This is a genomic window from uncultured Helicobacter sp. (assembly GCF_949282165.1).
Lineage (GTDB): Bacteria > Campylobacterota > Campylobacteria > Campylobacterales > Helicobacteraceae > Helicobacter_F.
Genome location: NZ_CASDOV010000001.1, coordinates 1 through 56,196 on the forward strand (window position 1 = coordinate 1; position 56,196 = coordinate 56,196).

General features: G+C 46.9%; 60 protein-coding genes (1 of these 60 only partly in view). 39 read left to right on the top strand and 21 right to left on the bottom strand.

The window, feature by feature from the left end:
- From ACH2BK_RS00005 to truA, 18 genes are all read left to right on the top strand, one after another.
- A partial coding sequence (locus tag ACH2BK_RS00005; RefSeq protein ID WP_395001616.1) for a hypothetical protein occupies positions 1-227 on the top strand: 227 nt, incomplete at its 5' end.
- A gap of 359 nt (positions 228-586) precedes the next feature.
- Positions 587-754, top strand: a complete 168-nt coding sequence (locus ACH2BK_RS00010) for a hypothetical protein (protein ID WP_395001617.1) — start codon at positions 587-589, stop codon at positions 752-754.
- 57 nt (positions 755-811) lie between these two features.
- The gene (locus ACH2BK_RS00015; protein WP_395001618.1) at positions 812-1,942 is read left to right on the top strand and encodes an Opr family porin; all 1,131 of its coding nucleotides are present in this window, start codon (positions 812-814) and stop codon (positions 1,940-1,942) included.
- Positions 1,943-1,964: 22 nt separating this feature from the next.
- Positions 1,965-3,029, top strand: a complete 1,065-nt coding sequence (locus tag ACH2BK_RS00020; protein WP_395001866.1) for an AI-2E family transporter — start codon at positions 1,965-1,967, stop codon at positions 3,027-3,029.
- Positions 3,030-3,083: 54 nt separating this feature from the next.
- A complete protein-coding gene (locus tag ACH2BK_RS00025) occupies positions 3,084-4,748 on the top strand; it encodes a 30S ribosomal protein S1 (protein WP_394996369.1) in 1,665 nt (554 codons plus the stop codon).
- Between the two features lie 12 nt (positions 4,749-4,760).
- Positions 4,761-5,225 carry a hypothetical protein gene (locus ACH2BK_RS00030; protein ID WP_394996367.1) on the top strand — a complete coding sequence of 155 codons (465 nt, stop codon included), beginning with the start codon at positions 4,761-4,763 and terminating at the stop codon, positions 5,223-5,225.
- A gap of 42 nt (positions 5,226-5,267) precedes the next feature.
- A complete protein-coding gene (serA, locus tag ACH2BK_RS00035) occupies positions 5,268-6,848 on the top strand; it encodes a phosphoglycerate dehydrogenase (protein WP_395001619.1) in 1,581 nt (526 codons plus the stop codon).
- Between the two features lie 14 nt (positions 6,849-6,862).
- Positions 6,863-8,206: a sodium/proton antiporter NhaA gene (gene nhaA, locus ACH2BK_RS00040; protein ID WP_395001620.1), complete on the top strand. Its 1,344-nt coding sequence runs from the start codon at positions 6,863-6,865 to the stop codon at positions 8,204-8,206.
- Between the two features lie 82 nt (positions 8,207-8,288).
- A complete protein-coding gene (gene yajC, locus ACH2BK_RS00045) occupies positions 8,289-8,603 on the top strand; it encodes a preprotein translocase subunit YajC (RefSeq protein WP_394996357.1) in 315 nt (104 codons plus the stop codon).
- A gap of 14 nt (positions 8,604-8,617) precedes the next feature.
- Positions 8,618-10,237, top strand: coding sequence for a protein translocase subunit SecD (gene secD, locus ACH2BK_RS00050; RefSeq protein WP_394996354.1), 1,620 nt, complete (start codon positions 8,618-8,620; stop codon positions 10,235-10,237).
- Between the two features lie 12 nt (positions 10,238-10,249).
- The gene (secF, locus tag ACH2BK_RS00055) at positions 10,250-11,224 is read left to right on the top strand and encodes a protein translocase subunit SecF (protein ID WP_394996352.1); all 975 of its coding nucleotides are present in this window, start codon (positions 10,250-10,252) and stop codon (positions 11,222-11,224) included.
- 18 nt (positions 11,225-11,242) lie between these two features.
- Positions 11,243-11,584 (top strand): DUF6394 family protein, encoded by a 342-nt coding sequence (locus tag ACH2BK_RS00060; RefSeq protein ID WP_394996349.1) that lies wholly within the window; start codon positions 11,243-11,245, stop codon positions 11,582-11,584.
- Between the two features lie 9 nt (positions 11,585-11,593).
- Entirely contained in the window at positions 11,594-12,628 is a 1,035-nt protein-coding gene (locus ACH2BK_RS00065) for a ribonucleotide-diphosphate reductase subunit beta (protein ID WP_395001621.1), read from the top strand.
- Positions 12,618-13,352, top strand: coding sequence for a carbon-nitrogen hydrolase family protein (locus tag ACH2BK_RS00070; RefSeq protein ID WP_394996344.1), 735 nt, complete (start codon positions 12,618-12,620; stop codon positions 13,350-13,352). Before ACH2BK_RS00065 ends, ACH2BK_RS00070 begins: the two co-directional genes overlap by 11 nt.
- Positions 13,353-13,361: 9 nt before the next feature.
- A complete protein-coding gene (locus ACH2BK_RS00075) occupies positions 13,362-14,015 on the top strand; it encodes a protein-L-isoaspartate(D-aspartate) O-methyltransferase (protein WP_394996341.1) in 654 nt (217 codons plus the stop codon).
- Positions 13,976-14,731 carry a prepilin peptidase gene (locus ACH2BK_RS00080; RefSeq protein ID WP_395001622.1) on the top strand — a complete coding sequence of 252 codons (756 nt, stop codon included), beginning with the start codon at positions 13,976-13,978 and terminating at the stop codon, positions 14,729-14,731. Before ACH2BK_RS00075 ends, ACH2BK_RS00080 begins: the two co-directional genes overlap by 40 nt.
- Positions 14,724-15,776, top strand: a complete 1,053-nt coding sequence (locus ACH2BK_RS00085) for an LptF/LptG family permease (protein ID WP_394996337.1) — start codon at positions 14,724-14,726, stop codon at positions 15,774-15,776. The genes ACH2BK_RS00080 and ACH2BK_RS00085 overlap by 8 nt, the downstream gene beginning before the upstream one ends.
- 9 nt (positions 15,777-15,785) lie before the next feature.
- Positions 15,786-16,529 carry a tRNA pseudouridine(38-40) synthase TruA gene (gene truA / locus ACH2BK_RS00090; RefSeq protein WP_394996334.1) on the top strand — a complete coding sequence of 248 codons (744 nt, stop codon included), beginning with the start codon at positions 15,786-15,788 and terminating at the stop codon, positions 16,527-16,529.
- Here the strand turns inward: truA and ACH2BK_RS00095 are convergent.
- Positions 16,510-19,530, bottom strand: a complete 3,021-nt coding sequence (locus tag ACH2BK_RS00095; protein WP_395001623.1) for an AsmA-like C-terminal domain-containing protein — start codon at positions 19,528-19,530, stop codon at positions 16,510-16,512. The two genes, truA and ACH2BK_RS00095, sit on opposite strands and share 20 nt — an antisense overlap.
- Positions 19,531-19,573: 43 nt before the next feature.
- On the opposite strand from ACH2BK_RS00095, the gene mltG reads away from it, so the two are divergent.
- The 6 genes from mltG (at position 19,574) to ACH2BK_RS00125 (ending at position 24,555) form a co-directional block, all read left to right on the top strand.
- The gene (gene mltG, locus ACH2BK_RS00100; protein ID WP_395001624.1) at positions 19,574-20,401 is read left to right on the top strand and encodes an endolytic transglycosylase MltG; all 828 of its coding nucleotides are present in this window, start codon (positions 19,574-19,576) and stop codon (positions 20,399-20,401) included.
- A gap of 190 nt (positions 20,402-20,591) precedes the next feature.
- Positions 20,592-20,906, top strand: coding sequence for a 4Fe-4S binding protein (locus ACH2BK_RS00105; RefSeq protein ID WP_394996326.1), 315 nt, complete (start codon positions 20,592-20,594; stop codon positions 20,904-20,906).
- An 18-nt stretch (positions 20,907-20,924) separates the two neighbouring features.
- On the top strand, positions 20,925-22,049 hold the full coding sequence (locus tag ACH2BK_RS00110) for a 2-oxoglutarate synthase subunit alpha (protein ID WP_394996323.1): 1,125 nt from the start codon (positions 20,925-20,927) through the stop codon (positions 22,047-22,049).
- 1 nt (position 22,050) lies between these two features.
- Positions 22,051-22,878: a 2-oxoglutarate ferredoxin oxidoreductase subunit beta gene (locus ACH2BK_RS00115; RefSeq protein WP_394996320.1), complete on the top strand. Its 828-nt coding sequence runs from the start codon at positions 22,051-22,053 to the stop codon at positions 22,876-22,878.
- A gap of 1 nt (position 22,879) precedes the next feature.
- Positions 22,880-23,431 carry a 2-oxoacid:acceptor oxidoreductase family protein gene (locus ACH2BK_RS00120; RefSeq protein ID WP_394996318.1) on the top strand — a complete coding sequence of 184 codons (552 nt, stop codon included), beginning with the start codon at positions 22,880-22,882 and terminating at the stop codon, positions 23,429-23,431.
- Positions 23,432-23,445: 14 nt separating this feature from the next.
- On the top strand, positions 23,446-24,555 hold the full coding sequence (locus ACH2BK_RS00125; protein WP_395001625.1) for a DegT/DnrJ/EryC1/StrS family aminotransferase: 1,110 nt from the start codon (positions 23,446-23,448) through the stop codon (positions 24,553-24,555).
- A 659-nt stretch (positions 24,556-25,214) separates the two neighbouring features.
- Here ACH2BK_RS00125 and ACH2BK_RS00130 read toward each other — a convergent pair.
- From ACH2BK_RS00130 to ACH2BK_RS00140, 3 genes are all read right to left on the bottom strand, one after another.
- Positions 25,215-25,592: a hypothetical protein gene (locus tag ACH2BK_RS00130; protein WP_395001626.1), complete on the bottom strand. Its 378-nt coding sequence runs from the start codon at positions 25,590-25,592 to the stop codon at positions 25,215-25,217.
- A 221-nt stretch (positions 25,593-25,813) separates the two neighbouring features.
- On the bottom strand, positions 25,814-27,637 hold the full coding sequence (locus ACH2BK_RS00135) for a methyl-accepting chemotaxis protein (RefSeq protein WP_395001627.1): 1,824 nt from the start codon (positions 27,635-27,637) through the stop codon (positions 25,814-25,816).
- A 300-nt stretch (positions 27,638-27,937) separates the two neighbouring features.
- Positions 27,938-29,203, bottom strand: coding sequence for a CCA tRNA nucleotidyltransferase (locus ACH2BK_RS00140; protein ID WP_395001628.1), 1,266 nt, complete (start codon positions 29,201-29,203; stop codon positions 27,938-27,940).
- Between the two features lie 157 nt (positions 29,204-29,360).
- Between ACH2BK_RS00140 and ACH2BK_RS00145 the strand changes: the two genes are divergently transcribed.
- The 4 genes from ACH2BK_RS00145 to ACH2BK_RS00160 all read left to right on the top strand — a co-directional run bounded on the left by ACH2BK_RS00145 (position 29,361) and on the right by ACH2BK_RS00160 (position 31,762).
- Positions 29,361-29,990, top strand: a complete 630-nt coding sequence (locus ACH2BK_RS00145) for a tetratricopeptide repeat protein (RefSeq protein WP_395001867.1) — start codon at positions 29,361-29,363, stop codon at positions 29,988-29,990.
- Between the two features lie 9 nt (positions 29,991-29,999).
- A complete protein-coding gene (locus ACH2BK_RS00150) occupies positions 30,000-30,638 on the top strand; it encodes a tetratricopeptide repeat protein (RefSeq protein ID WP_394996397.1) in 639 nt (212 codons plus the stop codon).
- Positions 30,639-30,773: 135 nt separating this feature from the next.
- Positions 30,774-30,989: a hypothetical protein gene (locus ACH2BK_RS00155; protein ID WP_394996303.1), complete on the top strand. Its 216-nt coding sequence runs from the start codon at positions 30,774-30,776 to the stop codon at positions 30,987-30,989.
- Positions 30,990-31,030: 41 nt separating this feature from the next.
- Entirely contained in the window at positions 31,031-31,762 is a 732-nt protein-coding gene (locus tag ACH2BK_RS00160) for a hypothetical protein (RefSeq protein WP_394996301.1), read from the top strand.
- Here the strand turns inward: ACH2BK_RS00160 and ACH2BK_RS00165 are convergent.
- The 4 genes from ACH2BK_RS00165 to ACH2BK_RS00180 are packed head-to-tail and all read right to left on the bottom strand — an operon-like array spanning position 31,759 to position 36,211.
- The gene (locus ACH2BK_RS00165; RefSeq protein WP_395001629.1) at positions 31,759-32,664 is read right to left on the bottom strand and encodes a helicase-related protein; all 906 of its coding nucleotides are present in this window, start codon (positions 32,662-32,664) and stop codon (positions 31,759-31,761) included. The two genes, ACH2BK_RS00160 and ACH2BK_RS00165, sit on opposite strands and share 4 nt — an antisense overlap.
- Positions 32,634-34,043 (bottom strand): DEAD/DEAH box helicase, encoded by a 1,410-nt coding sequence (locus ACH2BK_RS00170; RefSeq protein WP_395001630.1) that lies wholly within the window; start codon positions 34,041-34,043, stop codon positions 32,634-32,636. The genes ACH2BK_RS00165 and ACH2BK_RS00170 overlap by 31 nt, the downstream gene beginning before the upstream one ends.
- A 24-nt stretch (positions 34,044-34,067) precedes the next feature.
- Complete coding sequence (locus ACH2BK_RS00175) at positions 34,068-35,081, bottom strand: type I glyceraldehyde-3-phosphate dehydrogenase (protein WP_395001868.1); 1,014 nt, start codon at positions 35,079-35,081, stop codon at positions 34,068-34,070.
- 44 nt (positions 35,082-35,125) lie between these two features.
- The gene (locus ACH2BK_RS00180; protein WP_394996295.1) at positions 35,126-36,211 is read right to left on the bottom strand and encodes a tyrosine-type recombinase/integrase; all 1,086 of its coding nucleotides are present in this window, start codon (positions 36,209-36,211) and stop codon (positions 35,126-35,128) included.
- Positions 36,212-36,329: 118 nt separating this feature from the next.
- Here ACH2BK_RS00180 and folE point away from each other — a divergent pair, with 118 nt between their 5' ends.
- From folE to ACH2BK_RS00235, 11 genes are read left to right on the top strand one after another with little or no spacing between them, the layout of a single operon-like run.
- Positions 36,330-36,887, top strand: coding sequence for a GTP cyclohydrolase I FolE (gene folE, locus ACH2BK_RS00185; protein ID WP_394996292.1), 558 nt, complete (start codon positions 36,330-36,332; stop codon positions 36,885-36,887).
- A gap of 35 nt (positions 36,888-36,922) precedes the next feature.
- Positions 36,923-38,281 carry an MATE family efflux transporter gene (locus ACH2BK_RS00190; RefSeq protein ID WP_395001631.1) on the top strand — a complete coding sequence of 453 codons (1,359 nt, stop codon included), beginning with the start codon at positions 36,923-36,925 and terminating at the stop codon, positions 38,279-38,281.
- Positions 38,278-38,925 carry an HAD family hydrolase gene (locus ACH2BK_RS00195; protein WP_395001632.1) on the top strand — a complete coding sequence of 216 codons (648 nt, stop codon included), beginning with the start codon at positions 38,278-38,280 and terminating at the stop codon, positions 38,923-38,925. Before ACH2BK_RS00190 ends, ACH2BK_RS00195 begins: the two co-directional genes overlap by 4 nt.
- A 55-nt stretch (positions 38,926-38,980) precedes the next feature.
- Complete coding sequence (gene greA / locus ACH2BK_RS00200) at positions 38,981-39,472, top strand: transcription elongation factor GreA (RefSeq protein ID WP_394996284.1); 492 nt, start codon at positions 38,981-38,983, stop codon at positions 39,470-39,472.
- An 8-nt stretch (positions 39,473-39,480) separates the two neighbouring features.
- A complete protein-coding gene (gene dut / locus ACH2BK_RS00205) occupies positions 39,481-39,930 on the top strand; it encodes a dUTP diphosphatase (RefSeq protein WP_395001633.1) in 450 nt (149 codons plus the stop codon).
- Positions 39,931-39,940: 10 nt separating this feature from the next.
- On the top strand, positions 39,941-40,576 hold the full coding sequence (locus tag ACH2BK_RS00210; RefSeq protein ID WP_395001634.1) for a hypothetical protein: 636 nt from the start codon (positions 39,941-39,943) through the stop codon (positions 40,574-40,576).
- Between the two features lie 8 nt (positions 40,577-40,584).
- Positions 40,585-41,607, top strand: a complete 1,023-nt coding sequence (locus ACH2BK_RS00215) for a plasminogen-binding protein (RefSeq protein ID WP_395001635.1) — start codon at positions 40,585-40,587, stop codon at positions 41,605-41,607.
- Positions 41,607-42,257, top strand: coding sequence for a type III pantothenate kinase (locus ACH2BK_RS00220; RefSeq protein ID WP_394996393.1), 651 nt, complete (start codon positions 41,607-41,609; stop codon positions 42,255-42,257). Before ACH2BK_RS00215 ends, ACH2BK_RS00220 begins: the two co-directional genes overlap by 1 nt.
- Positions 42,254-42,868 (top strand): ATP phosphoribosyltransferase, encoded by a 615-nt coding sequence (gene hisG, locus ACH2BK_RS00225; RefSeq protein ID WP_394996273.1) that lies wholly within the window; start codon positions 42,254-42,256, stop codon positions 42,866-42,868. The genes ACH2BK_RS00220 and hisG overlap by 4 nt, the downstream gene beginning before the upstream one ends.
- 11 nt (positions 42,869-42,879) lie before the next feature.
- Positions 42,880-43,209, top strand: a complete 330-nt coding sequence (locus tag ACH2BK_RS00230; protein ID WP_394996270.1) for a hypothetical protein — start codon at positions 42,880-42,882, stop codon at positions 43,207-43,209.
- Complete coding sequence (locus ACH2BK_RS00235) at positions 43,193-44,917, top strand: autotransporter outer membrane beta-barrel domain-containing protein (RefSeq protein ID WP_395001636.1); 1,725 nt, start codon at positions 43,193-43,195, stop codon at positions 44,915-44,917. The genes ACH2BK_RS00230 and ACH2BK_RS00235 overlap by 17 nt, the downstream gene beginning before the upstream one ends.
- On the opposite strand, the gene ACH2BK_RS00240 is transcribed toward ACH2BK_RS00235, so the two are convergent.
- The 13 genes from ACH2BK_RS00240 to ACH2BK_RS00300 form a co-directional block, all read right to left on the bottom strand.
- Positions 44,883-45,833, bottom strand: coding sequence for a glycosyltransferase family 2 protein (locus tag ACH2BK_RS00240; protein WP_395001637.1), 951 nt, complete (start codon positions 45,831-45,833; stop codon positions 44,883-44,885). The two genes, ACH2BK_RS00235 and ACH2BK_RS00240, sit on opposite strands and share 35 nt — an antisense overlap.
- On the bottom strand, positions 45,834-46,973 hold the full coding sequence (locus ACH2BK_RS00245) for a glycosyltransferase family 2 protein (RefSeq protein ID WP_395001638.1): 1,140 nt from the start codon (positions 46,971-46,973) through the stop codon (positions 45,834-45,836).
- A 208-nt stretch (positions 46,974-47,181) separates the two neighbouring features.
- Complete coding sequence (locus tag ACH2BK_RS00250; protein ID WP_395001639.1) at positions 47,182-47,421, bottom strand: hypothetical protein; 240 nt, start codon at positions 47,419-47,421, stop codon at positions 47,182-47,184.
- A complete protein-coding gene (locus ACH2BK_RS00255; RefSeq protein ID WP_395001640.1) occupies positions 47,375-47,893 on the bottom strand; it encodes a methyltransferase, TIGR04325 family in 519 nt (172 codons plus the stop codon). Before ACH2BK_RS00255 ends, ACH2BK_RS00250 begins: the two co-directional genes overlap by 47 nt.
- On the bottom strand, positions 47,821-47,997 hold the full coding sequence (locus tag ACH2BK_RS00260) for a hypothetical protein (protein WP_395001641.1): 177 nt from the start codon (positions 47,995-47,997) through the stop codon (positions 47,821-47,823). The genes ACH2BK_RS00255 and ACH2BK_RS00260 overlap by 73 nt, the downstream gene beginning before the upstream one ends.
- 13 nt (positions 47,998-48,010) lie before the next feature.
- Positions 48,011-48,715 (bottom strand): methyltransferase, TIGR04325 family, encoded by a 705-nt coding sequence (locus ACH2BK_RS00265; RefSeq protein WP_395001642.1) that lies wholly within the window; start codon positions 48,713-48,715, stop codon positions 48,011-48,013.
- Positions 48,716-48,827: 112 nt separating this feature from the next.
- The gene (rfbB, locus tag ACH2BK_RS00270) at positions 48,828-49,847 is read right to left on the bottom strand and encodes a dTDP-glucose 4,6-dehydratase (RefSeq protein WP_394996255.1); all 1,020 of its coding nucleotides are present in this window, start codon (positions 49,845-49,847) and stop codon (positions 48,828-48,830) included.
- Positions 49,844-50,728 (bottom strand): glucose-1-phosphate thymidylyltransferase RfbA, encoded by an 885-nt coding sequence (gene rfbA / locus ACH2BK_RS00275; protein ID WP_395001643.1) that lies wholly within the window; start codon positions 50,726-50,728, stop codon positions 49,844-49,846. The genes rfbB and rfbA overlap by 4 nt, the downstream gene beginning before the upstream one ends.
- Before the next feature lie 21 nt (positions 50,729-50,749).
- Entirely contained in the window at positions 50,750-52,009 is a 1,260-nt protein-coding gene (locus ACH2BK_RS00280; protein WP_395001644.1) for a DegT/DnrJ/EryC1/StrS family aminotransferase, read from the bottom strand.
- Positions 52,002-52,367, bottom strand: a complete 366-nt coding sequence (locus tag ACH2BK_RS00285) for a sugar 3,4-ketoisomerase (protein WP_395001645.1) — start codon at positions 52,365-52,367, stop codon at positions 52,002-52,004. The genes ACH2BK_RS00280 and ACH2BK_RS00285 overlap by 8 nt, the downstream gene beginning before the upstream one ends.
- Positions 52,368-53,294: a hypothetical protein gene (locus ACH2BK_RS00290; RefSeq protein ID WP_395001646.1), complete on the bottom strand. Its 927-nt coding sequence runs from the start codon at positions 53,292-53,294 to the stop codon at positions 52,368-52,370. It lies immediately after the preceding gene.
- Positions 53,294-55,237 carry a glycosyltransferase family 9 protein gene (locus ACH2BK_RS00295; RefSeq protein ID WP_395001647.1) on the bottom strand — a complete coding sequence of 648 codons (1,944 nt, stop codon included), beginning with the start codon at positions 55,235-55,237 and terminating at the stop codon, positions 53,294-53,296. Before ACH2BK_RS00295 ends, ACH2BK_RS00290 begins: the two co-directional genes overlap by 1 nt.
- Positions 55,230-56,196, bottom strand: partial view of a glycosyltransferase family 4 protein gene (locus tag ACH2BK_RS00300; RefSeq protein ID WP_395001648.1) — the 3' portion only. Its footprint extends 293 nt past the window's final position; 967 of the gene's 1,260 nt are visible here — the last part of the coding sequence; the start codon falls outside the window, past its right edge; its stop codon occupies positions 55,230-55,232. The genes ACH2BK_RS00295 and ACH2BK_RS00300 overlap by 8 nt, the downstream gene beginning before the upstream one ends.

Sequence of the window (56,196 nt, forward strand, 5' to 3'; positions counted from 1 at the left end):
CTTCGCTTGCAACCCGTTGGGTCTTTTTGCGCAATCGGGGAGAGAGCCTCGCTGTATCCGCTTCTAGCGCAATCGTTGCGGAGGCAGTAGCGCCTCCTTGTCCCAACGATTGCACACCACGAAGCGGGCGAGGGGCGGTATGCACTTGCGTGCTACACATTTTATGTGATTTTTGCTGCGCAAAAATGGCAGAATCTAAAGATTTAGAATCTTTAGATTCTGCTTAGGCATCGTGCTTGCGCACGCACTATTATTGATATTTGGCAAAGCCTTGCACAAAGTTTTTTGAAGCAGTAGATTCTGTAGATTGCTTAGAATCTAGGCTCGGTTTATAGAAAATGCGCTAGCCCAAGGGGCGTTCCTGACGTGCTGACACCAAAAAATCACAGAATCTCGCATTTAGATTCTATGTATGCACGCGCAGCGGAGGGGTGGGAGGCTCTGCCTCACGCCCCGATACCAAGTTTGTAAAACAAACTTGCATAAAATGATGGGCTCGCGCAGCGGAGCGAGCGGAGATTCACTCTCCGCGAGCGGCAACAAGTTTTTGCCCTAGCAAAAACTTGCATTAAATGACTAGAAAGCTTTGGTTTATAGAAAAGGTGCTAGCCCAAATCGCGTTCCTGACGCGATGACACTAGGCAATTACAGAATCTCGCTTAAAAACGCCGTGTATGTTCGCGCAGCGGAGCGAGCGGAGATTCACTCTCCGCGAGCGGCAACAAGTTTTTGCCCTAGCAAAAACTTGCATTAAATATATGGAATCGTTTTTGCTGAAGTCTCGCAAATACAAAAGACAAAAGGATTTGGTTTGAGATTATGGATAGCAGCTTGTGCGCTTGGTGTGCAGATTTTGGGCGCGGTGAGTGCGGGGGACTATCTCCTGATGGGTAAGCCGCGCGGGCATTTCTCAATCTACTACCAAGATATGACAGATAAGCGATCCAATTTCGCTGATGTCAATGTGTCTGTGGGCTACGATTCTCCCGTGAGCACGAGTGGGATTAGCTTTGGCGGATCGTTTTGGCTAGCGGCGCGTATGTATGAGCACCAAAGAGGGGATTTTGACTCGAGTAAGAAGGATTTTATCTGGACAGAGGGCTATGTGCGCTATGACAATAATGAGCGTTTGAGGCTAGAGGCTGGGAGATTTTATGCCAATACCGAGTGGATTAGATACTACAATCAAGGCGCGCGCCTAGACTTTATGCTAGCACCCAATCTCATACTCAATGTGATGTGGGTGAATAAAAACGCGTATGTTACCAACTATCGTATGTCTGAATACCGCAATCCCTTTGACACAAGCGGAGTGTTTTATGGTGCGATAAGGCTTGGAGTGCCTGAAGCACCGATGCAAATTATGCCCTATGTCTATGCCGCGCCAAACTACTTCACGGCTTTTGGGATAAAGATTAATCTCGAAAAAGATTTAATCGGGGATTCTGCGTTTTATACAAATGTCCATCTACTCTCATACATAGGCAAAAACCAAGTCATAGAGCAAAGCCGCACCGATGGGGATAGCGGGTTTGTGTGGCTTGAGGGGGGCATTAAGTGGGCTGGTGTGAAGCTTGGTGGGGGGCTTATCATCATCTCTGAAAAGGGCACAAGCGGGATCGATGCCTTTGGGCAGAGCACGTATTTTGAGCGTAGAGAGGGGCTCTTTTATGCCGATGCAAACACCTTCTATGGCGTATTAGAATACACATTCACAAACCATATCGTTTTAGAATCTGCTATCCGCTACACCAGTATCGATGTCAAGCAGATTTTCAACTGGGAGGCAAATGCCCGCTTTGCCGCCGCGCCAGGTGTGTGGGTGGGCGGTGGATTGATAGGTATGCTCAATAACGCAAATATCACGCTTGATGATTATATTTTTGCAAGTGATGGGAGGAATTATCTCCTAGGGCGCGTGTTTATGCAATACAATTTTTAGCGAGGTTTAAAGAGGTGGCGTGATGAAGGGGATTTATTTTTTTTGGTTGGTGTTTTGCTTTACGCTGTATTGGATTTATTATCTCTATGATGCGTTTTTGATGAATCTCCTAGTCGCGCTCTTGCTTTGTATGGCGACTTTTGGGCTTAGGAATATGCTTTTACAATATGTGAGATATGAGCTTTTGGCGGCATTATTTAGCACTATTATCTTAGTGCTCTTTTTGATTGTGCCCGTGGTGTTTGTGTTTAACTCCCTCATTGCGCTTATCCAAGGCGCGGATTTGGCTGGGTTTAATAATATCATCGATACGCTAAAGGGCAGAATCCTAGAGTGGAGCAGCGATGTGCCCGAGATTCAGACACGCCTCAAAGACGCGTTAAGCAAGATTTCTGGCTCTGAGATTTTTTCATATATACTTAATTTTAGCTCGATTATCGGGAGGAGGAGCTTGGAATTTGTCATCGATACGGGCTTTATCGTGGTGTTTTTGTTTTTCTTTTATTTTTATGGAGTGCGTTTGTATGCTTATATGCTCTCGCTCATTCCCTTTGAGAGGGGGCAGGTGCAGGGTGTTTTTGACGAAGTGCTAGGCGTGCTCAAAGTGGTGTGCTATACTTCAGTGATTAATGTCGTGCTGCAGGGGCTTAGCTTTGGTGTGGCAATCGCGTTTTTTGGGTATGATGGGATTTTTTTTGGGGTGCTCTATGGGTTTTGCTCGCTCATTCCGGTGGTGGGAGGCTCGCTGGTGTGGATTCCGCTCGTGGGGTATGAGCTGTTTTTGGGCGATTACAATGCCGCGCTTTTCATCGCGCTCTATAGCTTGATTTTCATCGCCTTTGTGATAGATAATCTCGTCAAGCCGCTTATCATCAAGCTTATGACGACGAAGATTCTCAAGGCGTCGTTGCAGATCAATGAGATGCTTATCTTTTTTGCCATTTTGGCGGGATTGAGCGCGTTTGGATTCTGGGGGATTGTGCTAGGACCTATCATCACCGCGCTTTTTATCGCGCTTTTGCGTGTGTATAAAAAGATAATTTTTCCATTTAGGGAGGATTTTGAGCGCAATGCTATGAAAAATTAAGCATTGCTAGGCTAGAATTGAGCGTTAAACTAAATTTTGAGAAGGGTAGTTGGAATGAGAGTGAATCTTGACAATATGGACTTTGGCGAAGAGGAGAATTTTGCGCAGCTCTTAGACGCACGCGAGAAAAACACCACAAGTGGCAGCTTGCAGATAGGTAAGATTATACAGATAGATACAGACAGGGATTTGGCGATGATAGCACTGCCTTATAGCAAGCTCGAGAGTATGCTTTCTCTAAGCGAGATTAGGGGCGAGGATGGTAATTTGCTCTTTAATGTGGGCGATGAGATCGAGCTCTATACAAGTGGGAGCGATAACCGCCCATATGTGTCCTACACAAGAGCACAAAGAAGCAAGAAAATCAAGCAAAAGATCGAGGAGCTAGCAGGGAGCTATCAGGATAAAGTCATCGAAGCCAAGGTGCTCAAAAGGAATAAGGGCGGCTATGTGATGGATTATGATGGGGCGGATGTGTTTTTGCCGCGCAGAGATTCTGCGTTTAAAGAAGGCGCGAAAGTCGAGGGCAAGACATACAAAGTCGCCATCACACACATAGATCCCCAAGAAAACTCAATCATCGTTTCTCGCAAGAGATTTTTTGATATCGATAAGAGCACCAAAAAAGAAGTGGTGGAGAAACTGCTCGCTGGCGATAGAATCTATGAAGGCGTGGTGAAAAAAATCGCGTCCTTTGGGGTGTTTGTGGATATAGAGAATGTAGAGGGGCTCGTGCATTACACAGAGATTAGCCACAGGGGCGTGGCAAACCCTCAAAAGAGCTTTAGTCTCGGGCAGCAAATCAAAGTGAAGATTCTAGGCTATGATGAGCAAAAGCATAGATTATCACTCTCTGTGAAGGCTTTGAGCGAAGATCCGTGGAAAGAAGTGGAAAAAGAGCTAGAGGTGGGCTACACTATCAAGGTAACGGTGAGCAATATCGAGGAGTATGGCGCGTTTGTGGATTTGGGGAATGATATCGAGGGGTTTTTGCACATTTCAGAGATCTCGTGGGATAAGAATATCAAGCATCCCAGCGATTATCTCAAAGTCGATCAGGAGATTGATGTGGAGATTATCGAGATCGATAGCAAAAATCGTCGCCTACGCGTTTCACTCAAAAAACTTACCCATAAGCCCTTTGCCGCTTTTGCTAAAGAGCACAAAGAGGGCGATGTGCTAAAGGGCAAAATCGTAACCATCACGGATTTTGGTGCGTTTGTGAATATCGGCGCGGTTGATGGACTGCTCCATAATGAGGATATATCGTGGGATAGGGGTATCAAGGCTAGAGATGTGCTAAAAGTGGGCGATGAAGTCGAGGTGAAGATTCTAAAAATCGATGTGCAAAATGAGCGCATTTCTCTTAGCAAGAAGCTTTTGGGAGATTCTCCAGCAGCTATTTTTGGCAAGGCGCATCGTATTGATGAGATAGTGGAAGGTGAGCTTTCAGAGATCAAGGACTTTGGGATTTTTGTCAGGGTTGATGGCAATGAAGTGCTTATCAAAAATGAGGATATCCCCCAAGAGATGAAAGAAACGCTAAAGGTGGGCGATAGCGTGCAGTGCGTGATTTTCTCTATCGATGAAAGGGCTAATAGAATCCGTGCTTCTATCAAGCGCTTGCAAAAGCAGCAAGAAAAAGAAAGTTTGCGCGCCTTTAATGAAGCGAGCGAGCAGAGAATGACGCTAGGAGATAAGATAAAAAACCAAATGTAGGGATAAAGAGGTATGAAGCAAATTCTCACGATATTTGTTTTTCTCTTTAGCCTCGGGGTACTAGCTAGCGGGGCTTTTATCGTGTATCAAAAAACCGAGCTTATACGCTCTCCCTCTGTTGGCTCTAAGATTGCGGATAATGTGCAGATGAGTGAGATCGAGCATAATGATATGTGGCTTAAGAGCTTCCCCCCCTCTTCTAACGAGTCGTTTCAGTATCCCGCCACAGAGCTATTTGTGAAGTTTGACTTTGCCAAAAATCCCCAAGAAAATGCGATGAGAAGTATCGAGATCAAGGACTTAGACGAGTATAAATATTTTTGTGTCGCGCAGGTGCTCAAACAAAACAAGCTTGAAAGCACCTATTACAAAAGTGGCGATGTGCTACGCCTTATGGTGTTTATCGATAATGATGTGGTGTTGCAAAAGTTTCTCAACGACTTGCAATACTACAGAATCCAATACATTCTCAACTGAAGTGTTATATAATAATCCAATCTTTGATGTAAGGAGTGTGAAATGGCGTTAAAAATCGTGGTGTGTGATCATATCCATCAGAGTGGTTTGGATCTTTTGCAGGCCCAAAATGATATTGCGTTTGAAAATCTAGCGTCTTTGCCCAAAGATGAGCTGCGCAAGGCTATCAAAGATGCCGATGTCGTGATCACGAGGAGCTCGACGGATGTCGATGAGGCATTTTTGGAGCACGCACAGAATCTAAAAAGCATCGTGCGTGCGGGCGTGGGCGTGGATAATGTCGATATCCCAGCTTGTAGCAAAAAAGGCATTGTGGTGATGAATGTCCCCACGGCAAACACAATAGCAGCAGTGGAGCTCACGATGGCGCATCTTATTAGCAGCGTGAGAAACTTCCCCGGAGCAAATCAGCAGCTCAAAAATGAGCGCAAATGGAAGCGAGAGGATTGGTATGGCACTGAGCTAAAGGGCAAGAGCTTGGGGATTATTGGTTTTGGCAATATCGGGAGCAGAGTGGGCAAGAGAGCTAGGGCGTTTGAGATGGAAGTCATCGCCTATGATCCCTATATCGACGCTTCTAAGGCAATCGATGCGGGTGTGCGCTACACAAGCAACTTCGAGGATATTTTGGGGTGTGATATCATCACCATCCACACGCCCAAAAACAATGAAACCAAAAATATGATCACTGCCAAAGAAATCGCTAAGATGAAAGATGGCGTGATCCTCATAAACTGCGCGCGAGGCGGGCTGTATAATGAAGAGGATTTGTATGAGGGCTTACAAAGTGGCAAGATCCGATGGGCGGGGCTTGATGTGTTTAGTAAAGAGCCGGCAATTGAGAATAAACTCATTGATTTGCCAAATGTCTATGTAACGCCGCACATAGGTGCCAATACCCTAGAATCTCAAGAAAAAATCGCCATAGAAGCTGCCCACGCCGCGATAGAATCTGCGCGCGGCTCAAGCTATCCTAACGCACTCAATCTCCCTATCAAAGAAGTGGATTTGCCCAGTGCTATCAAGCCCTATTTGGAATTGACACAAAAGCTCTCTTTTATCTGCGCACAGGCAAACAAGGGCGCGTTTAGATCGCTAGAGATCACGGCATATGGGGAGGTAAGTCGCTATGGAGATTCACTAAAGACTTTCGCGCTCGTTGGCGCGCTAAGTGCGAGCTTAGGAGATCATATCAATTATGTAAATGCTCCGTTTGTGGCACAAGAGAGAGGCGTGGAAGTGAAGTTTGTGGGGCAGGAGCTCTCCCAAACTTACAAAAATCATATCAAAATCACTCTAAGCACGCAGCAAGATGTCTTTAGCATTGAAGGTGCGGTGTTTGAGGAAAAATATTTGCGTATTACCACGATTAATGGCTTTGTCTTTGACATTGAGCCAACGGGCAAGATGATACTCTTTAGGAATACCGATGTGCCCGGCGTGATAGGAATGGTAGGAAACACGCTCGCTAAGCACAAAATCAATATCGCGGACTTCCGCCTAGCGCGCAAGGACAAAGAGGCTCTCGCAGTGGTGGTTGTCGATGATGATGTTTCTGTAGAAGTGTTGCAAGAATTGGAATCTATCCCTGCGTGTCTAGGGCTTAGGTATGTCGTGATTTAGGGGATTTAAGAGCGATGAGCGTGCGCAATCAGTATATTGAGGATATCACCAAGCGTAGTCTTAGGGAGGTTTTTGCTGCATTTATCAAGGCAGAATCTTTTAGCGGGATTTTGCTCTTTTTGTGTGCGGTGTGTGCTATGGTGGTGGCAAACTCGCCATTGTCAGAGTGGTATTTTTGGCTTTGGAATGAGAATCTAGGCATTAGCTTTGGCGAGCATTTTTATGGCTTTAGTGTGCATCATTGGATTAATGATGTCTTAATGGCAATTTTTTTTCTTATGGTGGGCTTAGAGATTAAGCGCGAAGTGCTCTTTGGCGATTTATCAGGATTCAAAAAAGCTGCCTTTCCCGTTATAGGCGCACTAGGGGGTATGGTAGTCCCTGCTCTTATTTATTTTAGCCTCAATGCCGGCACGCCATCATGGCACGGATTTGGGATCCCTATGGCGACAGATATTGCCTTTGCGCTTGGGGTGATTTTGCTCCTAGGTAAGCGCGTCCCTATGGCGTTAAAAGTGTTTTTGGTAACGCTTGCGGTGGCAGATGATTTGGGGGCTATTATTGTGATTGCGACGGCGTATCCCTCGCCCGAGGGCTTGCATTTAGCGTGGCTCGTAGGGGCTGTGTGCGTGGTGGGATTTTTGGTATTGCTCAATAAGCTAGGCGTGCGCAGCCTTGGCGTGTATCTTAGCGTGGGCGTGCTGCTGTGGTTTTGTGTGCATCATAGCGGCATACACGCGACTATCGCGGCAGTTGTGTTGGCATTTTGCATTCCTATTCAGCCAAAGATTCAGAGCGGGGATTTTATCGCCCTGCTTGAGACATTGCCACAAAACTTTAAGAATCTCGACAAAACTCATCGCACAAACGCGCTGCTCACCAATGAACAAGTCCATATCGTAAGCACTCTAGCCAAAGATTCACTTGAAGTGCAAAACCCGCTTTTGCGCCTTGAGCATGCGCTGCAGCCCATTTGTGCGTATGGCATTATGCCGCTTTTTGCGTTTGCAAATGCGGGGGTGGATATACGCGGCGAAGTGAGCTTTGGGATCGATCACATTATGCTTGGTGTGTTTTTGGGGCTTGTGGTGGGCAAGCCCGTGGGGATATTTCTCTTTACCTTTATATGCGAGAAACTCGGCATAGCGGCGCGCCCACAAGGCGTGAGTTGGGGGCATATTTTTGGTGCGGGTATGCTAGGGGGCATTGGCTTTACGATGTCGATTTTTGTCTCAAATCTCGCCTTTGAAAGTGCGGATTCTCAAGATGTGGCAAAAATCTCAATTTTGCTTGCTTCAAGCGTGGCAGGGGTGCTAGGCGCAGCGTTTTTGGCATTGCAAAAAAGCAAGAATGCTTAGCTTATTTTTGCGGAGATTTAACACTTTACAAAGCTTTTTTAGCCTACAATCGCACTTCTAATTTTTCACCGAAAGGATTGTTATGGATCAACAAGCACAAGCAGCGCAGCAAGCAGGAGGCTTGCAAGAAACCCTTATAGGTTTGGCACCGATTTTATTTTTCATCGCCCTCATTTATCTCCTCATCATTCGTCCGCAAAACTCAAGGCGCAAGAAGCACCAAGAGATGATTAATAACCTCAAAAAAGGGGATAAAATCATTACAACAGGCGGCTTGATAGTCGAGGTGGTAAAACCTGAGGAGAATTTTTTTAGCGTTAGACTTAATGACGATACGATAGTAAAGCTTTCTAAGGAATTTGTGGCGTATAAACTCGATGAGCAAGAAACAAAATAACCTAAAGTTGTTTAATGAAAAAGGCTTTTAATTATCGTTTATGGACACTTATTCTCGTAGCGATTATAGGAGTTGTGCTGAGTATCCCCTCCGTGTTTGATACACCCGGGCGCAAGGTTACCCTAGGGCTTGATTTACAAGGTGGGCTTAATCTCCTCCTAGAGGTTAAAACCAATGAGGCGATCAAAGCGCGGCTTTCCTCCCTAGCTTCAAGTATCGCCTATGAGACTAATGATAAGAAGATTTTGATAGATTCTGTAAGGATTGCAGAAGATCGCATCGTCTTTGAGATGTTTGATAGAAAGGAAAAGCCCCAGATAGAGCAGATTCTCTCAAAATACGAGGGCTTGAGCGTGGTTGAGCAAAATAATGTCTTTAGCATTGCCTTTACTCAAGAAGAGATCCCCAAAATAGAAGAAGATGCGATAAATCAAGCCATTAGCACGATTAGAAAGCGGCTAGATATTTTTGGCTTGCAGGAGCCAAGCGTTACCAAACGAGGGAAGCAAAATATCCTCGTGGAAGTGCCGGGCAAAAACACGCCAGAGGAGGAGGAACGCCTGCGTGCTCTCATCTCTAAGCCCTCGCATTTGCAGTTTATGGCAGTGGATGAGGATCGCAATGCGCGCGTGAATCTGATGAGTGAGAGTGAGGCGGAGAGCTATGGCGATGTGATTTTACCCTTTGCCCAAGATGAGGGCGAGGGCGCGCTGCTGCTTGTCAAAAAGGTGCCTATTTTAGATGGTTCTGCGATTTCTAGTGCTTCGCCTGCGCGCGATAGCAATGGCAAATATGTAGTGAATTTCACGCTCAATTCCGACGGAGCCCAGCAGTTTGGGAATTTCACGGGCAAAAATATCGGTAAAAGGCTTGCTATCGTGCTTGATGGCAAGGTGTATTCTGCTCCTGCAGTGCGCGCTAGGATAAGCGATAGCGGGCAAATAAGCGGAAACTTTGACAAAAACAGCGCGGCGGATTTGTCCATCACGCTCAAAAGTGGCGCGCTCCCTGCCTCTATGGAGGTTATCGAAAAACGCGGCGTGGGTCCAAGTCTAGGAGCGGATAGTATCAAAGCCTCACTTATCGCGCTTGTGAGTGGCTTTGTGATGGTGGTTGTCTTTATGGTGCTCTATTACAACATTGCGGGGCTTATCGCTGTGGGCGCGTTGTTTGTCAATATCGTGTTAATCATAGCCGTTATGTCGCTATTTGGAGCCACACTCACGCTGCCGGGTATGGCGGGGATCGTGCTCACTGTGGGTATGGCAGTCGATGCAAATATCATCATAAACGAGCGCATTAGAGAAGCCCTGCGGCTTGGCAATACTATCGCTAAATCCATAGAGATAGGCTATGCAAACGCCTCGCGCGCGATATTTGATTCAAATATCACGACACTTTTGGCAGCGCTTTTGCTCTATGCCAATGGCACGGGCGCGATACAGGGCTTTGCGATTACTTTGAGTTTGGGGATTGTGGCTTCTATCCTCACAGCCATTGTGGGCACACACGGGATTTATCTCGCGCTTTTGTCAAGGCTTGCCAAAACTCACAATCTCCATCTATGGTTTGGGATTAGCAACGATAGCATTGGTTCAGACAAATCCCCAAAGCCATCGCGCAAGAATATATAATAGGGGTGCGTTATGGAAGTCTTTAAAAAAATAAAAGTCTATGACTTTGCCAAATACAGCTCTTATGGGCTAATCCTCTCTGCTATTTTGTGCATAGGTGCTGTGGCATTGATTGTGATTAAGGATTTTAAGCTAGGTATTGACTTTGCGGGTGGGAGTATCGTGCAGATTCAATACGATACGCAGCCACAGGCTCCCATACCACAGATTCGGGAGATTCTCTCGCGCTATGAGACTTTTAAGGGTTTTCAAGTCAGTGAGTTTGGCTCGCCAAATGAAGTGCTTATCAAACTTCCTTTGGTGGAAAATCCCCAAGGCTCGACATTGCAAATGGTGCAAGAGATTCTAAAACCCACAGGGGAGTTTAGCATACGACGCAATGATGAGATAGGAGCAAAGGTTGGCGATGAGTTTAAGCGCAAGGGGATTTTGTCGCTTGTGCTTGCGTTTGTGGCGATGATGGTGTATATCTCGTTTCGCTATGAGTGGAGGTTTTCGCTAGCGGGCATTATGGCATTAATTCACGATGTGATACTCGCCTCGGCAGTGGTGATTATCGCTGATATTGATTTTAATCTCGAGGTGCTTGCCGCGCTTTTGACGCTCATAGGGTATTCCATCAATGATACGATTATCATCTTTGATAGAATCCGCGAGCAAATGCTCTCAAAGCGTATGAGTGATATGCGCTATGTGATTAATGAAGCAGTCTCGCGCACGCTTTCACGCACGCTGCTCACTTCCCTCACGGTGTTTTTTGTCGTCTTGACACTCTATCTCTTTGGCGGGGAGATTATCAAAGGATTTTCATTGCCTATGCTCGCTGGCGTGATTGTGGGGACATATAGCTCTATGTTTGTCGCTCCGCGCTTGGCTCTTTTGTTTGGCTTTAGCCTCGAGGAGTATTACCAAAAAGAGATGAAAAAGCTCAAAAAACAAGAGGAAAAGAAGCGATTAAGAGCTATGTATGAAAATGGTAGAGTGTAGATTCTAAAGGGGTATGGTATGAATTGGGGCAGAGTGTTTTTTGTATTTTTTAGTATGTTTGGCTTGACGCTTAATGTGGTGTTTTTGTATGAAAACAATGTCATCATTTTGTTTTTGGCAGCTTCGGTAAATTTCGTGTGCGTTACGCTAAGGATTGGTGTCAAAAGCTCCCTATCGGCAGAGATTCTAGCGACTTTGCTTGTTGGTGTGCTGCACCTTGTGGCCGGCTTTATTGTCTTACAAGTCTTTGAATCTCTGCATTTGGCGTATGCGATTGTGCTGGGTGCGGTGGTGGCAAACGCCCTATCGCTGCTCCTATTGGTGCTTGAGAGCGTCAAGGACAATCAAGAGGATATATAAGGGGCGTGTATGGAAAAAGAAGTGTTTCGCAAAAAAATTTATAATCCAGAAAGCACCGAGAGCGTGAATGAGCGCAAAATCTTTGGGGGCGATCCCACGAGTATGTTTGATCTCAACAAAATCAAATATCAGTGGGCTTACACTCTATGGAAAAAAATGCTCGCCAACACTTGGTTCCCTGAAGAAGTGAATATGAATGCCGATAAGCGCGATTATAACGGCGGGCTCACACCACAAGAAAAGCTCGGCTATGATAGGGCACTCGCACAGCTTATCTTTATGGATTCGCTGCAGACAAACAACCTCATAGACAATGTCAATCCCTATATGACAAGCCCAGAGATTAATCTCGTGCTTGTGCGTCAGGCGTATGAGGAGGCACTGCATTCTCAAAGCTATGCGGTGATGGTAGAATCTATCTCGGCAAACACCGATGAGATTTATAATATGTGGCGCGTGGATATGCAGCTACGGCGCAAAAACGACTATATTGCAAATGTCTATCTCGATCTTGCCAAAAACCCCACAGAGCACAATCTACTCAAAGCAATGTTTGCCAATCAGATTCTAGAGGGGATTTATTTTTATAGCGGGTTTTGTTATTTTTACACCCTCGCACGTAGTGGCAAAATGCTCGGGAGCGCGCAGATGATACGCTTTATCCAACGCGATGAAGTAACCCACCTCGTGCTTTTCCAAAATATGATTAATTCCGTGCGCAAAGAGCGCGACGATCTCTTCACAAACGCTCTCAAAGAAGAAGTGATAGAGCTCTTTAGAAAAGCTGTGGAGGTGGAGAGCGCGTGGGGAGAGTATATCACGCAGGGGCAGATTCTGGGGCTTACAAGCGAGATTATCGGGCAGTATATCCAATACCTAGCTGATAATCGTATGCACAAAGTGGGATTGCCTAAGCTTTATAATGTCTCACACCCCATCAAATGGGTGGATCAGTTTAGTAGCTTTAACGATCAAAAAACAAACTTTTTTGAAGCTAAGGTGACAAATTACGCAAAAGGGAGCATAGATTTTGATGATTTCTAAGAAACTATACGCACTGCAAGTAAAAATCGGGACAGACTTTGAACTGAATCTAAAAAAGGTGCTCACGCTCTTAGAGCAATGCCAAGAAGATTCTATCATTTGCACGCCCGAGGTGGTGTTTAGCGGGTTTGCCTATCAGCGTATGGAGGAAGCCGCGGAGTTTGCCAAACTCGCTACGCAAGCACTCCTAGAGGCTAGCAAGCACCACACGCTTATCACAACAATGATAGAAAAAAACCATCAGCATTTTTTTAATAATCTTAAAGTGTTTCATAAGGGCGAGCTCATCCATAAGCAATCCAAACACAAGCTTTTTACTCTAGGCGATGAGCAGCTGCATTTTCAGGCTGGGCTAGAAGATGAGATCGTGCCTTTTTATGTGGATTCACTCAAATGTGCGGCGCTAAATTGCTTTGAGCTGCGTTTTATTGATTTGTGGAAGCGCGTGCAGGGGGCGGATATTATCTTTATCCCCGCGCAATGGGGCAAGCAGCGCAAGGATCAGTTTGAGACGCTTTGCAAAGCCCTAGCGATCGCTAATCAAAGCTTTGTGGTGGCAAGCGATGGGGCAAATGAGACGATGGCAAGGGGCAGTGCTGTGATCACGCCCTATGGCATAGTGTATAAAAATGACAAAAAAGAAATCATCTCGGCTCAAGTGGATTTGCACGAGACTTCTAAAATGCGCAAATACATACAAACTGGCATACCAATCAATCTCTAAAGGGCGTTGATGTATGCAAACACAAAAATGGTGGCAGAGATTCAGAAGTGTGTCAAGCTCTCGCCATCAGTGGCTAAGGCTTTAGGCAGCGTGGATAGGGCGTTTTTTGTCCCACCGAGCTTGGGGAGTAGAGCCTATAGCCTCGATCCTCTGCCCTTAGAAGATTCTCAATGGATTAGCTCGCCGCTCACGGTGGCTATTATGAGCGAGTCTTTGCTAGCTGAGGGCGGGGAGAGCGTGCTAGAGGTGGGCTGTGGGAGTGGCTATCAGGCGATGGTGCTCTCCCATCTTTTTAAATATGTCTATACCATAGAGCGCATTGAGCCGCTGCTCATCGAGGCGAAGCGCCGCTTTCATCTGCTCAATGCACACAATATCTTTGCGAAATTTGATGATGGGCAAAATGGCTGGATTGAGCACGCGCCCTTTGATGCGATACTCTTTAGCGCGTGTGCGAGGGAGATCCCGCCAGCACTCATAGCCCAGCTCAAAGAGGGCGGCATACTGCTTGCACCGATATTTGATGAGAGCAATGCAGCAGGGCAGCGCATCACGCGCTTTGTCAAGCAAAATGGCGTTTTGGGCACGCCTTTAGTGATCACACAATGCTCATTTGTCAATGTGTGCAATGGCATCGTGCCCTATCGCACACAGGGGGCGTGAGCGTGGATTTGGGCTTAAATCTCGCAGTGTTGGGAGCGTGTTGTGTGTTTGTGCTGTGTGGCGTGGGATTTACTGCCTTGTGTATGCGTCGTTACCTGCACTTTTCCATTGCGTGCTCTAGTGCGCTTTCCTCTGTGGCTAATCTCGCCTTGCTCGCCTTGGTGCTCTCCCTGCAACCTAGCCCATTTATAGAATCTATAGCCCCCAACAGATATCAGATTTTTCACAATCTCCTCATTTACCTCTCGCTTTCCGTGCTTTTTGTGATGGCATATCTTGATTATGTGTATTTGGCACTGCCAGATTCTGTGTTGGTGGTGTTTTTTGTCCTTGGGTGTGCGTGTGTTGCGAGTATCGCTATGCCTGCTAGCTTTATCTGGGCGCACATACGCGATGCGTTAGCACTTATGGGCGGGGCATTTGCCTTGGGGCTTTTTGGCGAGATTGTGTTTAAAAAACCCGTGCTAGGCGAGGCGGATATCATCGTGCTTGGTGGCATTGGGCTTGTGTTTGGAGTGTTTTTTGCTCTTGTGAGCGTGTTTGTGGCGAGCTGCTTGGTATTAGCTATCGCATTTTTTTATGCCCTCATCTCAAAGGCGCGCCCTCACGCCATTGCCTTTGTGAGCTATCTTTTTGTAGGGGTGCTCATAACCTATGTTGGGGATTTGCATACCCTAGCGTGGGCGGCACTTTATAGCGGAGCGTGGTATGTTTAAGCGATATATGTTTTTGTCGTTTTCGCAACTCTTTTTTCCATTTTTTTTGGTGTTGCTTTTTATCGCCTCGGTGGTGCTTATCATCAGCATTGCGGGGCGGACTTATGTCGTTAAGATGAGCTTTTTGGACTTGTTCGCGCTTTTTGCGTATTCTCTGCCCGGGAGCGTGTTTTTTATCATCTCCATCACCTTTTTTGCTTCCCTCACGCTCGGGATTGCGCGGCTCTCATACGAGTATGAAATGATGGTGTTTTTTGCACTAGGGATTAAGCCCTTAGATATTCTCAAGGCTTTTTTGCCCATTACCATTATTGCCACTTGTATTTTGCTCGTGTTTTCGCTCGTGCTCGTGCCGCTTTCTAATAGTGCTTCTAAAAACTTCGTGGCAAAAAAACGCGCGGATATCGATGTGAATCTAAGGGCTGGCGAGTTGGGACAAAAGCTCGGGGAGTGGCTTGTGTATGTCGATGAAGTCAAGGATAGAAAATACAAAAATCTCATTCTTTATTCCCAAGACAAAGATTCTGAAAGCTTTGTGATCGCCCAAGATGGCAGGACGAGAAACCAAAATGGGCTTTTTGAGCTTTTGCTAGAGCGCGGCGATGTGTATTTCGCTCAAGACAATGAAATACGCAAGATAATCTATGATCATATGAATGTGCGCCAAATCCTTGGTGAGCCGCAACTAAGTGGATATGATCTGCTTAGCTATTGGCAGGAGGCTTTTGAATACACTATCACTTCTTTGCCACGCAAAGAGATTCCTTCAGGTGTGCGATCTAAAGAGCGCAAAATCTCTCAAGCGATTTTAGTCTCGATATTCCCGCTTGTCTCGCTGTTTTTGGCACTAAGCTTTGGGATTGCTAATCCGCGTTTTAAATCCAATATGTCGTATTTTTATGTGATTGGGGCTACGACTTTGTATTTTGTGATGGTGCATATCGCCTCGGAGCATTTTCCGTTTTTAGGCGTGGTGTGTATCCCTATGTTATGGCTTTTGCTCTCGTATTGGCTGTATGCAAAAACCATCAAGCGTTATTATTAGAATCTCACTATGAGGATTTTGGCAAGGCTCGCTTATGATGGCAGTGCCTTTAGCGGGTTTGCGCCCCAAAAAGAGCGCGGTATCATCAGCGTGGCGGGCAGGCTTAGAGAGATTTTAGGGAGCGTGGGGATAGATTCAGAGATTTTGGCTGCTGGGCGCACGGATAAAGGCGTGCATGCCACCGCGCAGATGGTTAGCTTTGATGTGGCGCGGCTGTGGGATTTGGGGCATTTGCGCACGCTTTTAAACAAAAAGGGCTACCCGCATATCTTTTTTGTATCCTTGCGCTATGTGAGTGAGGAGTTTCATCCGCGATTTTGCGCGCTGTGGCGATCCTACCGCTATATCGTGAGCTTGCACGCACCAAAGCCTTTTATCGCGCGCTATGTGAGCTATGAGCGATATGGGGAGCTTGCTAGGGTGCGTGAGGCTCTAAGCCTTTTTAGAGGGCGGCATAATTTCGCGCTATTTAAAAAGCAAGGCACGCCTAGCAGAGACTGCGTGCGTGAGATTTTGCAAAGCTATGTATATAGGTATGATGATTTTTTGGTTTTGCATTTGCGCGCTAATGGATTTTTGCGCGCGCAGGTGCGGCTAATGCTAGGCGCGGCGTTTAGCTATGGGCGTGCAGAGCTATCAAAGCAGCAGCTACAAGCCCAAATCGATGCTAAGATTCAGAGCTACACAATGCCCCTAAGTCCTAATGGCTTGTATCTGTGCGGGGTTGGCTATCCTACTTTGACTCATCGATGAGCGTATCGACGATATTATCGAGTGGCGCGAAGATTCTATGGAGCATTTTAAAGGGCGCATTGATCACATCTTCTAGGAGGCTCACTTCGGTTTTGGGGTTATCGAGATTGCCCGATACGATGATATTCGTCGTTACCTTGCCATCATTGCCCAAAATCACATAGCCCACAATGGGGATATTTGAGAGGATATTTGAGAGTGCTTTCATCGTGCTTGCCTTAAGCAGCAAGTCTATCGTGCGCTCTTTTAGGTTGATAAGCCCATTGCCGCTAATATCAATCGCAGTGCCGATGAGATTAATGGATTCAAACCCCAAATACTCATCATTCATAGAAAATAAAAAACTCCCTTGTTTTATCTCATAGCCATCGTTGCTAAAACCGGGCTTTTTAAACATAATGAGCGATGGGATCGTGTCGATAAGCCCTATAATATTTTGCACAATCGCAAAGTCTTTAAAAGTCGTGTTTTGCACGCGGACTTCGCCCTGTAAGATTCTGTCTTTGAGTATGCCTGAGAAGTCAAAAAGCCCTCCGGAGAAAAGACGCTTAGAAAGCACTTGGTTGATAAAATTTGAGCTAAAGTTATCAAGCGTGATATGTGCCTCGCCATAGGCGATATTGATATCTGCGATCCCGTTGCCATAGGCGGCGTTGGCGTTGATTTGCTTATCGCGCATAGTGATGGTTGCAGAATCTGTGGGTATGATAAAGTCCCCATACAAAATATCCATACCATTAGATTCTAAATACAATATATGTGGCGTGATATGGTGCTCGCGCTCAAACTTGCGCTTTTGGGCTATGAAGGTTTTGCGCCTAGCGATCTCTTCTGGTGTATAAGCCTTGCTCTCGCCCTCTTCGTGAAAAATCTCATAGAGTATGGGGATCTTGCTCTCCATCAAATGATCGACATCGAGATTGTAGTCATCAAACACGAGCGATATGGTGTTGTGCCGCTTTTGGAGCTTAATGTTTTTGTCTTTGGTGCTAAGGGAGATTTCATCGGGATTGATGAGCCCTTCGATCTCTAATGCGCTAAGCACTTGGTTGTTTTTGTCATAAATGGGGTAGTTGAGATTTTCTAGCTTGGCTTCTAGGGCGATGGCATTTGATTGCTGGGGCTGGCTATGGAGCGTGAGATTACCCTTTTTGATACCAAAGTATTGCAGGATTGGGGAGTGCGGATAGAGGGAGGCGATACTCGATAGGGCGATATGCAGCGCAGAATCCTGTCTAATAGCAAGCGAGAGCTCGGGAATGGAGAGGCTTAGCGTATCGTCCCTAAAACTCCCCTCAAGCGTGATGGTGCGCAAAGGGTGGGATTGGGGGAGGGGGTGTGAATCTAGGGGCGTGTGAGAATCTAGCTGAGCGTTTGGGTGAGTAGATTCTGTATTTTGGACTTGCTTAAGTGGCGGGATTTGTAGGATACTTGGGAGCGTGGAGGTGTTTTCTTTGATGATGACTTCCACGATGCGCTTAGTCATAGGATCGCTAGTGTCTATGTCTTTAAGATTTGGGTATTTTAGATGTGCGGGGAAAATCTTAGAAGGTAGCAAATCGGCGTGCAAAATCGCAAAGTCGCCCCGCAGTGTGTGGTTGATCGCGTCTATATCAAAGATAAGCTGCGTGGAGAGGATATCGGCGTATTTGGCGTGCGAACTCGTGATAGAGATAAGGCATTTTTTATCGCTTTCAATCTCGAGCGTGGCTTGGATATCTTGCGCAGAGATTGGCTGCCCAAAAAGCGTGAGATTGGTATTTTTGCCCTTTATCGTGCCTTTTAGGTGGGGATGTAGCGTCTCGTGATCGAGCTTAAGAGTGAGATTTAGGGCTGTTTCTAGCGGGCTTTGGGTTTGCACAGGGAGGCTAATGCCGATGAGATCGTGCAGGAGGGCTAGGAGTGGTTTATCGAGCGTGAGCTGCTTGCTGCGTAGCTGTACAAATACCTCTAGCGCGCGGTTGATGGGGAGCTTTATCTGCACGGCAGAGCCACTAAGATCGTAGCCTGCAAAACTCGGGGATTTAAAGGCGATATCTAGAGCTTTGTTAGAGAGGTGCAAGCTCGCGCTTGGAGCGAGGATTGGCGCGGTGTTTGGCTCGAGGTAGATTTTGGGATTTTGGATAGAGAGCGAGCCTTGCATACTAGAGAGGAGATGGGGGATAAGGTTTTTGTTAAAGGAGGTTTTGAGCGTGAAATTTGTGAGCTGCACGGATTCAAAGCGGATTTTTTCAAAAAGCCACGATTCTAGAGTTTTGTTTTCTAGGAGCGTGATATAGGGCTTTAAAAATCCTATATCGCCTAGGCGCGAGGAGTTGAGCGTGAGCGCGGCGGTTTTAAAATCCGTGTTGCCCGTGATTTGCACATAGGCTGGCGTGTTGGTGTCTTTGGCTAGGATTTTGGTATGGGAGATTCTAAGAGAGTGGATATCAAGCGATTTTTTGCTGATGTGGTATTGCACATAGCCCTCGATTTTGAGTGAGAGCTTAGGAATGGTAAGGGAGTGAATCTCTAGGGCGATGTCCTTGCTGCTTTGGGCGGTGTTTAGGATCGCGCTAAAGTGTGGATCATAAATCCTATAATCTGAGCCATCATACAGAAGCGTGCGCTGCGTGCCATCGGGGAAAATCGCCTCGTGGATATTAAAAGTCTGAAAATAAGAGAGCACCCAAAAGATATTTTGCACCCAATCCACTACAGAATCTACGGACTCTTCAAGGCTCTGTGCGATGTCATATGTCTCGTCTTCATCCTGTGCGAATAGCCCGCTTTGGGAAAGATCGATTTTTTTGATATCCACGATAAATTTATTTTCTAATTTGAGATACAATCCCTCGATTTTGACAAAACCAAGGGAAATGCTTTGGTTGTAAATGCCCTCATTGAGGATTTTATACCCCAGAAAACAAAGGACAAGAGTCGTGGCACAAAAGACAAAGAGACTAAGAAGAGTTTTGTATGTGGGATTTGGTTTGTTTTTTGCTGCGTGCTGTGGGCTCATACTCTATCTCACTACTCCTATTGTGATGCCTCAAGTGATACATGTGCCAAAAGGCTCAATAAAGTCTATTATAACATATCTCAACGCCATTGAGGGGATTCCAAGCGATCAATTTGGCAGGCTCGATGCGCTTGTGATGCGGTTTGTGGGGACGCCACAGAGCGGGTTTGTGGATTTGGGCGTGGCAAATCCCACGCGCCTAGAGTTTTTTCAAAGACTAAGCACCGCCAAGGCAGCTACCAAAGAGATTACGCTCATTCCGGGCGAGACGTTACACTTTTTTGTGCAAGATGTGGCGCGAGTGTATGGGCTAGATTCTCAAAAACTCCAAGAAGCCTATGAGAGGTATTTTCATCTGCCTGAAGGTGTGATTATCCCAGAGACTTATAAGCTCCCAATGGGCTTAGATGAAGATGCGCTAATGAAGCTCCTAGCACAAATATCGTATAAATGGCACGAGGAGAGTGCCACAAAGCTTTTGGGCGCATACGATAGGGATCAGTGGTTTTATTATGTCGCCATCGCCTCTATCGTGCAAAAAGAGGCGGCTAATATCGAGGAAATGCCCATCGTAGCGGCTGTAGTGTTTAATCGTTTAGAGCTTGGTATGCCGCTGCAGATGGATGGCTCGCTCAATTATGGAATCTACTCGCACCAAAAAATCACGCCAGAGCGCATACGCAACGACTCTCATCCGTGCAATACCTACAAGCACAAGGGTATCCCCCCCTATCCTTGCACGAGCGCGAGTATCCAATCCATCAAAGCTGTGCTAGAGCCTGCGGATGTGGATTTTTTGTATTTTGTGCGTAACAAAAACGGCACACACACATTTAGTAAAACCTATCAAGAACATAAGAACAATTTTTGATAGAGTTTAACAAATATTTAACTTTTTATCTTTAGATTTAGAGTTTTCTTTAGAGAATGCGTGATTTGCTAAGTAAGAGAGATTTTATACAAAATGTAACAAATCCTTTTGCTTTTTTGCAAAATTACACATTTTTTAAACGAAAAGGGATAATATTATCAGATTAAAATTTTAAGGAAAGGAAGAGGAAATGGGACTAAAACAGGCTCCAGCAAACACTCCGGTTTGGATCGATGAGACGAGGTGTAAGGCGTGTGATATTTGTGTATCGCTCTGTCCAAGCGGCACATTGGGTATGAGGAAAGATGAGCATAAGATTCTGGGCAAAATCATCAGTGTGGCGCACCCAGAGAGCTGTATAGGCTGCTATGAGTGCGAGTTGCATTGCCCAGATTTTGCGATTTTTGTCGCGAGCAAAGAGGAGTTTAAGTTTGCCAAACTCACTCCAGAATCTAGAGAGCGCGCCCAGCGTGTCAAAGACAATAAGTTTATGATTGTTGATTAAGTTACATAAGGAGAAAGAATGCGAGAGGTTATTACAGGCGGAAACGAGTTGGTAGCGCAGGCTGCGATTGATGCGGGCTGTATGTTTTTTGGCGGGTATCCTATCACGCCTTCAAGCGATATTGCTCACGAGATGAGTGTGAATCTCCCCAAGGTTGGCGGGAAGTTTATCCAAATGGAAGATGAGATTGGGGGCATTTCAGTGGCGCTTGGGGCTGCGATGAGTGGGAAAAAGGCGATGACTGCGACTTCAGGTCCGGGTATCTCGCTCAAAGCCGAGCAGGTGGGCTATGGGTTTATGGCAGAGATTCCCTTAGTGATAGTCGATGTGATGCGCGGGGGACCTTCTACGGGCTTGCCCACACGCGTTTCACAGGGCGATCTCAATCAGGTAAAAAGCCCAAGCCACGGGGATTTTTGCTCCATAGCTATTGCTGTTGGGAATCTCAACGAAGCCTACACGCAAACCATACGCGCGTTTAATCTCTCCGAAAAATATATGACGCCAGTGTTTTTGCTCCTCGATGAGACGGTGGGGCATATGCACGGCAAGGCACTTATCCCCGATTTGGAAGAAGTCAAAAAGATGGTTATAAATCGCGAGGAGTTTAAGGGCGATCCCAAAGACTACAAGCCCTATGGCGTGCCTCAAGGCAAGCCCGCGGTGCTCAATCCATTTTTTAAAGGCTATCGCTACCATATCACAGGACTTCATCACGGACCTACGGGATTCCCCACGGAGGATGAAGTGCTCTCTCAAGAGCTCATCGATAGGCTTTTTAGCAAGATTGAAAATAATGTCGATGATATCGTGGAGTATGAAGAATATCAGCTCGATGACGCGCAAGTGGCGATCATCGCGTATGGTTCAGTGTCTCTAGCGGCTAAAGAGGCGATCAATGCACTGCGCAAAGAGGGCAAAAAAGTGGGTATGTTTAGACCCATAACGATTTGGCCTAGCCCACAAAAGCAGCTCCAAGCTCTGGGCAAAAAAATCGAGAAGATTCTCGTTATAGAGCTTAATAAAGGGCAGTATCTACACGAAGTAGAGCGCGTAATGCAGCGCAATGTGGAGTTTTTGGGCAAGGCAAATGGGCGAAGCCTCTCGCCTCAAGAAATCATCAACAAAATACAGGAGCTATAAGATGGCATTTAATTACGAAGAATATTTGCGAATGGACAAAATGCCCACACTTTGGTGCTGGGGCTGCGGCGATGGCGTGGTGCTCAAGTCTGTGATTAGGGCGATAGATAGCTTGGGTTGGAAAATGGATGATGTGTGTATCGTAAGTGGGATTGGGTGCAGCGGGAGATTCTCATCGTATGTGAATTGCAACACCGTGCATACCACACACGGCAGGGCGCTAGCGTATGCCACAGGAATTAAGCTCGCTAATCCAGATAAAAAAGTCGTCGTGATCTCGGGCGATGGGGATTCTATGGCTATTGGTGGCAATCACACAATCCACGCCTGCCGCAGGAATATCGATATCAACCTCGTGCTGATTAACAACTTCATCTACGGCTTGACAAATTCCCAAACTTCCCCCACGACGCCTAAAGACTTTTGGACGGTTACTGCGCAATATGGCAATATCGATCCGAGCTTTGATCCTTGCCAAATCGCGATGGCAGCGGGAGCGAGCTTTGTGGGTAGAGAATCTGTCATCTCTCCTAAAAAAATCGAAAAACTCCTTGTAGAGGGCTTTAGCCACGAGGGCTTTAGCTTCTTTGATATCCATAGCAACTGCCACGTGAATCTCGGGCGCAAAAACAAAATGGCTGACGCCACAAAAATGCTCCAATGGATAGAATCTCGCCTCGTATCCAAAAACAAATTTGACACGCTAAGCGATGAGGAAAAAGTCGGAAAATTCCCAACTGGCGTGCTCAAGCACGATACAAGCCGCATAGAATACTGCAAAGCCTATGATGGCGTGATCGCCAAAGCGCAAGCGAAGGGAGGACATTAAGATGGAATACCAACTTCGTTTTACCGGTGTGGGCGGACAGGGCGTGCTGCTAGCGGGGGAGATTCTCGCAGAGGCTAAGATAAAAGATCACGGCTATGGTGTCAAAGCCGCTACCTACACTTCTCAAGTGCGCGGCGGACCCACAAAGGTGGATATTTTGCTCGATAGCGAGGAGATTTTGTATCCGTATGCCAATGAGGGCGAAATCGACTTTATGCTCTCCACTGCGCAAGTGAGCTACAATGCCTTTAAAGGCGGTGTCAAAGCGGGTAATATCATCGTCGTGGAGCCAAATCTCGTAACCCCAAGCGATGAGGACAAAAAGAAGTTTAGAATCTATGAAATCCCCATCATTACCATCGCCAAAGAAGAGGTGGGCAATGTCGTAACGCAGTCTGTCGTAGCACTCGCAATCACGGTGGCGATGACAAAATGCGTCAATAGAGATCTTGTCTTTGAGACTATGTTAGAAAAAGTCCCAGACAAAGTCAAGGATCTTAATAAAAAGGCTTTCGAGCTAGGCGAGAGATACGCAATGCAAGCGTTGGGATAGAATCTAGCGCATTGATGTTCCCGTTTATCGATCTTGCTAAGATCAACGCGCGCTTTGATTTGGAGCGTGCGTTTGGCGCGTTTGTGCAGCGTGCGCAATACATTCAAGGCGAGGAGAGCGCGAGCTTTGAGCACGAGTTCGCCGCGTATTGTGGCTCTAGGCACTGCATAGGCGTGAGCAGCGGCTCAAGCGCGCTTTATCTTATCCTAAAAGCCTACAAGCAGCTAGGCAAACTCCGCGATGAGGACGCCATCATCGTCCCTACCAACACCTATATCGCAAGCGTCTTTGCTATCACCCAAAACAACCTCACTCCCATTTTTGCCGAGCCTAGTGCGCGGGATTTTTTGCTCGATGTCTCTAGGTTAGAATCCCTCCTCACACCGCGCGTTAGAGCGATTATGCCCGTGCATTTGTATGGGCAGCTGTGCGATATGCAGGCAATCAACGCCTTTGCCAAAGCGCACAATCTCCTCGTGATTGAGGATAGCGCGCAGGCACACGGGGCGTATGTGCGAGATCCCCACACGCGAGCGGGCGCGTATGGCGATGCGGGCGCATTTAGCTTCTATCCTGCCAAAAACCTCGGCGCGCTCGGCGATGGCGGGGCGATAACGACTGATGATGATGAGCTCGCCCTCACGATTAGATGTCTTGCCAATGCCGGAAGCGTGAGCAAATACACGCACACGCTTGATGGGATTAATGCGCGGCTAGATTCACTCCAAGCCCTCGTGCTGCGCGCCAAATTGCCGCTTTTAGATTCTGATAATGCCCACAGACGCGCCATAGCCGAGCTTTACGCACGCTCAATTAGTCATAGCGAGATCATCCTACCGCATTTTCGCACCTCCAGTCCGCATTCGCATGTGTGGCATTTGTTTGTGATACGCACCAAGGCACGCGAGCGGCTGCGCTCATACCTAGCGCGCAATGGCGTGCAGAGTATTATCCACTATCCCACTCCTGTGCATAAGCAGCAAGTCTATGCGCGCTACAACCACCTAGAGCTACCCATTGCGCAGATCTTGCAGAGCGAGATTCTAAGCCTACCTATAAGCCAAGTCCAGAGCTTTGCACACACGCAAAAAATCGCCGAGATTCTCAACGCTTTTGTAGGCTAACACCACAGAGTTCGCACCCACTAGAGATTACAATGTAGTTTTACAATCCCGCTTCAATCCCCTCGGCACGACTTTTCTCACAAATTCCCGCTAATGGGATTGGAGAATCTTACTTATAAAATCTAGATTCTGTGTTTGCGGGTACTCGGTTTTTTGCGATTTTTTAGGGAATCTACGCTTAGATTTTCAATCACTTACGCTTAAGGAGTTCCCTTTGCCCCCTCGTTTGGCCCTAGCTTAAGTGAGCGTAGTGAAACAAAAACCCCGATTTATCCTTTGGGATTTCCTCACTTCACCCCCCCCCCTTTTTTTTATCTCAAAACAAGGCGCAGCCTCAAGCGGATTTAGAATCTAAAGAAAGTTTAGATTCTAGTTTTAGCAACTTAGATTCAGAATCTGGAACATTTACACAATCCACAACTTCAAAAAATCTTAGCAAGGCTTTGCCAAATACAATCAATGGGCGCGATAGCGCAATACCGAGCAGAATCTAAAGATTCCAAATCTTTAGATTCTGCCATTTTTGCAACGCAAAATCTTTAGATTCTGCCATTTTTGCAACGCAAAAATCAAATAAAATGTGTAGCGCGTCAGCGCATACCACCTCTCGCCCTTGTCGTGGTGTTAAAAATGCGTTAAAAAAATGCAGTAGTGCATTTTTAGCATTTTTGACTAGACAAGGAAAAAGCGAGGCTCTCTCCCCGATTGCGCAAAAAGACCCAACGGGTTGCAAGCAAAGTGCAGCAAAAACAGCGGAGACTTTTTCGGGGCTTTGAGAGTGCGGGGAGGGGATAACACCCCTTTTCTTTTTGCGCAAACAAGTGATGATGAGAATCTAGGGAATATCCGTGAGAATGTGAATCTAAGAGGCTAGATTCTAGATTTTGCTTTTGTGAATCTTTAGATTCTGAATCTGAATCTAAGCTGCTCACGCTAGATTCTAAGCCTTCCTTAAGATTCTGTATTTTCCTTACATTCCGCGCTTGGCTTGCTCTCTTGGCGTGGTGTGGATTTTGTAATGCCAATATTGCACACAAAAAAATTAGTCCTTGCAGTGGGGCTTAATGGAGCTTTTGGCGGGTGCGGGGGAGTAGGAGCTATGCTTTAAGCGGTAGTGAGCCTCCCCAAGCCCGCCAAATCTGTGCAATGGCTACCCGCCCTGTAACTTAAGCGCAGGGCAAGCAAAAAGAGCCTTCCCTCATGCACACAAGCGGGTTTTAGAATCTATGCCCTTAGTCGCTTATACCAAATGGATACTTCAAAACTTCTTTTGCTCCACATCGTGGAGGATCTCGCTAGCGATGCTATTGACTGCGTGGGTGATATCGTTTGTCGTGTGGGCTATGCTGACATTTTGCTGCGTTTGGGACTCTAGCTGCGAGATAGATTCATTAATCTGTCGCAAGCCATTAGTCTGCTCTTGGATAGATTCACTCATCTCATTAGCTGATTGCACGAGGATATTGACATTTGCCTCGATTTCGCCTAGGCTCTTTGTGGTTTTCTCAGCGAGCTTGCGCACTTCATCAGCCACCACGGCAAAGCCCCGCCCATGCTCGCCCGCACGCGCTGCTTCAATCGCGGCATTGAGGGCTAGGAGGTTGGTTTGATCGGCTATGTCTTTTATCACGCTCACAATGTTTTTGATATCCTCAGCCTGTTTTGTCGTTTCTGTGGTTTTATCGCTCACGCTTTGCATAGAGGAGCTTATCTCCTCTACCGCGGCGGCGGACTGCTCGAGCGCGCTGGCTTGAGATTGACTACCTTCTACGAGCTTTTGCATAGAATCTTTTAGCTCCTCTGCCTTGCCGCTTAGATTCTGTGCGTGGTGGGCAGAGACGCGCAGCATCGCGCTGATGACTTCTGCGAGGCTATTTACGCTATTTTGCATACCCACGGCATTTGGGATTTTGTGTGAGAAGTCATTAGATTCAAAAGCGGCAAAAGATTTTTTCACCGCATCGAGATCCTCGCCTAGCAAATCGCGCAAAGTCCCCACCATCTCATTGAGAGAATCGCGCAGGCGGTTTGTCTGTGGATTGGCACTTGAGAGGGCGATGACTTTGCTAAACTTCCCAAGCTTTGCCTCCTCTACGATACCCACCGCTTCATCGACGAGTTTTTTATCACGCGCTAGGGATTGCGTGATGTTGGTGATTTCGTGGTTTATCACGCTCGCCATCTTGCCAAACTCATCTTTGGATTTGATACTAATGGGTGTGGGCAAATCGCTCTCGTGATTAAGAAACTTAAAAAAATGCACCAAACCATCGGTAATGGGTGTCATTGGCCTTAGGTAAAAATGCACGATAAAGCCCAAAACCGCCATGATCACTACCATAAATAGTGATGAGAAAAGCACTTGCTGGACAATGAGCATATCCAAAAGCTCATCATAATCATTGATAGAATTTGCCGTGCATATGAGCCACTCCCCCTCATTGCTGCGCATACAGAGCCCCACGCGCTCATCGCCTCTTAGGACATATTGCATGAGCTCTGTGGGCTCTCCCTTGCTCTTTGCAGCTAGGGCAGAGTATCGCTCGATGATGCCCTTTAGCTCGGGCTCATCGGACATGATCAAGTCGGGATTGGAATGCGAGATGATGTGGTTGTTTTTGTCCGTGAGGAAAAATGTCGTGCTAGGCGTAGTCCTAAGCGCGGAGATGTCCTCTTGGAGCTGGTCTAAGAAGATATTGCCCCCTATGACGGCGACGAGCTTGCCATTGATGATTACGGGGGTATAGGCGGTTGTGATGAGTTTGCCTGTGGTTATGTCATTATATGGCGTGGAAAATCCGGGTTTGAGGCTTGCCTTTGCCTCTTTGAACCAATTCCTTGTGCGCGAGTCAAAATTGCCCTGCGTGGGCGAGAGGATCCATGGCGTATTGCCCGAGAGATCGTCGGTTTTAATCAGTAGCCCATCTTCCTCATATCCGATAAAAAGCGCGTCTATCTGTGTGTAGATAAAAGCCTCTTTGAGCATAGCGCGGATATGCTCCACAGAGATATCCCCGCTCTTTGCCACTTCATTGGCAAAAATCTCAACGCCCTTAAGCTTGGTGTTAAAAAACTCACTCACAAAGTTCTCGGCGTTGCGGATAGATTCTTGCTTGCCATTAGTAATGCTGCTTAGAATGTTTTTTTCAGAAACATTGTAGTTAAAGGCGATAAAAATCCCAAAGCCTACAACGATACAGACAAATATAGTGGAGATGATCTTTTTGTTAATGCTTATACAAGCTCCTTTTTTAGGGATTTTAATATCGGGAATATTAATTAAGAATCTCTAAAAAGTCAAGAATTTACCTTAAGGCAGATACAAAAAAAAAAAAAACGATTTTTTGTAACACTGCTTTGGGTTTATGGCACTTGTGCGGGCTTATGGGGCTTGTGTGAGGAGATTTTTTGCCCGATTGATGAGAGGCTCTCTCATATTTGGAAGTTTTTGGGCTATCACTTCATCTAGGAGCTCTTTTAGAATCTCGCCAATGCGCTTGCCCTCGATGTTTTTGTCTAGTTTCTTAATCTCCTCGCCACTAATTTGCAGGCCCTTTAGCTCATAGCACGCATTGCGTGCGAGATATTCCACGCGCACTGCCAATCCTTCTAACTCCCCATATCGCAGCGTCCAAAGCCCTAGAGCTGTCTCTACGCACTGCGCGCCAAAGTCTGATAGGAGCGTGAGAATCTGTGTATCATCGCGCGGAGGAGCGAGGGAGAGGAGTGCTAGCAGGGAGAGAATCTGGCGTTTGTGCGCGTTGCTAAAGCATAGATTCTGAACCAATGTAGCCCTCATCTCCTCGCCAAATCCGCCCAAAAGCCACGCATAGCGCGCAAGCAGTGAATCTAGCCTATCTATATGCTGTGCGCACTCCAAAAGCATAGGAGTGAATCTCGCGTGGGATTTTTGTGGCTGATGGGCAAGCTGGGCAAAGAGCTGCGCAAAAACCTGCGCAAACTCCCTAAGCACGATGCTTGCATACGCGCCCATAAGGATTTTATCAAGCTCTAGGCGTATGCGCTCAGTAGGCAGTGTGCTAAGGAGGTGCGTGAGCTCTAGTAGCGCGTCCCTAGCGCGTGAATCTAGCCCAAAGCCCAAGGTCGCCCTAAAGCGCATAGCGCGCAAGATTCTAAGCGCATCCTCGCTAAATCGCCTTCTCGCATCGCCCACGCACACGATACGCCCTTGACGCAAATCCTCCACCCCGCCTACATAGTCTAGCACGCCTTGTTTGGGGTGATAGGCGAGGGCATTGATACTAAAATCCCGCCGCGTGATGTCTATGGCGAGATCACTCACGAATTTCACGCATTCTGGGCGGCGAGCATCGCGGTAGATTCCATCATTGCGAAAGGTGGTGATCTCATAGCAGACTTTATGCACGCACACGCCTATGGTGCCGTATTTGGAGCCCGTGCGTATGAGTGTGGCGCGATTATCGTTGGCAAAAATTTCACAGATTGCCTCAGGGCGCGCGTCTGTGGCGATGTCCCAATCCTTAGGAGCTATGCCAAGCAGGCTATCGCGCACGCAGCCCCCGATGATGTAGGCGAGGTAGCCACGAGATTCTAAGCGTGAGAGAATCCCACGCAGATTCTGTGGGAGAGCGATGTGGTGGGGATAAATCCGTGGGGTATTGTGCATTGTTTTCCTAATTTGCTTAAATCTTTATATGCGTCTTAAAAAAGCGTTCAAAAGGCGCATTATACACTTTAAACCCGCACAAAAATTACGATTTAATCTTATCTCCCGCGCTTTTTGGTTACAATAATGCGCAAAACTTCCCCTAGGAGCTCTAGTGATGAAGACTTTGAAGACTACGCTAGTGTGGCTTGCTCTCGCGCTGTGTGCGAGTGCGTCTGCGCAAAACTCCGATGAGGCTATGCAAGAGCTCATCAATGGCAATCACAAAAAAGCCTTGCAGATTTTTGAGAATCTGTGCAAAAACAACGATTTTGGCGCGTGCTATCAGCTAGGGATTCTCTATAGCAGCGGCGAGAGTGTGTCGCCAAATTTTCACAAAAGCGTGGCGTTTTATGATCTCGCGTGTAATGCCAATGTGATGGCTGCGTGTAATAATCTAGGCGTGATGTTTTATCGCGGAGAGGGCGTGCGGCAGGACTATCAGAGAAGTTTAGAGCTCTATGACAAAGCCTGCAAGGGGGGCAATGCCGATGCGTGCAACAACCTAGGCGTGATGTTTGAAAACGGCTATGGTGTGGAAAAGCGCGATTTTGTCCAAGCGGGGCTTTATTACACCGATGCGTGTATGGGCAAAAGTGCCAAGGGCTGCTACAATCTCGCTGTGCTGGCATACGATGGCAATGGCGTGAAAAAAGACAGGGCGATGGCAAAGGAATATTATGGGCTAAGCTGTGATTTTGGGCTGCAGGCGGGCTGCGAGCAGTTCAAAACGCTCAATCTCAAGTAGGGGCTAGTGATGAGAAGTATCGCGTATTTGGTGCTTGCCTGTGTGATTATGGGGAGTGGGTGTGGCCATAAGGAATTGCAAAAAACCTCCCAACTCGCTGATGATAGCTCAATCGCCCACGAATCCCCGCAATTACTCCAAAATATCAAAATCCTAAGAAGCTCCTGTGGCAGCGGCAATAGCCTAGACTGCTACAAGCTTGGCACGCTTTATGCCAAGGGCGAGGGCGGTGTGCAGTGGTATTCTAAAGCTGCGCAATTCTACAAGATGGCGTGTGAATCTGGCGTGCTCAAAGCCTGCAACAACCTAGGCGCGCTCTATGAGGAGGGGCTAGGCACGCGGCAGAGCTACCAAGTGGCGTTTAGATTCTATCAGGCGGCTTGCTCGCGTGGCGAGCCCGATGCGTGCAACAACCTCGCGCGTATGACAGAAAAGGGCATTTTAGTAACCAAAGACGCAGCCTATGCCGCGCTACTGTATGAAAAGGCGTGTATCGGCGGGAGTGCGGTGGCGTGTATGAATATCGGGAGAATGTATCTCAAAGGCAAGGGCGTGTCTAAGAATAAGCAGAGTGCGAAAAGCTTTTTTGGGCAGGCTTGTGATTTGTCCTACCAAGAGGGCTGCGAGGCGTATAGATCGCTGCTGTAGCCGATTCCAACAAGGATTTAGAATCTAAGCGCATTAGAGTAGATTTTTAAGCAAAATGATTGGACACAAAAGCTACAATTCCCCATCGTCTTAAGGCAGAAAATAAGCGTGCAAAATGCACAAAAAGGAGACATTATGAAAGGTTTGTTTAAAAAAGTCGTGTTTGTCGTGGCGTTGGCGGGATTGCTTGGCGGTGGCGTGTATGCAGAGGATGAAAATACACAACCACAGCAGGCACAACAACAGAGCGCAGAAAGCACAAAGAATAAAAAAGAGCTAAAGCGCGAGCATAAAGAAGCAAAGAAAGAGGTAAAAAAAGAGTATAAAAACGCCAAAAAAGCACAAAAATAGCCCTAGTTGTGCATAGATTCTGTATGCACTAGGAGCTGCATATGCAGACACTCACACTTGCAGATAGCCCGGCATTAGCAAATAGCAAAAAGCTCATATGCCGGGGCATTCTCGGATGTATCATCTCGCTTTTTTGCCTCTTTATCCCGCTTGTCAATCTCATCGCACTTTTTAGTATCATCGCGTTTTGGATCGTGGGCGTTGTGGGGCTGTATCGCTTTAGCAAGCTTGCCAATACCTTTGTGTTCCGCTACTATGTGTATGCGCTCTTGCTAAATCTTGGCTACTTTATTGTCCTGCAGATTCTTGCGGTTGTGGTTATGAATGATGTAATGATGCCAAGCACCTCGGTGTATGTGGCGTGCGCCATTGTTCTCCTCGGGGGCATTGCTGTGATGGCGTTGCAGGTGTATTGGTTTTATAAAGCTAGTGTCGAGTTGGCGTTTTTGAGTGGATTAAAAGCATTTATGGCGAGCTTTAAGCTCTATGTAGTCGCGCTGGTGGGCAATGTGCTTGTCGGGGCGATATCTGGCTTTATGTTTGTGGATTTTTTAAACCACAATCCGCTTGTGGTGAGCGGTATGATCTTTGGTGGCTTGGAGTATGGGCTGATTGCGTTTTTTAAAAATTACCTTAGTTTGCTGATTGTTTGGGGCTTGCTCTGTGTGGTGACTTTGGCAAGTGTTGTGTTTTTTTGTATCGGATTTTTTAGTATCACGCGCACTTTTGTGCGCCCAAGGGAAGCTTTGAAAAGCACAGATTATCTTAGCTAATCCCCTAAGAGGCGCGCATTGACTTCCTTTATGAGTGCCTCATCGCTACTAGGATCAAAAAATCTAAACTCATTCCCACTTTGTTTTATCCCACTGAGCAGATCCCCGCTACTGCGGTTTTTGAGATCGAGCTCGGCGATTTCAAATCCGCTAAGTGTCTTGGCAAAAGATTCTAAGCGCGTGGTGTCCTTGGCAGTGGTATAGAGGAAGCAATAGCCCTTTAGCCCATTGCGGCTTACCCTGCCGCGGAGTTGGTGCAGTGTCGCTAGCCCCAAACGCTCGGGCGCGACAATCACAATCGTGCTAAGCCTAGGAAGCGAGATCCCCACCTCCACCACGGTGGTAGCGAGCAATAAATTTCCCTTGCTAGCAAATTCTGCGAGCACTTCTTGCTTTTGCTTATCCTTGCCCGAGGTGACATACACGCCCTCAAAATGCCTAAACCAAAACTCCTGCCCCTGTGAAAGCGAGAGGTAGTCGATATGCTCGCTTTCCTCCACGAGCGGGTAGATGATGATCGCCTGATGTCCGCGCTCAAACTCTGCGCGCAAATGCGCTAGGAGCGTGGCAAAGTCTGCTTTGCCCACAATGCGGGTTTGTATGTCTTTTTTAAAGGGCAAGTCTTTGATAATGCTGTGCTTGATATAGTGGGCATTCATCATCGCAAAGGTGCGTGGGATAGGCGTGGCGGAGAACTGCAGGGCGTGGGGCTTGGTGTCTGTAGCGCTGGAGAACATTTTTTCGAGTTTGTGGCGTTGGTTTGTGCCAAAGCGGTGCTGCTCATCGCTCATCACAAGCGCGAACTGAGTATAATCAAAATCGCGATACAAAATCGCCTGTGTGCCGATGATAAAATCCGCGTCGCTAGATTCTATGTTTTCATCACAATTTGTCTTTGACAAATTGCTATCGCTCGCAGAGAGTGAATCTCTGCTCGCTCCGCTGCGCGCACATACACTGCCTGTATAACGCCATTGGTGGCATTAGATTCTATGTTTTCATCACAATTTGTCTTTGACAAATTGCTATCGCTCGCAGAGAGTGAATCTCTGCTCGCTCCGCTGCGCGCACATACACTGCCCTTTATAGAATCTAGGGATTGCTTAGATTCTATAACGCCGCTAGCAATTTGAGATTCTGTATTTTCATCACAATCCCCCAACTCCTCTTGTGTGAAAAGTGTGGATTCTATCCATCGTGGCGCGCTTATCCCCTGCGTCGCCTCCTGTGTATCTCTCTCCTGTGCGCCTCTTTTGGGGCTGATAGAATCTTTGCTCTGTGCGCTGATGAGCTTTAGGCGCACAAAAGGTGGGAGAAACCGCCGCGCCTCCTCATAGAGCTGCTTGGCTAGGATACTTGTAGGAGCCATTAGGATAGACTTGTGCGGGTATGCCATCATCACCGCACTCAAAATCACGATAGTCTTGCCACAGCCCACATCGCCCATTATCAGCCGCCGCGCTGCCGTGCTAGAGTTAAGATCTGTGGCAATAGATTCTATAGCCTCGCTCTGTCCTTGCGTGAGGACAAAGGGTAGAGAATCTACAAAGGCTTTGTAGTCGCCATTGCACACAAAATTGGCTCTAAAATGCAGGTTTTTGGTGCGCAGCCGTAGGATATGGTGCAGGATTTCAGTGAATTTTAAGGCTTGTAGATACACCCCAAAATAGCCACTATGGGCTAAAAACGCACTCACAAACTCCCCTGTAGGGTGGAATACCTCATACAGCGCGCTTGCATAAGGCTCGATGATACCGCACGCTTGGAGCGTATCGTGCGTGATGAGCGCGCTTAGGGCGTTTAGGAGCTTATTTTTAGCGGGCGTGGTTTTAAAATCCATCGTGATCGCGCCAAAGTCGCTTATGGCTTTTGGTTGGGTTATGTGCCAAAACGCGCCCTTTTGCTCGAGTTTGCCATACACCACGCATTGCGCCCCCTCGCCAAAGCTCTTATACATAAAGGGCTTTGGGTGAAAAAGCGTCATAGAGATTTCCTGCCCAAAGTCTAGGGCGTGCGCGTAAATCCTAAGATAGCTCTTTTTGCCAAAGCCCGCCTTAGTGCTCTGTGCTATCTCCACGCGCAGCGCGCCCACCGCGCCGTGTGTGAGCGCGGGGAGGAGGGTTTTATTTTGATAGCTTTTGGGGGGATTTAGCAGGATATCAAAAAGCGTGTGTATCCCTAAATCTTTTTTAGGGCTGATGGCACTCTCTAGCGCGTGGGGCGATGTAGATTCTATAATCTCTATAATGTGCTCGAGTTTTGAGCGTTGCAAAATATCCAAGTCAAATCCCCATATAATCCCCGCCTAGCGCGTGATATAGCGCGCCATATCTAGGATTCTGTTTGCATAGCCACATTCATTGTCATACCACGCCATTACCTTAGCCATACCGCCTTCAAGCACAAAGGTGAGATCGCTCGCCACGATGGCACTATGCGTATCGCCGATAAAATCACTGCTCACTCTAAAGCTCTTATCGATTGCCAAAATGCCCGATAGCTCGGCGCGTGAGGCGTCCTCTAGGGCTTGGTTTATAGAATCTGCATTTGCGTCGCGGCGGAGTTTGAGACTCAAATCCACCATCGAGACATCAGCCACAGGCACGCGCACGCTATGCCCGTGTAGCCTGCCTTTGAGTTGTGGGAGGACTTTATAGAGGGCTTTTGCCGCGCCCGTGCTCGTGGGGATTATGTTTTGTGCTGCGGCGCGTGCGCGTCGTTTATCACTCCTGTGTGCGTTGTCAAGGAGGTTTTGATCGTAAGTGTAGCTATGGATGGTGCTTAGCACTCCAGATTCTATCCCAAAGAGAGAATCTACCACCTTAGCAATGGGCGCGAGGGCATTGCTCGTGCAGGAGGCGTTAGAGATGATGGACTCGCCATTGTATTGCGTGTGATTGACTCCTAGCACGAAGGTGGGCGTATCATCGATAGCGGGGGCGGATATGATGATTTTTTGCACGCCTTTGGCTAAATGCGTCTCCATACTCGCGCTATTTAGGAACTTGCCACTAGATTCTATCACGACATCTGCACTGCTAAAATCTAGCTCCTCTCGCACTAGGTTAGTAAAAAGCGTGGTGGAGTGGGAGCGTCCATCGTGGGTAAAGGACAAGATACCCTGTGTGGGAGTGTGTGGCGTGTAGGACACATCGCTTAGGGGGCTAGTATGCACGCTATCGTATGTGAGCAAATGCGCTATCATTGCGCCATCGGCAATATCGTGCGCTAGGAGCACCTCCATATCATCGCGCAAAGCACACGCGCGAAAGATACTCCTACCAAGCCGCCCAAGCCCATTTATCGCTATTTTTATCATCACTCCCTCACTTTATCAAAGTCTTTAGCAAAATTTTAGCATATTTACTTTTCAAACTCATCCATCACATTTGCCGCTTCAAGCAGCCGCTGCTTGTCAAAATGCGTGTAGATTCTGCTTGTGTTGAGATTGGCGTGCCCTAGGGCTTCTTGGACGAGCACCAAATCGTGCTTTTTGCTATAAAGCATCGTGGCAAAGGTGTGGCGGAGCATATGCGCGCCCATCTTTTCTTTTTTGATCCCTGCGTATTTTAAAATCTCGCCTAGCACTTGATACACGCGCGCTTGGGTGAGCTTGCCGCCTTTGTTGTTGCAAAAGATGAGATTATCCTCTATGTCCGTGCGCAGGGCGATTTCACTACGCTCTTGCATCCAAATGCGCATAAGAGAATCTATCTTTTCTTTTTTTATCATCGCCACGCGCATTTTGTTGCCCTTGCCGCGCACTTGAAACATCCAAAGGTTTTCTTGAGGGATTAAGTCTTTGGTGCGCAGACTTAGGGCTTCGCTCACGCGCATACCGGTGTAGATGATGACTTTGATGATGAGTTTATCGCGCGCCATACGGCTTGGGGGGAGCGGCGTGGTGTCGATAGATTCTAAAAACCGCTCGAGCTCGCTCTCATCGAGGTATGTGGGGAGCTTTTGCCCGCTAGTTTGGCTTATGAGATGGCGGATAGCGAGCTTTATCCCAAAGACAAAGGAACCTTTGTTGTAGGAATTGTGCCTATCGATATAGCCAAAAAACCCAATAAGCACGATACGATAATTTTTTTTGCTCGCGTCGCTAAGCTTGGAGGTATAGACGCTCAAAAAATCGATGATGAGCTCTTCATCAATGCGTGTGAGTGAATCTAAATGCAGAGCAGAGAGATACTCATAGAGCTTGCGCAGCGGCGTGCTAAAGAGATTGATACCCACTAGCCCCGCACTGCGCGCCTTTTTGCACAGACTTAGGAGCTCGTGTATGCTTTTTGGCGTGATATTGAGGGCTTGGAGGCAGTGGAGGATACTCTCCTGATCGCGCACTTGGTGGTTAGAGAGCGTGTTTATCTTCCAGCGGATAAAGCGTCCCATCCAGCACAGGAGATTTTGCTCAAATGAGGGGTAAGATTCTAAAGGATATTGCATAGATTGTCATCGCCCATTAGTGTGAGATTTTTGCGGGACTAAAGCACATTTAGTGCCACAATTTGGCTACATCTTTGCTATAATCGCGCTTTGATTTAAGGATTTTTAGGATTGGGCAATGCAGGAAGTGTTGGAGGATTTTGAGCGGTTTTTTGCGAGATTGTGCGCTCATATAGGCGAGGATAGGGCGCGTGAGGGGCTAGAGGAGACACCAAAGCGGATTATAGAATCTTTCCAAACACTCTTTAGCGGCTATGCGCAAAATCCCACAGAGCTGCTTGGCGCGACTTTTAAAGAGGGTTTGTGCGATGAGATGGTGATAGCAAAGGATATTGAGTTTTACTCAATGTGCGAGCACCATTTGCTGCCTTTTTTTGGGCATATCAGTATCGGCTACATTCCAGATAAGCACCTCGCGGGGATTAGCTCCCTAGCGCGCTTGGTGGAGAGCTTTGCGCGCAGGCTACAGATTCAAGAAAGATTAACCGAGCAAATCGCCCAATGCCTCCTAGAGACACTCCAGCCAAAGGGCGTCATCGTCGTGTGCGAGGCGCAACATCTGTGTATGAGTATGCGCGGCGTGCAAAAAAATCCTACCATCATCACGAGTGCTTTGCGCGGATTGTTTAAGCGCGATCCTAAAACACGCGCAGAGTTTATGCAGCTTATCAAATAGCACCATTTAGATTCACAAGTATTTCGGAGGAGAAAATGGCAAAAAATATCAATATGGGCACGGATTCACTCTATCGCTTATTTTTTTATTTTTTTGTCCCAAATTTGTGCGCGATGATAGCACTCTCGACTTATTCCACGGTTGATGGGATTTTTGTGGGCAAGGCATTGGGACATCAGGCACTAGCAGCTATTGGCGTGTGTTGGCCTGTGTTTCCCGTGATGATTGCTTTTGAGCTGCTTTTTGGTATGGGAGCAGCGAGTATCGCGTCGTTTTATCTAGGCAGGGGGCAGGAGCACCGCGCGCGGATTATGTTTAGCTCGGTGTGTTACTTTGCTGGGGGTAGTAGCCTCCTTTTTGGGATTGTGCTTTTTTTAAATACAGAATCTATCGCCTATATGCTAGGGGCAAATGAGGAGATTTTGGGCTATGTGGTGGAATATCTGCAAGTGATATTGTTAGGCTCATTTATCGTGGTGCTTCATCCGCTGCTAGATATTTTTGCTATCAATGACAAGCGTCCCGTGCTCGCGATGATGGCGATGATAATAGGCGCAGCGAGCAATATCGTGCTCAATTACCTCTTTTTGTTTGTGCTAGAGCTTGGCATAGCGGGCTCGGCTCTAGCGACGATCCTTGGGCATTGCATTGGTATGTGTATCCTGCTAAGCCATTTTATCCTCAAGCAGGGTAAGATTTATTTTGTGAGAATCTTCAAATTCCGCTCCGTGTTTGCCTCTATGCGCAATGGACTGCCCCAAAGCTTTGCTGAGATTAGCGTGAGCGTGGTGATGCTGCTTATCAATCGCACGCTTAAGGACTTGGGCGGGACAGATGCACTCTCGGTGTATAGCATACTGATGTATAGCGGTATGGTAGTCTTTACCATCGTGCTTTCCTGCGCGCAGGGCGTGCAGCCTATCGCTAGCTTTAATTACGGGGCGCGAGAATATGCGCGTGTGAAAAAAATCTACTTTTTTGTGCTCGGCTTTGCCACTATAAGCGGGGCGCTGATGTATGTGCTTTCTAAATTCTTTGATAGCGCGCTTGTGAGCCTCTTTTTGCGCGCTGATACCCAGCACCTGCTAGAGCCCACCACGCACGCGCTGCATATTTACTTTTTGGGCTTTATCTTTTTGGGCTTTAATATTGTGAGTTCGATTTTTTTACAATCTATCCAAAGACCGCTAAGCTCTTTTATAGTCACCATCTCCACAAACCTCGTGTTTATCGTGATTTTGCTAGAGATTTTGAGCAGGATTTGGGGGCTTGATGGCGTGTGGTGGAGCTATCCGCTCTCATTTATGTGTGCGAGCGTGGTAACCCTTGGTGTGATGATGTATGAGTTTAGGCGCGGGAGTTTGGGCAGGAGCATAGGGAGTGTGGCACGATGAAAAAGGCAATCATACTCTTTGATCTTGATGGCACGCTTATAGATTCTACCAAAGCCATTTATGCGAGCTTTTGTGAGGCGATGGAGGCGTTTGGGTATCCTAAGCCGAGTTTGGATTCACTCAAAATGACGATTGGGCACACGCTTGAGGATATGTTCTTAGCGCACAAAATCCCAGAGGATAGACTAGGGGAGCTCGTGCAGCGCTATAGAATCTCCTATCGTGACAAAATGGAGGCGGGCACGACTCTGCTCCCAAATGCAGCAGAGGCGATAGCACTCGCGGCTAGTTTCGCGCATTTGGGCGTGGTGACCACTAAGCGCGGGGATTATAGCGCGCGCTTGCTGCACTCGCTTGGTGTGGGCGAGTATTTTAAATGCGTGGTGGGGATAGAATCTGTGGCTAAGCCTAAGCCAGATTCTGAGCCAATCCTAAAAGCCCTAGAGAGCTTTAAGCACGCTAGCGAGGCGCGCGCCTATATGATAGGCGATACCGCGCTTGATTTAGAATCTGCCAAAAGGGCGGGCATATCGGCGCTAGGCGTGCTGTGTGGCTATGGCGATAAGCAGGCGATGAGCGCGTATGGCGTGCCGATGTGTGCGGACGCGCTAGAGGCGGTGCGCGAGATAGCCAGAAGCCTTTAATGGCAGTTTTAGGCTATTGTGGCTATGATTGTGAGAAAAATTTGGAGTAGAATCTATGGCAAAAGAACCGATGACAGAATATGGCTACCAAAAGCTTAGAGCCGAGCTCAAAGACTTGCAAGAAGTCCAACGCCCCCAAATCGTCAAAGAAATCGATATAGCGCGCTCACACGGGGATTTGAAAGAAAATGCAGAATACCACGCCGCGAGGGAAAAACAGGCATTTATAGAATCTCGTATCGCCGAGCTTAGTGCTATGCTCTCAAATGCACAAATCATCGATCCTAGCACCCTAGAGCACAAAAGAGTGAGCTTTGGCTCCTATGTGAAGATTCTGGATTTGGATACGGATAAGGAGCTTGCTTACACACTTGTGGGCACGCTAGAGAGCGATCCACAAAATGGACTCATCTCCGTATCCTCGCCTATGGGGCGTGCGCTCATAGGCAAAGAAGTGGGCGATGAAGTGAGTATCGTGCTACCCAAGGGCGAGAGCGAGTTTGAAATCCTAGAAGTGGGCTATAAGCCCTTAGAGTTCAAAAACTAAGGTAAGGTATGCGTATCAAGATAAAAAAACTCCACCCACAGGCTATTATCCCGAAGTATCAGACGACTTTTAGCGCGGGCTTTGACTTGCACGCGCTAGATTCACATATCCTCAAAGCTAATGAGTGCGCGCTCATCTCCACAGGCTTAGCCTTTGAGATAGAATCTAGCTATGAAGTGCAGGTGCGCCCCCGCAGCGGTTTGGCACTCAAAAATGGCATAAGCGTGCTCAACACTCCGGGCACGATAGATAGCGACTATCGCGGGGAGATCAAAGTGCTGCTCATTAACCACTCTAGCGAGGACTTTGTCATAGAATCTGGCGATAGGATCGCCCAAGGCGTGGTGAGCAGGGTGTATCAGGCGGAGTTTGAAGAAGTGGGAGATCTCACAGATTCACAGCGCGGGACGGGGGGCTTTGGCTCTAGTGGCGTGGGGGAGCAGGGAAACTATCAATAAAAGGATAACTATGAGCGTTAAAAACGATTTGACACAAATCAAAAATGAGTTTAACAAAGATGGGCAGATTTTAGAGAGTGCGTTTAGGTTTGAGATTTTGCTAAGGCGCTATAGGAAGTCGCTCATCGCGCTTTTGGTGCTGATAGTCGCGGGCGCGGTGTATATGGGTGTGAGCAGCTACCTTACCCAGCAGCGGCACACAAAGGCAAATGCGGCGTTTCGAGAAATCACAAAAGCCCAAACCCCCGAGCTCCTAGAGACTTTGAAGCAAAATAGCCCAACGCTCTATGATTTTTATCTCTACACGCACAATCCCAGCGAGGAGAGACTCCAAGACTTGATGAAGTCCAAAAACGAGCTTATCGCCCAAATCGCCACCTATGAGCATATCCAGCACACGCTAGATTCACTCCTTGGGGATTTTGCTGAATCTAGCGCGCCCTCCAGCCCTGCCAACCCTAGCGAGGTGTTTGCTAGCCTGCCGCCACTGCAGGATAAGACGCTCCAGCAGTGGCTACTCCTCCAAGAGGCTGCAATCCTGCTCCAAAAGGGCTATAAGCAAGAGGCTAGAGAGAAGCTTATGCTTTTAGATGAAAATTCTGATTTTGCCCATATGGGCAAGGCTTTGCGCCATTACCAAAAATAGGCTTTAGCGTGATGAGAATCTTTGTCATTGCGCTACTTGCGCTCAGTATTGGTGTGTTTGGGGGTTGTAGTCAGAAAAAGTATTTTGAGCCAAAAGATGTGCGATTGCAAGCAGACTTCCCTCACAAGCTCCCCGCTCCTATCGTGCATACCTCAAGGGTTGGTGCCCTACTCAAAAATTATGAAGTGCTTGATATGTCTGGCAATATCGATATCGAGCTAGCCAAAGATCAGCGGTTTTTGGGCGCAGAGGGCGGGTATTATCTCGTGCAAAATGGCTGTGGTGCGCTGCTGCTTATCGATAGCGCGACAAAGACACAAAGCGAGCTAGCATTTAGCAAATGTATCGTGAGTGCGACTATCGCGCCACACTCTAGCCTCCAATCCGATATGCTCATCGCGCTCGTGGGCGCGGATAATAGCGTGATTGTGTATGATGTGGGCAGTAAGCGTGAGCGATTTTCCCAAAAGCTTGCTAATGTGATAGCCATTAATTCCCTCGCTGCCGCACCTGTGTTTGATAAAGACACAATCATCTTTCCCACGCTTGATGGCAAGATTGTGATGTATGACAAAGCGAGCAATGCGTTGGTGCGCGATATCTTAATCCAAAGCGATAAGTTTTTTAACAATATCATCTATCTCGTGGTAAAAAACGATCTCATCATCGCCGCCACTTCCAAGCGTATCAGCACGATTGTGGGCAATAGCAAAACCTTTAACTATGATGGGGATTTTAGGGATTTGCTCCTGCATAAGGATAAGATTTATGTCCTAAGCAATGATGGCAAGATTCTAGAGCTCGATCATACTCTAAAGCTCCTGCGTGAAGTCAAGCTAGAGTATGCGAGGCTGCACGGCATCGTGGTAAAGGACAATGCCCTTTATACGCTTGAGAGCCACAAATACCTCATAGAAGTGAATCTAGAGAATTTTTTGCCCGTGATTTATAAAGTCGATTTGCCAAGCAAAAAGCCTATTTTTTATACCGATGAGAGTTTGTTTTATGACAGATTTTACAAGAGGTTTTGATGGTCTTTTGTGATATAGGCAACACTTTCTTACACTTTTGCTACAAAGGCAGAATCTGGAAAGAGTCGCCAAGCAAACTCTCGCCCAAGCGGCAAGATGTCAAGATTTTTTATATCAGTGTCAATCCCAAATCTGAGAAAAAGCTCCTTAGCTCCCATAGCGCGTGTGTGAATCTCGCTCCCTACTTTGAGCTAAACACTGCTTATCGTGGTATGGGGATTGACAGAGTGGCGGCGTGCGTGGGCGTGGGAGATGGGATCATCGTCGATGCGGGGAGTGCGATCACGGTGGATATTATGCAAAATGGCGTGCATTTGGGCGGGTATATCCTGCCCGGACTTGGGGCATTTAGGCAGCTATATAGGAGTATCGCGCCCGTGCTAAATAGGGATTTTGATCTCGCAGTGGATCTGGATAGACTGCCCCAAAACACACGCGCAGCCCTTAGCTATGGGGTGATTAGGAGTATTTTACTAATGATTGATGATAGTGCTAAGGGCAAGCAGATTGTCTTTACCGGGGGCGATGGGAAGTTTTTTAGCAGGTTTTTGTCCCAAGAGCATAGCTGCGTGTTTGATGAAACCATCGTGTTTAAGGGTATGCAGCAAGCCTACAATACATATCTTTTGAAGCACAAAGGAAACAAATGATAACGATTGCATTACCAAAGGGGCGTATCGCCAAAGAGAGTCTAGAGCTTTTTTCTAAGATGTTTGGGGAGGATTTTGCGTTTGAGGATAGGAAGCTGATTTTGGAGCAGGGGGGCTTTAGATTCTTACTCGTGCGCAGTCAGGATGTGCTCACTTATGTGCATTATCAGGCTGCGGATGTGGGCGTGGTGGGGCTTGATGTGATTGAGGAGTATGAGCTCAATGACGCCATCAAGCTCCTAAACCTGCACATTGGCAAGTGCAAAGTCGTGATAGGCTCAGAGATGGGCAAGGAGATAGATTACCAAAAGCCACAGATAAAAATCGCTACCAAAATGCCCACCATCACTTATAAGCATTTTTCCAAAAAAGCTATCCCAATTGATATCATCAAGCTCTATGGGAGCATTGAGCTCGCACCTTTGGTGGGGCTGTGCGATGGGATTGTGGATATCGTCGAGACGGGCGCGACTATGCAGCAAAACAATCTCAAAGTCGATGAAGTCATTATGGAATCTTCTGCCTACCTCATCGCCAACGCCCTAAGCTTTTACCAAAAGCAAAAAGCAATTTTGGATTTGAGCAAAAAGCTTAGCGCGCTTATAGGATAGTAGGGCAAGAGATGAAGCGTTTGGTGCTGTTGTGGCAGCTGTGCGTGGCGCTAGGCTTTGCCGAGTGGGTGATGTTTAGCGATGGGAGCGATACCTATATCTACAACAACCAAAGTGGCGAGATTTTTGTGCGCCACCATTTAGGAGGAGAGAATTACAAAGATGTGTTTGTCAAAATGCCCCGCGGTGCTTTCCCTAGCGAGCTAAAATCTGCTCAAAAATCCCAAACCCCCCTCCCAAACGCTACACAACCTCTAAGCAGTGATGAGAATCTCGAGCAGCGCAAGCTTGAGGCACTCAAAAAATCCCAAGAAGTCCTAAATAATGCGCTTGAGTTTTAGGCGCGCTCTGTGCCTCCTCGGAGCTTTTGGACTCGCTCTCGCACAGGATAGCACGGGCGATCTCACGCTTGCAGAGCGCACACACCAAGAGCTTAGCCAATCCTACACCAACCTCACTTCCCATACCATATCCCTAGGGGCAGATGCCTCGCTCTTTGTCCATGGGGATTTAGGCAATTTAGGCACTATCATCATAGGCGAGGGCGCATCACTTGGGCTTAGCGGGAGCTTTAGTAATAGTGGTAGCGTGCGGCTAGAATCTGGCGCACTTATCGAGGTGGGCGCTAGATTCACACATAGCGGGAGTTTGGAGTTTGGCGGCACGCTCAATCATCACTTTGGCTCCATAAGCGCAGAATCTATCACGCTAGATTCTAATTCCAAAATCGTGCTAAATCCCCAAATGGCGTTCTTTGGCGATACGAGCTACACGCTGCTATATAGCACGCAAGATTCTATCATCGATAATGGCGTGAGTGTAGGGATAGAATCTAGCTCCAAATACGCGCCATACATACGCCTAACACACGATTTGAGTGAGGATTCTAAGTCGCTCTTTGTGGAGTTTAGCCTCACCGATACTGCTAAAGCTACCGACATTAGCACGCTCAATCCCACCGCCACCGCCGCGCTCTCATCACACGACAAAGCCCTATTAACTCATCTCAAAAACCACAACCAAACCTTTGGCGTGGGCGTAGTGAGCGCGCTCCTCTCAGATGAGGCAAGCACCAATATCGCCCAACTTACCCAATCCCTCTACCGCGCGCAAGATGAAGTGTATGATCAAAGCCTCTATGATGCCATCGCGATGAGCTGGATAGGGAGCAATGCACAGGTGAGCTTGCGGCTCAATCAGCGCGCAGATTCTATGAGCTCTCAGCGCGGCGATGTGTGGGCGGATTTGCTCGTTGGGACTTCGCATTTTGGCGCGCGCACTCAGAATCTTTTTGGCTTTATAAGCGGGATTGATAGGCGTTTGGGGGAGCATATACTGCTGGGCGCGGCGTTTGGCTACATACGCGGCGCGAGCGAGGTGGGCGCGGCGATAGAGCATAGCGCGCAGTATGCGTTTGCAAACCTCTATGGCAGGGTGTTTGATACACACAATGAGCTAGATATCAGCCTCTATGGTATGGCAAATTTTGCGCAAATGGCGCGCTACTTTAGTCTCTGGGGCTTTGGGAGTGCGCAGCGCAGCGCGTATAATCCCCACGCGCTAGGGGGCACGCTCCTCTATGGCTATGTGTTTCATCTCTCTCCCACGCATTTTTTAAAGCCCATTTTGGGCTTAGGCACCCATTATGCGCACCAACCCGCCTTTAATGAAAGCGGCACGCTGCCTATTGGCACAAGCGCGAGCGATCTTTTGTATCAGAGCCTAGAGATTGGGGCGGAGTATAGGTTCAAAAACGCGCGTGGGAGCTATGTGTATATCAAGCCCTCCTATGAGGTGCTGCTCCACTCACGCCAAAACACCCCGCAGACACAGATTGTGGATTCTGCGCTTGCTTTAGATAGGAGCGCGTTTGTGCTGCCAAAGGGATTTGTCAATCTCCTCATAGGTGGCGAGATTGCTTACAAAGATAGGCTAACCTTTGGGATAAATACCTCCTATAAGCAAGCCATAGACGCGCGAGATAGCCGCCTAAATCGCGTGGGTATGAATATGCTTAGCGTCTGGGGCGGGGTGCGATTTGGGTTTTAAGTTTTTTAGAGATAGTTTTTAGTTTGCGTTTTATCCTTGCTATTAGCGGGAGTTTTAGGCTTTTATTGAATGCATAGATTCTCTGTAGGGCGAGAGTAGGGACTTTGATTTCTTGTGGATAAGTAATGGGGAATTTTGTGTTTATGGTTTTTGAGTTAAAGACTTCTTCAGAGCTGCTGCAGTGTATCCCGCTACCATCTAGGCCGATTTGGTGGATGTATGAGGTGCTAGGAGTGAGGCTTAGGGCATTGTGCTTGTAGGCAAGGCAGTAAAAAAAGATAGCCCAAGTTTTTATCTTGCCACTTTTGTTTAGGAGGATTTGCTGCCACGCGTTGTAGGAGTTGTTGAGATTGATGTCCATAATTTCTTGTTTGCTAAAGTTGTTGATAAAATATCGTGTATCGCGTCTAAAATGCTGCCATCTATCGTGCCAAGTGCCCCAACCCCAAGGATCAGGGAAGTACCAAAAGTAACAATCCCCTAGGCCTTGCGGATCTATGGGGTGGGTGTGTGCATTGATCGCCCAGACATTGCTATGTTGTTCATAGCGCGAGAGGGCGTCATTCATATAGTCTAAAAACACAGGCGATACGAGTATGTCGTCTTCTAAGACGATGATTTTGCCATATTGCTTAATGATGTGCGTAACACCATCGATGATAGAATCCGCCAAGCCAAAGTTGCGCTCTCGCTCGATGATGGTGATGTTTTGGAATGCTTGTGTGTATCGTGCTTTGAAAGCGCGGAGATATTGCCTTGTGCGGGTAACTTTGTGCCTAGCTTTAGAATCTTTTGGTGCGTCGGAGTAAATAAACAAATCACTTTGCCCCGTTAGGGCATTTTGTAGAAGGCTTTTGAGGGTTTTTGCGGTGTGTATGGGTCTATTGTAGGTAAATAAGACAATGGGTGCTAGCATCTACTTCCTTTTTATAAGTTTTTTAAGAATGCGTTTTGTCCTCCATAAGCCATAAAAAAGCCTCGGGGTATAGCAGGCTAGAATCACCTTAGGTGCGCACAGAGAGCGCAAAAGACTTCTAGCATTGTTTGGATCGATTTTTTCGCGCATTATGGGGATGGCGATCAATGTGGCTGATGAGAGGATTTCTCTAAGCCCTCTGTATAGCTCTTGGAGTATGCTTGCTTGAGAAGTTGGCAGGGTTTGGTAGATTTGGGCAAAATGGAGGAGCTCGCTTGCCATACGCAAAGATGAATAATGTGTGTGGTAGAGGTAGGCATTGTAGGGAGATTTGAACAATTTAGCTAGAGGTTGTTGGTATTTGGGCAATGATAAAATGTCTGTATTATCCTCTCTAAAACGCATTGTTGAGTTCTCTCTCTCAAAGACTACATAGAGCATTTCTGGTATGTAGGCGACTTTTTTGACAAGGGCAAAAAACACAAAATAACTCAGCACATCTTCAAAGATTACTCCCTCTAAAAATCTTGCGTAAGGGTTGTAGAAAAGCTTTATGTCATAGAGGCTATTGCACACAAACCCCGCCACTCCTCTCTTGCGTTTGGCAAAAAATGTCGCAACTTCCATAGGTGTGCAGCAGTGCATATCCTCTAGGGCTAGGAATTTTTTGAAAAACATTTGGTTGCGTATTTGTCCAGATTCATTAATGCAATACCAATCGTGTATGAGCACATCGACTTGGTAGGTTTGTATGGATTTAAGGCATATCTCTAGGCATTCTTTAGTGATACTATCATCAGAATCTACAAATTTTATGTATTGGCATTGTGGGATAGATTCAAAATGCGTGTAAATTGTGATATTTGGGAGAAAAAGTGTGTTTATAGCCCCTTTGTGTGTAAAAAATTTTAGCGCGGCGTTGCGAACGCTGGACAAGCCAGCGTTCGCAACGCTATCAAGCACCACAATTCTTTTATCAAGCCCATAGTATGTAAAGCAAATATCACGACTACAATCCGTGCTTGCGTCATTGACAAGGACAATCACAAAGTCTTGGTAACTTTGGGCTAGGATAGAATCTAAGCATTTTGCCAGATACTTTTCTACATTATACACGGGGACTATGAGGCCTATGCGCATTGGTAAGCCTCTGTGGAGAGATGAGAGATGCTACAAGGTGCGGGGAAAGTGTGTGGATTGACAGGAGGGGCGGGGAGGGGGATTAGTCTATATTCTGCCCCCCCCTTAGATGCTATATGTTTGTTGTCGTTAATGAGAAAGGAATCTATCATTTTTGGACATTTTGCACAAATCATTACAAGCCTCTTTTTTGTTTGCCGCCATTGTATCATATTTTGTTGGTCTTTGTGGGGTGCAATCGAAAGTAAAACCCACAAAAGTGTATGTCTATGTCCCTATGGAATGGCAAAGTGATACTATCAAAGGGATTATCCCACATATCGACTAGCTCATAGCCCAAATCAATGAAGCGTTGTATAAACTCATCTTTATTAAAAATATGATAGGGAGTAAAGAAGCTATTATGCACATTTTGTAGGGATACAAAAGTGGGAGCGGTGGTTTGCATAGGAAGTCGCGTAAGCAAAACATGCTCTTGCCCCCCCCCCTAGCAGATTTTTTAACATTCCTAAAAGATCTTCTATATACTGAAGGGCACCAGAGGATACTAAGATATTGCATGTATGCGAGGCGGATATATCGGAGGTAAAAGAGAGATTTGTGCCCTTCATCTCCTCTTTTAATGCCTCATTTGCTACCTCTGCTTTGTGCGGTAGCTCACAAACTATCCATCGTGGGTTTGTGTGCGTAGCGGCGGCATAGTGGAAATAATGTCCCCCAAAGCCTCCGCCAAAGTCAAACACGCGGTAATGTTGGCTTTTGCTTAGTAATGTGTGTAGCCAAAAAAAGAATGGATACTCCATATTTGTGATTTGTGTCGTGAGAATGTTTCGTGCGTCTCTCTCTACTATCTCATCGCTATATGTTTGGCTTTTGCGATTTGGCGAGCTCTCTTGTGCCTGTGCAAAATCCCTAAACACACCCCGATAAGCGATATAAGCCCTTGGGAGAATCTATAATAATTCCTGATGTCTTTGAGTAGATTCACAAAATTTTTTAGAATCTTGATAATTGCTTGTTGCATAAGCACTCCTTGTTTATAGTTTGGTTGCATTGGTAGTGGGTTTGAAGTAAAACCCACAAAAGTGTATGTCTATGTCCCTATGGAATGGCAAAGTGATACTATCAAAGGGATCGTCCCACATATCGACTAGCTCGTATCCCAAGGCGGTAAAATACCCCACAAATTCATCTTTATTGAAAATATACATTGGGGTAAAAAAGTCGTTGCATACATTTTGTAATGTGCTAAATGTGGAGGTAGTCGTCTGCATAGGAAGCCGTGCGAGCAAAATGTGTGCTGCCCCCCCCCCTAATAGCCTTTGTAGAATCTCATTGAGATTCTCTATATACTGAAACGCAGAAGAGGAGAGCAAAATATCGCATTTGTGCGCCACAGACATATCGGAGCTAAAAGAGAGGCGTTTGCCCTCAAGGTTTGCAAACCTCGCTTCTGCCGCCTCCACTTTGTGGGGTAGCTCACAGACTATCCATTCTAAATCGCTTTTAGTAGCGGCAGTGTAGTGGAAATAATGCCGCCCAAACCCACCACCAAAATCGCACACACGACTTTTTTGGTTTGCGCTCACAAGCGTGTGCAGCCAAAAAAAGAATGGATACTCTGTATTTGCTATCTGCGTTGTATGCGCATTTTCTATATTTTTTTCTAAGCTCTCATCGCTATATGTTTGGCTTTTGCGATTTGGCGAGCTCTCTTGTGCCTGTGCAAAATCCCTAAACACACCCCGATAAGCGATATAAGCCCTTGGGAAATCTGTAATAATTCCTGATGTCTTTGAGTAGATGTAAAAAGCCTTTTAGAATCTTAATGATTAGTTGTTGCATGGAAACTCCTTATTGTGGTTTGTGTGTCAATACATTGTGATACCAAATGATTGTATCTCGCAGTGAATCTTCAAAGCTAAAAGAGTGCTGCCAGCCTAGAGTCTCGCGTATTTTAGACGCATTGATGGCATAACGCCTATCATGTCCTAGCCTATCTTGCACAAAAGTGATTTGGCTTGCGTATGTGCCGCCACCTTCTCTAGGGGCTATCTCATCAAGGATTGCGCAAATTTTTTGGGCGATTTGTATGTTGGTGTATTCGTTATTGCCACCGATGTTGTAGGTTTCTCCGTAGGCTTGTGAGTGAAACACTCTATCAATCGCTTCACAATGATCCAAAACATAGAGCCAATCCCGCACATTACCCCCATCGCCATAGATGGGGATCTCCTCGCCTAAAAGTGCCTTGCGTATGATTGTGGGTATGAGCTTTTCGCTGTGTTGTTTTGGGCCATAGTTGTTGGAGCAATTAGTGATAAAAGTCCTTAAGCCATAGGTGTGATGAAAGCTTCGCACGAGCATATCGCTTGAAGCTTTAGAGGCTGCATAGGGCGAGTTTGGCGCATACGGGCTAGATTCACTAAAAAGCCCGCTGCTGCCTAGTGAGCCATACACTTCATCGGTGCTGATATGATGAAAAATCCCAAATGGTGTCTTATGCTTTAGCCCCGTATCTAGCCAAGATTCTTTAGCTACCTCTAAGAGTGTGAATGTGCCTAGGATATTTGTTTGGATAAAGGATTTTGGAGATTTTATGGAATTATCGACATGGGATTGCGCAGCGAAGTGAATCACAGAATCTATCTTATGAGATTCAAATATCTGCCTTAGCAGCGTTTTATCGCAAATATCGCCTTGGATAAAGGTGTAGTTTGCCCTCTCTCGCACGGCTTTTAGATTCTCTAAATTCCCCGCGTATGTCAGCTTGTCGAGATTGATGATGGTGTAATGTGGGTATTTGTCCATAAAAAACTCTATAAAATTGCTGCCGATAAAGCCAGCTCCCCCTGTGATGAGTATGTTTCTCATTGTTGGGCTACCTGCAAAAGATATTGTCCATATTGGTTTTTGCTCATTTGTTCTCCTAGTTGTATAAGTTGTTGGTGCGAGATAAAGCGCATTTTGTAGGCTATCTCTTCAAGACAAGCGATTTTTAGCCCTTGGCGTTTTTCGATAATCTCGATGAAGTTCCCAGCTTCTAAAAGGCTTTGGTGTGTGCCGGTATCAAGCCACGCATACCCTCTGCCGAGTATCTCTGCATTGAGACGCTTTTCTTGTAGGTAGAGTTGGTTTATGGAAGTGATTTCTAGCTCGCCGCGATGAGAGGGAGAGATTTGCGTGGCTTTTGTGAGCACATCATTTGGGTAAAAATACAAGCCAATTGCCGCATAATGGCTCTTTGGCTCATTTGGCTTTTCCTCGATAGATACCACCTCAAAGCCCTCGCTTGATTTGGCAAACTCTATCACGCCATAGTGTTGTGGATTTTGCACATAGTAGCCAAATATCATCGCCTTTTTGGTTTGTGCGACATTTTGCGCACTTTGGCGCAGGATTCTTGTCAAACCCTCTCCATAGATGAGGTTATCACCTAAGATAAGGCACACATCATCATCGCCCACAAATTCTTTGCCTATCACAAACGCTTCAGCCAAGCCATTTGGCCGCTCCTGAATAGCGTAGTGAATCTCTAGCCCCAAATGCGCCCCATCGCCAAACATCTCCTCAAATCGTGGCAAGTCTTTAGGAGTGGAGATGATGAGAATCTCCCTAATATTGCCTAGCATAAGCACCGATAGGGGATAATAAATCATAGGTTTGTCGTATATGGGCAAGAGTTGCTTGACAATGCTCTGTGTCAGAGGCAAAAGCCTGCTTCCACTTCCCCCAGCTAGGATAATTCCTTTCATTGTTTGCTCCTTTGGGATTTACTAGATTCTGTATGAGTGTGCGTAGGCATTGAGCGTGCTTGCCACATAGGCGATTTCTTCTTTAGTGTGAAAAAGTGCTATGGGGAGGCTTAGCGTCGTGGCGTGGATTTCCTCGCTAATGGGATAAAATCCAGACAGATACTCCCTCATACCCTCTTGCTTATGCGGAGGTAATGGATAGTGAATCTCACTCTGTATCCCCGCTGCTTGCAGGTAGGCTTTTAGCTCATCGCGCTTGGGGTGGCGGATATTAAAGATATGATACACATCAAAATACCGCTCCTCCACTTTGGGGCATATAAACGCCCTCGTATCAAGCTCTTTTAGGTAGATATTTGCTAGTGCTCTTTTGTGTTGTGTGATTTGTGGTAGGTAGGCAAGCTTTTTGCGCAAAAAATAGGCTTGAATCTCATCAAGCCTAGAGTTGTAGCCGCAATATTTGTTGATATATTTGGTATGTGAGCCGTAGTTTCGCAGGGCATTAAGCTTGTCATAGAGGTTTGTGTCATTTGTCGTGATAGCCCCCGCATCGCCGAGTGCCCCTAGATTTTTTGTGGGATAAAAGCTAAAGCACCCTATCCCAAAGCTCCCTACACTTTTGCCATCAAACTTCGCTCCATGGGCTTGCGCGCAGTCCTCAATAAGGTGCAGGCCATACTCCTCACACAACGCCGTGAGTGAATCCATCTCGCACGCTTTGCCATAGAGATGAACCACTAGCATGGCCTTTGTTTTGGAGGTTATGTGCTGCTTGATATGGCGCGGATTGATATTGTAGGTTTGTATGTCTGGCTCTATCAGCACGGGCTTTAAGCCATTTCGTATAATCGCGATGATAGTGGCGATATAGGTGTTTGAGGGCACGAGCACTTCACTACCCTTTGGCAAATCTAGTGCGTCTAGGGCGAGGATAAGCGCATCAAGCCCAGAGGCCACACCCACACAATGCGCAACGCCCACAAACTCGGCAAACTCCTGCTCAAATTCCCGCACATTTTCGCCAAGCACAAACCAGCCTTTTTCTAAAAAGGCTCGGAAGTCTTTTTGATAGCTCTCAAAAAAGGCTTGATTGCTTTTTGCAAGGTTTTCGTATTCTATTATTTTGTTGCAATTTGTCTCCGACAAATTGCAATCGCTCGTGGGGAGTAAATCCCCACTCACTCCGTTGTGTGCAAATACCCCGCTTTTTATAGAATCTAAAGATTGTTTAGATTCTATAAAGTCGCTCTTAGTTGTGCTAGATTCTGTAATTTTATCCATTTGGAACCTCCGTGATATAGTCGTTTGCGTCATATGTCTCTGAGGCGAGTGCCAAAAGCGTGGCGTTTTTAGAAAACTTTTGCATAGTGTGATAATCGCTTGGCTCTAGGATTAGGCACTTTGTTGGATTATCAAGTGTGTAGGTTTGTGTGCTTTGCTTGGTTGTAATCGTGATTTCACACGAGCCACCAAGGCAGATTAAGCAAAGCTTTGTCTTATGATGAGCATGCCCACCGCGAGAGCCCAGCACATCATAGATATAAAACACGCGCTTAATCACAAAGCCTATTTCGCGCTCAAGCACGCTTAAGCTCCCACGCCTATCGGTAATGGTTTTTGCAGTGATGAGTTTTGCCATTTACACCTCGCTTTTAAAATATGTGAGTTTAAAGACATTGTAGCTGCCACGCAGTTTGCGCCTACAATACCTTATGGGGCTTTTCCAGCTTTTTGCTCGTGGCTTTCTTGCGTCAAAATTGTGTGGCATATATTGCGCTCTTAGTGTGAGTAGCTGCGTGATATAGGGCTTGTAGATATCGCTAATCGTGAGCTTTGGCAATTTGTAGTTTCCTAGATCCACACAATCTTTATCAACAAAACTTAGATTGTGAAAATGATAAAAAATAGGGCGCAAAGTGGGGAATTGCTGAACATTCCAAGGCGCGATCCCACAGCGCGCATTTTGCAGGACATACACGCCTTCAAAACGCGTAGTCCAATCATCGAGATATTTTTGATCGCCAAATTTATTATCCTCAAAGCGCGCAAAGCACCACTCAATACATTTTTGTCGCCACCACAGCAGGGCTTTGAGCCCATTTGTATCGGCTTTGAAGCTCATAAACTGCACGCAGTAGATTCCGCTTGTCGCGCTCTGATCGTATTGCGGAGTGTAGTTGTGCTTGGTAAGTGAGATAGAGCTATTGCCCATTTCATCAATGAGTATGTTTGGATTGTCAAAAAAGTAGAGATCTGCATCGACATAGGTGCAAGAGGACAGGCTAAAATGCGTGATGCAATAATGTATGAGTGCTGGCGTGCATGTCCAGCAGTATTCCCCTAGGCTTCGCGTTGGCTTGCACGCAAGTAGCTCCTTATCTTCAAATGAATCTAGGGTAATAAGGATTGTATGAGGGATTTTGCGCTGCTCTAGGATTTGGTAGGTAGTATCATCAAAGCATAGGACATAGATTTGATAATCCGTAGCGTATTTGGCGAGGCTCTCTAGCATAGCGATACCTCGTGTGAGGTAGTTGGTGTTGAAGAGGGTGCAGTAGTGATACATCACGCCACCTCACAATCTAGGACTAGACATTCAGCTTTTCGCGACAAATGCGGGAGCGGCGAAAAAGTGCTTCGGTCATTACCGCCTAGGTAACTCCCTCGCACTTTTTCTTGCAACCCACATTTTTCATCGAAAATCTTAGAATGTCTTGAATCAAGTCTTGCTAAGATTCTATGATATGGAAGATTTTGGAATGGACTTAGATTTAGGTTTGCGAGTTTGGATTCTAAGTTAGCATTAAATTTTATGCTTGGCTTGCCAAAAATTCTAGTATCTTGTGCAAGATTTAAATGCTTTTCAAGGCGAGGCGAAGGGAGCTTACTAGGCGTAAGTGAGCGAGCCGAGCCGCAGAAATCATTTAAAGATTGTGCAAGAGACGAATTTTTAGAATTTAGTTTCTGTGCTGCCCCCCCCCCTATTAGAAGTATAGATTCACTAACCTCGCTAGCGAGCGTAGATTCTATAACGCGTATAACTGCCTGTGGGCTGATGTGGTTTATATCAAGCCGACTTGCTTTTTGCAAAAAATTAGAGATGATGCCATAAGCGGCTAGGTTTTTGTCGATAGTGGGGTGGTATATGCCATAGTATTTACCCCCTATCCCTTGTGGGTAGGGGGTAAATCTATACAGATGATTGCCATTAGACACGACATAAATGCTTATGTCGTGTCTAATGGCACACGCAATATGCACACAAGATGTTTCATTGCTTAGGAGATGATTGCCATTATACACGACTCGCGCTAGCGCGCTAAGAGAGGTGCTAGCGCACAGACTAAGGGCTTTGGTATCAAGCCCTTTTTGTCGAGCGGTTTGCGTGAGATTGTGCGCGAGCCTCTCCCCGCCCTCATAGTCCTCCTTGCCTCCACAAATCACTACACTAAAGCCATTTTCCATATGCCACACTCCCACTTCATAAAAATGCTCCAAGCTCCATTTGCGCGCCTGTGTGCTCGCCCCGATAAAAAACACCACATAGCGCGCAGGCAGCTCAAACTCGCGTGTATCGCTATAGGGCAGCGTGAGCGCATAGGGCGGCAGCGGCGCGGTGGGCAGGAGCGCGCGGATAAACTCGGCGTTGCGATAAAACTCAAAGAGTATCTTGGGGCTTACGGGCAGAAGCCTATGGTATGAGCTATCAAAGTGCGCTTTGAAGCTCGCAGGGAGATTGCTGCTATCGCCTATGGAGGCGATTTTTGTCTGTGCGTGGAGGAAGCGCGCGAGGGACTCGCTAAGATAATCGCGGCTAAAGATGGGGTTGATGAGCACCTCAAAGCTAAAGCTGCGTAAATAGCGCAGAATCTTAAAGCGATAGATTGGGTTTTTTTGGAATTTTTTCACACAAATGGGGATAAACTCTCGGATATAAGGGCTGTCAAACTCTAGTGCGAGCTCGGCATACGCGGCATTGCCAATGAGTGTGATGGCTCCATAATGCGCGGCAAAGACGGGCAGGAAATTGCGAAAGAGCAGGTAGTCGCCTATCGCGTCGGTGCGGATGATGGCGAGCTCTCGCTTTTTGGTTGGGCGCACAGAGAGTTTCGCGCTAGATTCTATGCAGGCATAGGCAAAATACTTGCAAGCCCTCACTGCGCGCTTTAGCAGCGACACTTCTAGGCTTCCTGCAAAATAGGGAATCTGCGCGGCTTGCGCCTCTTTGGCTTGGGTAGAATCTGGGAGGTAGATGAAATCGTAGCGTTGCGTGGGCGTATGAGCGCGTATCTGTGGGAATTGCTCAAAGCTATGGGGGCTAAAGAGCGCAAAAGATTCTCGCGCGCCTTGTGTGGTGGGCGCACTTTGTGTATCGGGCGTGGCGGGCGTATTAGGTGTGTTTTGTGGAGCGGGCGTGCTTGGCGTATCTTGCGTGGCGTATTGGAGCTTTTCTAGCAGTGCCTCTATATCGTGAGCGCGGCAGCGATTGCCTAGGAGAATCTTAAGCATAGCGCACGCCCTCTGCTATGGTGTAACAAAGGCTATGCTTGCGGGGGCTTAGGGCATAGCTTGCCACCCCTTTAGCTCGTATAGAGACAATCACAGAATCTACGCACTTGGATTGTGTAGATTCTGTGGTGTGAGATTTTCTAATCCTGCTATTGTGAATCTTAGCAAGGAGCGCGGATATAAGGCGATAGCCTACTCTTGCACTAGCCCCCCCTATTAGAGATTTATACACATTTAGGGTTTGGCTAGCACTCTTATCCCAGCTAAAATTTTGGAGCGCGCTCTGGGCTTTGAGCACGAGGGCTTGGTTGGCGATGAGGGATTCTAAGCACTGGGCTATAGAATCTATTGATCGCGGATCAAAATACAGCGCGCAATCCCCTGCCACCTCTCTAAAAACCGCGATATCACTCAGAGCCACGGGGCAGTGCGCATAAAAACTCTCGAGTATGGGGATACCAAAACCCTCATAGAGCGAGGGGAATGCAAAGCATAGGGTGCGATTATAGAGTGTGTAGAGCTCATCATCTCTAGCTTGTAGGCTCTGTGCGCGCCCAGCTAGCCCTAGAGATTCTAAAAATCCTCGCTCCTTGGGGCTAAATGGCTTGCCCACACACAGGAGCGTGAGCTCGGCGTGGCGTGGCGCGAGAGTGGCAAACGCACGCGCGAAGGTAGCGAAGTTTTTGTATCCCTCGCGCGCTCCTACAAACAAAACATACCGCTTGGGCAAATTAAGCACTTTGCGCCCCTCTTGGAGGCTATGTCCGTGGTGAATCACGCGGATTTTGCGCTCATCTATCCCAAAATAGCGCATAAGGTCGCATTTGGTCTGGTGTGAGATAGCAATAAGCACATCAGAGACTTCACACAGGTGGCGTTTGAGCGCGCTATCCTTGCTATTTTTGGGGAAAAACTCGCCCGCATAAATCTCGTGAATCATATCGTGGATTGTGGTTACT

Excerpts from the sequence above, each read along its gene's own strand:
- ACH2BK_RS00020 (WP_395001866.1), top strand. The coding sequence starts at position 1,965 with ATGAAGGGGATTTATTTTTTTTGGTTGGTGTTTTGCTTTACGCTGTAT.
- ACH2BK_RS00025 (WP_394996369.1), top strand. The coding sequence starts at position 3,084 with ATGAGAGTGAATCTTGACAATATGGACTTTGGCGAAGAGGAGAATTTT.
- ACH2BK_RS00030 (WP_394996367.1), top strand. The coding sequence starts at position 4,761 with ATGAAGCAAATTCTCACGATATTTGTTTTTCTCTTTAGCCTCGGGGTA.
- serA (WP_395001619.1), top strand. The coding sequence starts at position 5,268 with ATGGCGTTAAAAATCGTGGTGTGTGATCATATCCATCAGAGTGGTTTG.
- nhaA (WP_395001620.1), top strand. The coding sequence starts at position 6,863 with ATGAGCGTGCGCAATCAGTATATTGAGGATATCACCAAGCGTAGTCTT.
- yajC (WP_394996357.1), top strand. The coding sequence starts at position 8,289 with ATGGATCAACAAGCACAAGCAGCGCAGCAAGCAGGAGGCTTGCAAGAA.
- secD (WP_394996354.1), top strand. The coding sequence starts at position 8,618 with ATGAAAAAGGCTTTTAATTATCGTTTATGGACACTTATTCTCGTAGCG.
- secF (WP_394996352.1), top strand. The coding sequence starts at position 10,250 with ATGGAAGTCTTTAAAAAAATAAAAGTCTATGACTTTGCCAAATACAGC.
- ACH2BK_RS00060 (WP_394996349.1), top strand. The coding sequence starts at position 11,243 with ATGAATTGGGGCAGAGTGTTTTTTGTATTTTTTAGTATGTTTGGCTTG.
- ACH2BK_RS00065 (WP_395001621.1), top strand. The coding sequence starts at position 11,594 with ATGGAAAAAGAAGTGTTTCGCAAAAAAATTTATAATCCAGAAAGCACC.
- ACH2BK_RS00070 (WP_394996344.1), top strand. The coding sequence starts at position 12,618 with ATGATTTCTAAGAAACTATACGCACTGCAAGTAAAAATCGGGACAGAC.
- ACH2BK_RS00075 (WP_394996341.1), top strand. The coding sequence starts at position 13,362 with ATGTATGCAAACACAAAAATGGTGGCAGAGATTCAGAAGTGTGTCAAG.
- ACH2BK_RS00085 (WP_394996337.1), top strand. The coding sequence starts at position 14,724 with ATGTTTAAGCGATATATGTTTTTGTCGTTTTCGCAACTCTTTTTTCCA.
- truA (WP_394996334.1), top strand. The coding sequence starts at position 15,786 with ATGAGGATTTTGGCAAGGCTCGCTTATGATGGCAGTGCCTTTAGCGGG.
- ACH2BK_RS00095 (WP_395001623.1), bottom strand. The coding sequence starts at position 19,530 with ATGAGCCCACAGCACGCAGCAAAAAACAAACCAAATCCCACATACAAA.
- ACH2BK_RS00105 (WP_394996326.1), top strand. The coding sequence starts at position 20,592 with ATGGGACTAAAACAGGCTCCAGCAAACACTCCGGTTTGGATCGATGAG.
- ACH2BK_RS00110 (WP_394996323.1), top strand. The coding sequence starts at position 20,925 with ATGCGAGAGGTTATTACAGGCGGAAACGAGTTGGTAGCGCAGGCTGCG.
- ACH2BK_RS00115 (WP_394996320.1), top strand. The coding sequence starts at position 22,051 with ATGGCATTTAATTACGAAGAATATTTGCGAATGGACAAAATGCCCACA.
- ACH2BK_RS00120 (WP_394996318.1), top strand. The coding sequence starts at position 22,880 with ATGGAATACCAACTTCGTTTTACCGGTGTGGGCGGACAGGGCGTGCTG.
- ACH2BK_RS00125 (WP_395001625.1), top strand. The coding sequence starts at position 23,446 with ATGTTCCCGTTTATCGATCTTGCTAAGATCAACGCGCGCTTTGATTTG.
- ACH2BK_RS00140 (WP_395001628.1), bottom strand. The coding sequence starts at position 29,203 with ATGCACAATACCCCACGGATTTATCCCCACCACATCGCTCTCCCACAG.
- ACH2BK_RS00145 (WP_395001867.1), top strand. The coding sequence starts at position 29,361 with ATGAAGACTTTGAAGACTACGCTAGTGTGGCTTGCTCTCGCGCTGTGT.
- ACH2BK_RS00150 (WP_394996397.1), top strand. The coding sequence starts at position 30,000 with ATGAGAAGTATCGCGTATTTGGTGCTTGCCTGTGTGATTATGGGGAGT.
- ACH2BK_RS00155 (WP_394996303.1), top strand. The coding sequence starts at position 30,774 with ATGAAAGGTTTGTTTAAAAAAGTCGTGTTTGTCGTGGCGTTGGCGGGA.
- ACH2BK_RS00160 (WP_394996301.1), top strand. The coding sequence starts at position 31,031 with ATGCAGACACTCACACTTGCAGATAGCCCGGCATTAGCAAATAGCAAA.
- ACH2BK_RS00175 (WP_395001868.1), bottom strand. The coding sequence starts at position 35,081 with ATGATAAAAATAGCGATAAATGGGCTTGGGCGGCTTGGTAGGAGTATC.
- ACH2BK_RS00180 (WP_394996295.1), bottom strand. The coding sequence starts at position 36,211 with ATGCAATATCCTTTAGAATCTTACCCCTCATTTGAGCAAAATCTCCTG.
- folE (WP_394996292.1), top strand. The coding sequence starts at position 36,330 with ATGCAGGAAGTGTTGGAGGATTTTGAGCGGTTTTTTGCGAGATTGTGC.
- ACH2BK_RS00190 (WP_395001631.1), top strand. The coding sequence starts at position 36,923 with ATGGCAAAAAATATCAATATGGGCACGGATTCACTCTATCGCTTATTT.
- ACH2BK_RS00195 (WP_395001632.1), top strand. The coding sequence starts at position 38,278 with ATGAAAAAGGCAATCATACTCTTTGATCTTGATGGCACGCTTATAGAT.
- greA (WP_394996284.1), top strand. The coding sequence starts at position 38,981 with ATGGCAAAAGAACCGATGACAGAATATGGCTACCAAAAGCTTAGAGCC.
- dut (WP_395001633.1), top strand. The coding sequence starts at position 39,481 with ATGCGTATCAAGATAAAAAAACTCCACCCACAGGCTATTATCCCGAAG.
- ACH2BK_RS00210 (WP_395001634.1), top strand. The coding sequence starts at position 39,941 with ATGAGCGTTAAAAACGATTTGACACAAATCAAAAATGAGTTTAACAAA.
- ACH2BK_RS00220 (WP_394996393.1), top strand. The coding sequence starts at position 41,607 with ATGGTCTTTTGTGATATAGGCAACACTTTCTTACACTTTTGCTACAAA.
- hisG (WP_394996273.1), top strand. The coding sequence starts at position 42,254 with ATGATAACGATTGCATTACCAAAGGGGCGTATCGCCAAAGAGAGTCTA.
- ACH2BK_RS00230 (WP_394996270.1), top strand. The coding sequence starts at position 42,880 with ATGAAGCGTTTGGTGCTGTTGTGGCAGCTGTGCGTGGCGCTAGGCTTT.
- ACH2BK_RS00235 (WP_395001636.1), top strand. The coding sequence starts at position 43,193 with ATGCGCTTGAGTTTTAGGCGCGCTCTGTGCCTCCTCGGAGCTTTTGGA.
- ACH2BK_RS00240 (WP_395001637.1), bottom strand. The coding sequence starts at position 45,833 with ATGCTAGCACCCATTGTCTTATTTACCTACAATAGACCCATACACACC.
- ACH2BK_RS00245 (WP_395001638.1), bottom strand. The coding sequence starts at position 46,973 with ATGCGCATAGGCCTCATAGTCCCCGTGTATAATGTAGAAAAGTATCTG.
- ACH2BK_RS00250 (WP_395001639.1), bottom strand. The coding sequence starts at position 47,421 with ATGCAAACCACCGCTCCCACTTTTGTATCCCTACAAAATGTGCATAAT.
- ACH2BK_RS00260 (WP_395001641.1), bottom strand. The coding sequence starts at position 47,997 with ATGCAACAAGCAATTATCAAGATTCTAAAAAATTTTGTGAATCTACTC.
- rfbB (WP_394996255.1), bottom strand. The coding sequence starts at position 49,847 with ATGAGAAACATACTCATCACAGGGGGAGCTGGCTTTATCGGCAGCAAT.
- rfbA (WP_395001643.1), bottom strand. The coding sequence starts at position 50,728 with ATGAAAGGAATTATCCTAGCTGGGGGAAGTGGAAGCAGGCTTTTGCCT.
- ACH2BK_RS00280 (WP_395001644.1), bottom strand. The coding sequence starts at position 52,009 with ATGGATAAAATTACAGAATCTAGCACAACTAAGAGCGACTTTATAGAA.
- ACH2BK_RS00285 (WP_395001645.1), bottom strand. The coding sequence starts at position 52,367 with ATGGCAAAACTCATCACTGCAAAAACCATTACCGATAGGCGTGGGAGC.
- ACH2BK_RS00290 (WP_395001646.1), bottom strand. The coding sequence starts at position 53,294 with ATGTATCACTACTGCACCCTCTTCAACACCAACTACCTCACACGAGGT.
- ACH2BK_RS00295 (WP_395001647.1), bottom strand. The coding sequence starts at position 55,237 with ATGCTTAAGATTCTCCTAGGCAATCGCTGCCGCGCTCACGATATAGAG.